The organism is Lysinibacillus sp. GW247-5R2A (genome assembly GCF_059424475.1).
Genome location: NZ_JBWKZL010000017.1, coordinates 1 through 57,671, shown reverse-complemented (window position 1 = coordinate 57,671; position 57,671 = coordinate 1). Strand labels below are relative to the sequence as shown.

The window sequence follows — 57,671 nt, the reverse complement described above, 5'->3', positions numbered from 1 at the left end:
CCACGAACAATTGAGCAGTATTTACACCGTTCGGGTCGTACAGGTCGTGCAGGTGCAGATGGTGAAGTATTAACATTACTATCTTATCAAGACGAGAAAACCTATAAAAAATGGACAAGAGAAGTTCCTGGTAAGCCAGTGCAGAAAATATGGCATGATGGTAAGCTAATGGAAGGTAATTCTAAAACAATTGGACAAAAGCGAGGGAAATAATATGACATTTGAAGAAAAATTACAGGCATACGCAGAACTTGCAGTAAAAGTTGGAGTAAACATTCAACCAGGTCAATATTTGTTAGTCAACACATCAGTTGATGCTTTAGATTTTGCTCGTTTGGTCGTTAAAGAGGCGTATAAGGCTGGCGCTGGACGTGTCCATGTTAATTTTTCAGATGATGAAATGGATCGTGCCTATTTTGAACATGCCTCTGATGAAGAATTTAACCGTTTCCCTGAATGGATCGTACGAATGCGTGATGAACTCATTGAACGTAAAGGGGCATTACTATGGATTGATGCCGCAGATCCTGATAAATTAACAGGAATTTCGGCTGATCGATTAGCTACTCATCAAAAGGTATCAGGAGCGGCATTGAAAAACTATCGAAATGCGGTTATGAAGGATTTGATTGCTTGGTCAATTATTGCAGTCCCTTCGTCAAAGTGGGCGGCAAAGGTATTCCCTCAATTGACAGCCGAGGAGCAAGTGCCTGCTTTATGGGACGCTATCTTTAAAACAGTTCATATCGGAGAAGGAAATGCAGTTGACAATTGGCATCAGCATGTAACGAATTTAGAATCTCGTGCTGAACTTTTAAATAATAAAAAGTATGCGAAGCTACACTATACTGCTCCAGGAACAGATTTAACAATTGCTTTAGCTCCACAGCATAAATGGCTAACTGGTGGCAGTAAAACGCCTGAAGGCAATGTTTTTATTGCCAATATGCCAACAGAAGAAGTGTATACACTTCCAATGAAGCAAGGTGTAGACGGTTATGTTAGTAATTCAAAGCCTTTAGTATATCAAGGCAATATCATTGATGGCTTTACATTAACATTTAAAGAAGGAAAAATTATAAAGGCAGAAGCTGAAGTAGGTCAAGATTTATTACAAGAGCTTATTCAAGTAGATGAAGGTTCAAGTTATTTAGGTGAAGTAGCCCTTGTTCCGCATGAATCACCCATTTCAGCATCAGAGATTTTATACTTTAATACATTATTCGATGAAAATGCTTCAAACCATTTAGCCATTGGGGAAGCATACCCGACTTGCTTAGAGGGCGGTAGAGACTTAGAAAACGGTCAATTAGAAGCATTAGGTGCAAATATTTCTGTCACACATGAAGACTTTATGATTGGGAATGGTGAAATGGACATTGACGGTATTTTGCCTGATGGAACAGTAGAGCCGATATTCCGCAAAGGTAGCTGGGCTTTCTAACTTTAGTTCCAATCGAGAATGGGGGAGAGCAGATGAAGCACTTAGGTAGTTTAATCGGGATGATTATTTTAGTAATGACATGCTGGGGTTCATCTGCTTTTGCTCAAACCGAAAGCTATGTAGTAATTGGGGATTCCCTAGCTGCTGGTCAAACCCCTTTTCAACAAATTGATGCTGGATATAGTGATTTAATTGCTATGAGATTACAGTCTATGGATCAATTAAAATTCTATACAAAGGAACTAGCTTTTCCAGGCTTTACAACAGCTAATGTATTAGAAAGCATTAAAACTGAGGAAGCAAGAGATTTATTAGCCAATGCCACCTTAGTTACTGTTTCGGCAGGTGCCAATGATTTATTAAGCCTTGTCCGGCTAAATCCAACGGCTGGAACATTAACTTTTTCTCAACTTCAAGCAGATTACGCCTTAAATATAGTGAGAAAAAATATGGTAGCTATATTAGATGAATTGGGAGAACTTGCGCCAAAGGCTCAGGTATATGTTGTCGGCTATTATTTTGCCTATCCAGCTGTTCATCTCACTCAAAAAGAAGGAACAAATGCACAGCTTGTAAAGTTAAATACGATTTTACAGCAACAGGCAGAGCTAGCCGGAGCTGTTTATGTAAATGTGTATGACAGCTTTGGGTTAAATGCCACTAACTACTTACCAAACTATGCAGATGTTCATCCAAATATGGAAGGCTATCGCCAAATGGCCAATGCATTTTTAAAGGCATATAGTGGTAGTGATGCCCTAAATATTGCTTCATCACAATTACCACAACCGAATCCTCTGTCATTTGAGGAAATTTTAAAAGAGCGAGCTTCTACACAGCCTAAACAACAAAAGGTGACATCCTCCCAGTCTGTTGAAAACGTACGTTCCATTCAGGGATTTCACGGCTATACAGCTTTTATGGGGAAGTTGGAAAAGAAATAAATAATAATGAGTAAAGGCATCTTAGAGGATGCTTTTTTTTGTGTGTACTAAATTCCCCAAACAAAGGAAAAAACAATCCGTTACAAGCCATGATAAAATAGTAAAAGGACAGGAGGTACAGGAATGAAAATATTTCATACAGCAGATTGGCATTTAGGAAAGCTCGTTCAAGGGGTCTATATGACAGAGGACCAACAATATATCTTACAACAATTTATACAAGCTATTGATGAAGAAAAGCCAGATGTAATTATTATAGCAGGTGATCTATACGATCGTTCCATGCCCCCTATTGAGGCAGTGAATTTACTAAATGATATATTAGCAAAAATAGTTTTAGAGAAGAAGATTCCTGTTTTAGCCGTTTCAGGGAATCATGACAGTGCAGGCCGATTAAACTTTGGTAGTCGTTTGATGCGTGATAGTGGTTTATATATTAAGGGGCAGTTTACGAAAGATCATGCACCTATTATTATCAATGATCCATATGGAGAGGTGCATTTTCATCTTGTACCATTTGCAGAGCCTGCCACTATTCGCAGTATTTTTGAAGAGGAGTCCATTCGTTCTCACCATGATGCGATGCAGAAAATTATTGAACATATAACAGAAGGTATGGATACAAATAAACGCAATATATTTGTTGGACATGCCTTTGTGACCAAATACGGTGAGGAAGAAGCCAATACTAGTGACTCAGAGCGTCCGCTTTCTATTGGGGGTTCAGATTGTGTGAATGCTGCTTTATTTAAACCATTTCATTATACAGCACTCGGACATTTACATAAGGCACATTTTGTCTTAAATGAAACAATTCGCTATGCTGGTTCACCATTAAAATACTCGTTGTCTGAGCATCTACATGAAAAAGGCTTTTTAATCGTCGATCTAGATGAGCAAGGAAATAGTACTGTAACTAAAAGAAAGTTCATGCCAAGACGAGATTTACGTGTAGTGGAAGGACAGTTGGAGGATTTATTAATGCTTCCACCAAGTGATGATTATGTATTTGTTCGATTGACGGATGCTACGTCCGTGTCTTCGCCAATGGAACGTATTCGTACCGTTTTTCCTCATGCTATGCATGTTGAACGTAAAATTTTACGACAAGAGAAACCAAGTGAGCTTCAAGTAGTAGAAGCAGAAAAGCTAGAAGATATCGATCTATTCCGCTCTTTCTTTACAGATATAATTGGGATACAACCAGATGAAGATACCGAGCGTCTGTTTACGGAAATGCTACAGGAATTATTAGATAAGGAGCGAGAAACAGTAAAATGAAGCCATTAAAGTTAACGATTACGGCATTCGGTCCTTATAAAAATACGGAAATAATTGATTTTGAACAGTTAGGAGAACATCGTTTGTTCGCTATCTCTGGCAAAACCGGTGCAGGGAAAACGACGATTTTTGATGCGATTTGTTATGCACTTTATGGGTCAGGCAGTGGTGAGGATCGTCAGGATACGGCTTTACTGCGAAGTGGCTTTGCTGATGATGATGTATATACAGCAGTAGAACTTATTTTTGAAATGCATGGAAGAGTCTATCAGATTTTACGTCAGCCTGGGCATATAAAGGAAAAAAATAAAACAGCTACTGGTAAAAAGGTGGAGTTAGCGGAAGTAAAAGAGGGAAAGCTCGATTATAACATTGTTGAAAAGCAGCAAACACTGGAAGTCGATAAAAAGATTCAGGATATTATTGGTCTGACAAAGGATCAATTTAGCCAAATTGTGATGCTACCTCAAGGTGAATTCCGCAAATTATTAACGTCGGATTCTACAAACAAAGAGGTCATATTACGAAAAATCTTCAAAACAGATCGCTTTGGTGTTATGACAAAACTGCTTGATGCGAAACGAAAAGAAGCAGAAAGTGATCTTGAACGTGCCAAGCAATTAAAAGAACATCTACTTGGTCAAATTGTTGGTGCACTTCCACATCGTTCCTCTCCTTTGTTCACACAGATTGCTGATAATACTGAAAATATGTTTCAGCTAAAGCAAGCATTGGAAGAGGAGCTTACCTATTATAGAAAATGCTTTGAAGATGAACAGCGCCAGTATGAGGAAGCCTATAATCATCATCAAAAAGAACAGGAGTTTTACCGTTTAGCTAAAACGCTTAATGAACAATTTGAGGAGCAGTCCAAACGACAAGAACGACTAGAACTGCTATTAAATGAGCAAGACAACTACCGTGCAAAGGAACGGGAGATAGCTTTAGCAGAACAAGCGGAGCGTTTACTACTACTGGAGCAACAATGCTTGGATTTACGAGCGGAACAAAATTTAAAAGAACAAGCCTATCAGCAAGCCAACAGTAGTCAATTAAAAACCAAGGAGCTTTTACAAAGAGCTCAAGAAAAATATGAAGCGGAAGAGGCAAAAGAGTCAGAACGGCAACAGCTTTTGCAGCAGGAAATGCAGCTCCAAGCATTGCTTCCTAAGTTCGAGGCTTATGACAGCAATATACAGCAACTGCAAATTGCTGAGCAATATGTTGAAACGGCTAAACAAGGGGCAGCGGATAACCTAGCGCTAATCAGTAAAGAAAGCGCGCAATTAGAGGCGCTTTCACAATCAATTGAGCACTTTGAAAAACAATTGGAACCATATGAGGGTTATTTAGAGCAACTACCAAAACTGCGGGAGCAAGTAGCTTTGCTCATGCAGGTGGAGAAATATACAAAAGCAGTAGAGATAGCGAAACAAGATGTTATCGCTACTAAGGCTCATTATCAGGACAGTAGACAGGAGCTTCAACAATTAGAGCAACGCTGGCTGACAAGCCAAGCAAGCATTTTAGCTCAGCAGCTTAAAGAAGGGCAACCTTGTCCGGTTTGTGGGAGTACGACTCATCAACAAACACATAGTGAGCAATTGGAAATTGTTGAGCTTGCTCAGGTGGAAACGTTAAGGAGAAAAGCCTCTTCAGACGAGCGTTTGTATTTGGAAAAAGAGGCATTTTTAACATCCGCACAACAGCTTCAGCAAGAGGCACTGACACAATTAGAAGCATACGCAATGAAGCAACAGGATCAAGCACAAATTATAGCTTCCTTAGAAAAAATGGAACAAGAGATTACTAGCTTAAAGATGATCAATCAACAGTTAGCTCAAACAAGGATTAACCAGAAGAAACAGCGTTTAGCAATAGAGCATTTGCAACATAAACAAGTCAAACTTGAGGAATATTTAACTGAGCAGATGAAGGGTTGGACAAGACTGCAAGCAATTGTAGAAGAACAGCATAAGCAAATGCCAACAACTATTCCAACTTTACAGCAATTAAAACAAACACTTACCGATGTTAGTAAGCAAAAAATGGATTTACAAAAATTATGGCAGGAAAGCCAGCATGATTTACATGCCGCGAAGGAAGCTGCCAGTAATGCTAAACTAGCTGTGGAAATCGCCAAACAGAATTTTGAAGAATTAAAGCTCAAAATGAATGACAAGCGTGAGCAGTTTTCAATAAGCATGCAGGAAGCAGGCTTTGTGAACTATGAAGACTATGCCACTGCGAAAAGAAGTACCACTCAATTAGAGGAACTTCGGAAGGCATGCAATGACTACACGTTACATGTTCATACGTTACAAATTCAAATTTCAGAAGGAGAAAAACATCTTCAAGGGAAAGAGAAGCAAGATTTAGCCCTGATGGAGGCAACTGTGGAAAATCTTCGAATCGCCTATGAGGATGCCTTTAAACAACTTCAACAAATAGATGGATTCGCGAAATCATGTCAAAGCTTCATCACCAAAGTAGAAGAAATAGAGAGAGAGCTTCGTTTACTTGAGAGTGAGGCAGGTCGAGTGAAGGAGCTGTATGGCTTATTAAATGGGCAAAATTCGAAAAAACTGTCCTTTGAACGATATATTCAAATTAATTATTTAGATCAAATTACAGAGGCAGCCAATATTCGTCTTTATCATTTATCTAATGGTCAATTTGAGCTTAGACGTTCAGACAGGCTTGAAAAGCATGCCAAGCAAAGTGGACTTGGGCTTGATGTATATGATGCTTACACAGATCAATTACGAGATGTTAAAACGCTATCCGGTGGTGAAAAGTTCAATGCATCATTAAGCCTTGCTCTAGGAATGGCAGATGTTATTCAAAGCTTCCAAGGCAATATTCATATTGAAACGATGTTTATTGATGAGGGCTTTGGCTCGCTCGATGAAGAATCATTAAATAAAGCAATAGACACATTAATCGATTTACAAGATTCTGGACGAATGATTGGTGTCATCTCTCATGTGCCTGAATTAAAATCAGCGATGCCAGCCGTTTTACATGTCGAAAAAACATTGAATGGACATAGTCAAACACATTTTGAAATAAAATAAAGGAAGGTGTATTTCCGGTTTAAGGAAATACGCCCTCCTTTTATTTTTTTCGAGAACTGACTGTAGAAGTTGTCCCTTTTTTTGCTGCCATCACTTTTTTTACGATTGGTATAACAATAGGCGCTAATTTAACAGCGGTTTTCACTACTTTTGATACTTTCATCAAAAACACAGCTCCTTTTTAAATACTTCTACCTGTTTATTTTAAAAATGAAACATTAGCGGATAACTCGAACGGCTTGAATAATATTCCATATAACAATGCCGAGCGAGACAATCCCGTAAATGGCGAACGAAATGAACCAAATGATCATGACTGTACTATTACTTGACGTGGGGTCTAAACTAAATGTAGAAAAGACAAAGACAATGAAAAATAAGATCCCAAATACAAAAGGAATTAGATGGGACACTAATGCGCGAATAGAATGTCTTTTGATGTCAGCATCTTTCGTAACGAAGTAAACAATTAATGGTACGATGAAAGGAGCAAAGAAAATACTGAGATAACTAAAGGCAGATAAAATTTTTTGGTTCTCCATAGTTGTACCTCCTTTTTTAATATTTACGCATGGAAAACAGTAAAGTTTCAAAAATTAAGTATGGAAGAGGTTGTAATCATTCCGTGCTTTGCGTACAATGAAAGTGTTCAAATTAAATTCAGATGTAACGACCACAAGGGGAGCTGATGATGTCAGCTGAGACTGGGCACGTAATGCCTTGACTCTTTGAACCTGTAAGCTAACACTTGCGTAGGGATGTGGATAGAAACCGACACTTTTACGATGTGAGGCTCTGTCCTGACATCGTTTTTTCATTCTTAAGAATAAAAAGGTGTCAGAGAGAATCAAATCAGCGCATTTCTATTCCTGCTCTTGTATCCTACATCGGAACAAAGGAGAGAATATGTATGGACAAAAAAAGACTATTAATGCTAGTGGAGATTGCAATATTTGCAGCGATTGGCCTTGTGCTTGATCAGGTCTCTTTTAAAGTATGGGCACAAGGTGGCTCTGTTAGTCTTGTGATGGTACCAATTATGCTAATTGCATTTCGCTGGGGTCTAGTAGCTGGCCTAACAACAGGCTTGCTTGTAGGTGTGATGCAAACCATGTTTGGAGCTTATATTGTACACTGGCTTCAAGGTTTATTAGATTACGGTGTTGCTTTCACAGTTGTAGGGTTAGCAGCCATTGTACGCAGACCTTTACTGGAAGCAGCAAGTCAACTAAACAAAACAAAAATGGCACTTTATATTATTGTAGGTACGGTATTCGCAGGCTTCTTGCGATATGCAGCACACACTACTGCTGGCGCGGTATTTTTTGCAGAGTATGCCGGCGATCAAAATGCGTGGATCTACTCGATTATTTATAATGGTACCTATATGCTGCCTGCAACAGTATTAACAGCCATTGTGGGAGCGTTATTATTCACAGCGGCTCCACAGCTAATGCAACGTAAAGCATAATGCCAACCCCTTCATATTGGTGAAGGGGGTTTTTTATGTAGTCGTAAGAGAATAGCACTTGTAGCACTTTGCCAAGAAGGCAGGCATACAATATTTAAAGCGTTTAGCGTTATACGCGTAAGAAGTTATGTTATATTAAAGAGTAGATATTAGATGAAAGGGACGTTATACATGATTGTAAAAACGCAAGAAGAAATTGAAGCTTTTAAAAAAATTGGACGCATTTGTGCAGAGATTCGTGAAGCGATGAAGGCTGCTACAAAACCAGGTGTCACAACACTTGAACTAGATGAAATTGCTGGTCGAATGTTTGCTGAGGCAGGTGCCATTTCAGGACCAAAAGGAGAATATGACTTCCCGGGATATACTTGTATTAGTGTCAACGAGGAAGTAGCACATGGTATCCCAGGTAAACGTGTTATTCAAGAGGGAGATATCGTCAATATCGATGTTTCAGGCTCTTTAGATGGCTACTTTGCCGACACGGGTATTTCATTTGTAGTTGGTGATGGCTATGAAGACAAAGAAAAACTATGTCGTGTTGCCAAAGATGCTTTTGATCGTGCTATGACAAAGGTAAAGGCTGGCTCTAAATTAAATCAAATCGGTAAAGCTGTAGAGCGCGAAGCGAATGCTAATGGCTTAACAGTGATTATGAATTTAACAGGCCATGGTTTAGGTCGCTCTTTACATGATGAGCCCAATCACATTTTAAATTATTACGATGCATGGGACTCTACGATTATGAAAGAGGGCATGGTTCTGGCAGTTGAGCCCTTTATCTCAGCAAAAGCAGAGCATATTGTAGAAGCTGGTGATGGTTGGACATTCATTACACCTGATAAGTCTCTTGTTGCTCAAATTGAACATTCAGTTATTGTTACAAAAGATAAACCAATTATCCTTACTTCATTAGACGAAGAATAGGAGCACATAAAAAATCCTGCACACCAAATTATTTTTGGTAGGCAGGATTTTTTTTAATGAATAAAATACCAACTAAGAGTACACCACATAAAAATAACGCAGCTGTTGTTACGAGTAGCTCATCAAAACCATTATGTAAAGCGATTCCTATATAAGCCCATATAAAAACACTTGGATACATGATATCAAAGTGATGAAAGCGGATATGTAGCGCAATGGCTCCACCTAATGTCAGTAAAATAACTGCCCAAAGAGGAGTACTTAGACCAAAACCGTTCCAACCATAAGCTGTTAACGTAAAGCTAATATTTGTGATGAAAATAAATGTCATCCATGCAAAATAAATGGCGAAAGGAATACGACCCGACAGTGATTTGTCATGAAGTGGATACGTATTGTACAACATAAATAAATACAAGACTAAGAGTAAGGTAATGCCGAGAGAAACAATAAATAATTCATGATGCCATACGTATATCGTTAATGCTTGTAAAATATTTATGCAACTAAAGAGCGCAGACTGTTTCATAGATGTCTTTTTGATGTTCATCACTAACCAATAACCGATCAATAAATAAATGACAATCCAAATTATATGACTTCCATCAACAGGTGCAAATACCACCGAAAAACGATTAGAAATTTCTAAAAAAGATTGACCGTTAAGTTTCATGAAAAAGGATGAAAAGGTTAGGATGAGTGAGACAATATAAGAAATTGTCATCAATAAAAACCGAGGCATGCTTTCCTCTCCCTTCGTGTTAGATTGTATAGGGAAAAGACAAATAAGTATAGTACCGTCACTCAATTTATTATAACGGAAATTTCCATCAATGTATCGTGTTGTTTTGCTAATACTATCTACAATTTACCATCTCAATAGGCATCCATTTATTTCTTTAGTACAATAAGAATATATCCAGATTAAAGGAGTGAAGCTTTATGACGCAAAACATAAAAAATTTAGACCTATCTATTGAACTAGATAAAAAGATGTATAAAAAGAAATTACAAGTACTCCAATATGAAATGTTAAATGCCCAACAATTTTTATTGAAAAATAAAATAGGTTTAATTTTAGTGTTTGAAGGTATGGATGCAGCTGGTAAAGGAGGAGCGATAAAACGTTTAATTGAACGTGTCGATCCACGTGGCTATGTCGTCCATCCAATTTCAGCTCCACAGCCACATGAATTACGCTATAACTATTTACAACGATTCTGGAGAAAGCTACCTCAGCACGGGCAAATCGCTGTCTTCGATCGTTCATGGTATGGTCGTGTATTAGTAGAACGAATAGAAGGATTCGCGACGAAGGAGGAATGGACTCGTGCTTATGAGGAAATTAATAATTTTGAAAAGATTTTAACTGCCGGTGACTACATAATTATTAAATTCTGGCTTCATGTTTCAGATGAAGAGCAATTAAAACGTTTTAAGGAACGAGAACAAAATCCATACAAATCTTGGAAGCTGACAGACGAAGATTGGCGTAATCGAGAAAAGTCACCGCAATATGTGGAGGCTGCCAATGAAATGTTTGAAAAGACCGATAAGAAAAATGCTCCTTGGGTTTTAGTAGCTGGAAACGATAAAAAATATGCGCGTGTGCAGGTGCTACAAGAAACGCTTGCACATATTGAACGAGAGGCGCTGAAACGTGGACTTCATTTAACTAATGTATTAGACAAGGCGCATTTAGAGAATGCTGAGTCATCTAGCCTGGACATATTACATGAGAAAAAGAAGTAAAAAATAAAATGTGAATGATGGTGCTATGACATGAAGACATGAGCTGTTTTAGTTGTAGCAGCATCTTTTTTTACATACAATAAGGTAAAACTAGGGGTAACTCCCTTCATTTCCGATGGTTGAGAAGGTAGTATAAATTTTTATCGATATTGATTGGAAGGCTAGTGTGGAGAAATGGTGCTTAAAATTTGGAATTTATTAAGAAAAAAGGGTGGGAATGTGGTAACAATAAAGGGGGAAAAATGCTACATCCGCACATTCCAAGAAAATGATGCACGAAGTTTAACAGGTCTCGTAAGCCGCAATAAATACTTTTGGTCAACATATGAGCCTTTACAAAGACCTGAATACTATACAATCGACGCGCAATATAAAAAAATTCAAGAAAGTTTATATTTAATGGATTCAAAGCGAGAATTTACTTTTGGTATTTTTGAGCATGGTACTAATAATCTAATAGGACATATTGCACTATATGCTGTCAAACGATTACCCTATTCAAGTGCATTTGTGGGATATGCTATGGATGAAATTTACGTAGGTAAGGGAATTGTCACTGAGGCAGTGAACATGGTAGTTCGATTTGCATTCGATCAAATAGGGCTACATCGTGTAGAGGCATATGTATCAACCCAAAATAATCCCTCTATGCGTGTCTTAGAGAAGGCGGGCTTTCAGCAGGAAGGTCTTTTAAGAAAGCTTTTGTATATAAATGGTCAATGGGTCGATCATTATATGTATGCCCGTTTAGAGGATGAATAAATAAACAAGTGCCTTTCTATTCGATGGAAAGGCACTTGTTTATTGTTTTACTATAAATCAAGTTAGAATAACTATTGTTGGTTACCGTTTTCAATTAAATCTAGATGGCCTGTATTTGGGTCAATAATTAAACCATGTACAGGAACGTCTTTTACCATTAATGGGTGATTTCGAATCGTGTCGACACTTTTCTTAACACTTGTCGCTACATCACCAAAACCACGTAAAAATTCTTTTAAATCAAAACCAGAATACTCCAGCATTTTGATGGTTTCTGGATGAATACCTCTTTTAACCATTTCACTTAACATAGCATCAGGATCAACTGCGCTCATACCACAGTCATAATGTCCAACTACGTAAACTTCATCGGCTTGTAGGCCATAAACAGCAACTAATAAACTACGCATTACAGCACCGAAAGGATGGCTTACTAAAGCACCGGCACTTTTCACAATTTTTACATCGCCATTACGGAGATTCATCGCTTTTGGTAAAAGCTCTACAAGACGAGTATCCATACAAGATAAAACAACAATACGTTTATCAGGATATTTTGTAGTGATGAATGGTTCATATTTTTTCTCTTGTACAAACTCTTTGTTAAACTCTAAAATATCATGTAACATTGTCATGAAAATTGCTCCCTTCCTTACAAAAAATATTTTAGAGCAAAACTTTCATTATGCAAACAATAAAGACTTTATTCAGACAATTTTTACAATAAAGAAGCAAACTTCATACACTTTAACAGATGAAAAATGTTGAAACTATAAAAAAACAGCTACCTTAACAGTAGCTGTTTTTTTACATTAAAATTTTTCGCTTGGCTTTGGATCTACAGTTACTGAAGACTTGCTATCTAAACCAACTTGTAGGTAGTGGATGAAGAATCCAGTTGAAATTAATAAAACTGCTGAAAATCCAAGAACAGTTGTAATGAACATTTTTAGAGCTCCTCTCTACTTAAATGATCTACTAATTACCCTAAACTAATTATACAATAGGATACTAGGAAAATCTAAGGATAATTTATGACATCCATAACATACTAGCCTAGAATACTATTAGTAAGAATGGATTATTTAGAATGCCCAATTTCCATCACGGAATATTGGGTCTTTTTGATTATCATGGGTAATGCCATCAATATTCATTTTATTGGAGCCAATCATAAAGTCTACATGTGTCAAACTTTGGTTAATGCCATGAGCTGCTAACTCATCCGAAGTCATTTCTTTACCACCTTCAATACAAAATGCATAAGCACTACCAATGGCTAAATGATTAGAGGCATTTTCATCAAATAATGTATTGTAGAATAATAAATTCGATTGTGAAATAGGGGATTGATGAGGCACTAATGCTATTTCACCAAGATAATGTGCCCCCTCATCTGTTTCAATCAGAGAAGCTAAAATTTCTTGACCTTCCTCAGCTTGTACTTCAATAATACGGCCATCTTTAAACGTTAATGTGAAATTATTAATAATATTACCGCCATAGCTTAACGGTTTCGTGCTGGATACGAACCCATTCACACCAGTTTTTAACGGTGCAGTAAAAATTTCTTCCGTAGGCATATTCGCCATAAATGTTTGACCTTGTACGTTGGCACTACTACCGCCTGTCCAAATGTGATGTGCAGGTAGCTCGATTGTTAAATCTGTGCCTGGAGCCGTATAATGAAGGGACTTATACTGTTTGCTGTTTAAATAATCGGCTTTGTCGTGTAGCTCCTTATCGTGAGCTAACCAAGCCTCCACAGAATGTTCAAGATCAATACGTGTCGCCGCAAAGATAGCTTCCCATAGGGCATCCATTTGTTGATCCTCTGGTAAATCAGGAAACACCTTTGCTGCCCACGCTTTGGATGGAGCGGCAATAACTGACCAACTAAATTTATCAGATTGTAACATTTGATAATAGTTCGCTAATGCTTGACCAGAAGCTTTTTGGAACGCCATTATTCTGTCTCGTTCAATGCCCTTCAGTAAATCTGGGTTTTGTGAACTAATGCTTAGGAAAGCTGCACCATTTTCAGCCAGCCATTCGCGTTCTTGAACTTTCCACGGTGGAAAGAAATCAAATGAGTCTTTCGGTGCTCCTTCATAGCGAGCACGAACAAGTTCGTCATCAGACAAATCGACAAATACCTGTTTTGCACCATTTTCATAGGCGATTTTGGTAATAATTTGAGCTAATTTTAAGTTATCAGTCGAACAGCTTATATAAAGATATTGATCTTTTTGGATATTTACTCCTACTTTTACCGCTAATTCGGCATATTTTAGTAATTTTGTGTTAAATGATAATAACAAATTCATATCCCCTTTCGAAATAAGACAGTTTAGTGTAATATTCTTAATTCAATATAATCAAAAATGGTCGAAATGTGAATAAAAAGCATTAATTACATCGAAAAATATTTAAAATACATTTATACTAGCATTATATATTTAAAATATGGAAAAACAGACGAAATTAAGAGTAATAGTAGATTTGGAGGTTCTAGAATGGATAAGTCGTCGGTCATAGGGTTAATAATTGCGTTTATAGCGCTATTAACAGGGATGGTAATGAAGGGTGTAAGTTTAACAGCTTTTTATAACCCAGCAGCTATCCTAATTATCATCTTTGGTACTATTTCCGCAGTAACAATTGCCTTTCCAATGCAAGAGTTAAAGCGCGTACCAAAGCTATTTAAGATTCTTTTTAAAGAAACTAAATTAGCAAATGATATTGAAATTATTAAGATGTTTTCGCAATGGGCTGACTTAGCTCGTCGTGAAGGGCTATTAGCTCTTGAAAGTAAAGCATCAGAAATTGAAGATCCGTTTTTGAAAAATGGTCTTACATTAGCGATTGATGGACAAAACGCAGACTACATCCGTGATGTATTAACAGAGGAAGTAGAAGCTATGGAAGAACGTCATGCTAGTGGTTCTGCCATTTTTACACAAGCAGGTACATATGCACCAACTCTTGGGGTTCTTGGTGCAGTAGTAGGTTTAATCGCCGCATTGGCTGATATGAATGATATCGAAAAGCTTGGACACGCTATTTCAGCAGCTTTCATGGCTACATTGCTCGGTATCTTTACTGGTTATGTTTTATGGCACCCATTTGCGAATAAATTAAAACGTAAATCTGCTTTAGAAGTGAAACAAAAGAGAATGATGATTGAGGGTATCCTTTCAGTATTAGAAGGGGAGGCTCCACGTGTAATTGAACAAAAACTATCATCATACTTAACGATGGAAGAACGTCGTCAAATTTCTGGTGAAAGCGGGGCGGGTGGCCTTGGCAAAGAAAGCTAAGAAAAAAAAGCATGATGAGCATATAGATGAGTCTTGGCTAGTACCATATGCCGATATCTTAACATTGCTCCTAGCTGTGTTTATTATACTATTTGCTTCAAGTTCAGTAGACCAAGAAAAGCTAGAAAGAATGTCAGCCGTTTTTAGTCAAGTTTTTGATGGCGGAACAAGCTTTTTAGAGCAGCCTTCACCAGTGCCTAGTCCAAATGCGGATAGCGATCAAACACCACAACAAAATTCAGCCTACTTAAAGGATCAACAGGAGTTGGCTGAAATTAAAGATAGTGTCGATAATTTTATCGCTGTCAATGAAATGGAAGGTCAATTCGCTACAGAAATGACAGATGAAGGCTTACTTGTGACAATTCGTGATAGTATTTTATTTGATCCTGGACAAGCAACGATTAAACCAGAGTATATTCCTATTGCGAAGGAGCTTGCGGGTGTGTTAGTATCCAATCCTCCACGTAATATTGTTATTACTGGTCATACGGATAATGTTCCAGCGGGCCCTAACTTCTCTTCAAATTTAGAGCTATCATTAATGCGTGCCTCTAATTTTTATATGGTTTTATTAGACAGTAATTCTCAATTGAAATCTGAGAACTTTAGTGCAAAAGGCTACGGTGAAAACCGAGCGATTGCACCTAATGATACAGCAGAAGGCCGTGCGAAGAACCGCCGTATTGAAGTACTTATTCAACCACTAGTGACTGAGGATGGCTCGGAAGCGAAGAATACACAATAAATTAAAAAGCTATTAGCACGGACTGTTTGTCTCATGCTCATAGCTTTTTTGTTTGCTTATTTACGTAAAGAACCCAATTCAGCCACAATCGCTTGCATTTCGCTTGGGCTAAAGGAATCTCTTTTCATAACCATTTCGTATAAATACGTTAAGTCTTCATAGTTGGCTTCATTGAAATGTTCCGATTTCATTGCATCAACATTTACCATACGAAGCTTATCCTTCATTTGATCAATCATAAAAATAACGTTTTCCTTTGACGGGACTGATAAATCCATTTTTTACCCTACCTTTCGTACTCTTCGCAATAATCATTTCATTGAATAAAAAAAATGTCAACTCCGTATTTGAGCATTGCTTTAAAAATAGACTGTTATTGGGTAGAATAAGGGCAGTAGGCAAGTTTATTTATAAAATATTAGGGAATATGCAATTACACAAGCAGGGGGTTTTAATATGGGTCAAAGTAAATTATTAGTATCAATCGTAGCAGGAGCAGCAATTGGTGCAGCATTAAGTATGCTCGATCGCACTACTCGTGAAAAAACAATCGACACAACTAAAAAAATGAAAGAAGCTGTCACGTACTATGCAACAAATCGTGAAGAATTACAGGTTCTAGTGGAGGAGAAAGTACTGGCTGCGAAGGTGCTTTGTGATAGTGTGTCAGATAATGTCAACACTATTGCAGAGAAGGTAGAGGAATTTAAAGAATTGCCAACTACGATTCAAAGTATGATTGATGACACAAAGTCAGCTTTTACTTTACCTCATAAAGAATAATTGTAGTTTTAGGAGGAGTTGTATGGAAAAGAAAAAGGCAACAATGCAAAATGCCTTTGGATTCGTCAAATCATTCGTGTCTCCTGAGGGAGAAGCGATTGATGTCATGACATCCAAGGGCTTTGTCCAAGATTTGATAGGTCGGTTAAAGCGAGTAGAAATTTCAGCGCTTTCCGCACAGCTCGCTTATTTCTTTTTACTATCATTCTTCCCATTACTTATCTTCCTTGTGACATTACTACCATATCTTAATTTGGCAACAACGCAGGTTTATTCTTTTTTAGTAAATGTATTGCCAGATGAGGTTTATAAGCTCATTGAAAATACGTTGAATGAAATTTTAACAAACCGTAATAGTAGTTTATTGTCCATCGGGGTGCTAGGTACGATATGGTCGGCATCTAAAGGTATTAACGCGCTAATTCGAGCTTTGAATAAAGCATACGATACAGAAGGAAGAGCGGGTATATTAGATAGAGGGCTATCTCTTGTTTTTACAGTGGCTCTTGTTATTGTCATTGCAGTCGCTCTTCTATTGCCAGTATTTGGACAGCAAATAGGTCATTTCCTATTTTCAATCGTCGGCATAGAGGAACAATTTGAATCGGTCTGGCATAATTTAAGATGGTCAATACCACCGATACTGATTTTTATTGTTTTAATGGGTATTTACTGGTTCGTGCCTAATACAAGCCCAAGGTTGAAAATATTGGGTGTTTGGCCAGGGGCGATGTTTGCTACACTTGCCTGGTTAGTGGTCACCTATGCTTTCTCTTTCTATATTAATAACTTTGCGAATTATTCTGCTACATATGGTAGTATTGGTGGCGTTATTATTTTAATGCTCTGGTTATATTTTACGGGAATTATTTTAATCTTTGGTGGAGTATTAAATGCTACAATGCAGAAAAGGGCGTTACAAAAGGAAATTAATAGATAAGGAAAAGACCAGTTTGAAAAAATGGCCTCGCTTCTCGTAGGAGAGAAGCGAGGTTATTTTTTGTGATTAAACATTTTTATTCAGCATACGTAAGCCATTCAAAATAACCAGGATGGTACTACCCTCATGTCCGATTACACCTAAAGGTAAGTCGACAACTTGTAAAAAGTTAGAGGCAATTAATAAAATAATTACTCCAATAGAAAAGATAATATTTTGTTTGACTATTCGTTGCATTTTCCGAGACAAGCGAACGGCATAAGCGATTTTAGATAGATCGTTTTTCATTAATACAACATCAGCTGTTTCTAACGCAACGTCTGTACCTTCACCCATCGCAATACCAGTAGTTGCGGTAGCTAATGCAGGTGCGTCATTGATGCCATCACCAACCATTCCTACAAAGTGATGTTGGGACAGCAAACGTTTCATTTCTGTTACCTTCGTTTCAGGTAGACACTCCGCTACATACTCTGTAACACCAGCTTCTTTTGCAATTACATTCGCTGTTTTTTCGTTGTCGCCAGTAAGCATGACTACTTGAATGCCGAGCTCTTTTAACAATGACACAGCTTTTTTCGCTTCGTTACGGACAGTATCCTTTAAAGCTGTTAATGCGACAATGCCATTTTGGTCACGGATGAAAATAACCGTTTTACCTTGTGCAGCAAGTTTTGCCGCAGCACCATTTGCAAAATCATTGGCATGTTGAGCATTCACAAATTCTGGTTTACCAACTTGATATTCCTCGTTGTGAACGGTCCCTTTAATACCCCATCCTGGGATATCCTCAATTGTTGCTTGTGGTAAGGCAGTAATTCCTTCCGCTTTTGCATAGGAAGTAATGGCTTGCGCAAGAGGGTGGTTGGACTGTGTCTCAATCCCTGCAAGAATAGCTAAAGCCATGTGAGGCTCGAATCCATCGCGGACAATAAAATCTGTTACGACTGGTTTACCTTGTGTTAATGTTCCTGTCTTATCGACTGCTAATGCCCCTAAAACACTGAGATGCTCTAAATGTAAGCCACCTTTAAATAGCACACCATTTTTGGCACCATTTGAAATAGCTGCAAGTGTCGCAGGCATGATAGCTGCAACAAGTGCGCATGGAGATGCAACAACCAATAAAACCATGGCACGATAAAAAGTTGTTGTCCAATCCCAGCCTAGTACGAAATGGGGAAGGAACATCATGATAGCTACACCAAGTAAAACAAACTTCACATAAGTTCCCTCAAATTTTTCGATGAACTGTTGAGACGGAGATTTTTCACTTTGAGCACTTTGGACAAGCTGGATAATTTTTTGAAAAAGTGTTTCTGAATTGGCCTTCGTCATTTCCATCGTAATCGCACCATTTAAGTTTACGGTACCTGCAAAGATTTCATCACCTTCACTTTTTAAAACGGGTAATGGTTCACCGCTTATAGCTGACTCATCAATGGAAGACTGTCCTTTAAAAATAATACCGTCGGCTGGAATACGCTCCCCAGGTTTAATCAATAAATGGTCCCCAATTTGTAAGGTAGAAACGGATACTTTCATTGGCTCAAAGTTGCCTCGAACTAACCAGGCTTCTTCTGGCTGAAGATTCATTAATGCAGATATTTCACGATGACTTTTATTCATAGCATAAGTTTCAAGTGCACCACTTACTGCAAAGATGAAAATAAGAATAGCACCTTCTGTCCAATAACCGATGGCTGCGGAACCGATAGCTGCTAACACCATGAGTAGTTCAACATTCAATTTCTTATCTTCTATTGTTTCTTCAATACCTTCTTTTGCTTTGGCAAATCCACCTACACAAAAGGCAATGACATAAAGAAGTACAGAAGCGGTTGTTTGTCCGCTTGAATCTAAACGCCATGCAAGTAGGATGAATATACCAGCGATTAACGCAGCGATTAATTCTGCATGTTCCTTTATTTTCTCAATTAAATTTATATTTTCTCGATTAGAGTATTCCATTCTTATCCCTCCTGATAATGAAAATCAATATCAAAACCTTTATTTATAAAGATTTAATTGTGGTGTGTAATTGAAAATGGATTTCAATTACCATATCTTTTATTTAGAATTATTATAACAAAGGAATTTATAAAAATAAAGAGGGGAGTTAAAAAAGGAGGATTTTTTATTAACAGAAAAAAGGCACAGTCTATTCACTAGGAATATTCTGTGCCTTAGCAAAGTGTGCAGTCAGAAGGGCTACTGCTTACTTATATTGAATTAGAAAACTCTTTCTGCGTGCAATGCAAGTTTTTCTAAAGATGATTTATCGACATCTGCGTGTAAGGAGTTGCCATGTGAATCCATTGTGACAACTGCTGTGAATTTTTCAACATTTAAGTGCCACATAGCTTCTGGAATACCGAATTCCATTAAATCAACACCATCTACACCTTTAATGCAGTCTGCGTAATATTGGGCTGCTCCACCGATAGCATTTAGGTAAACACCACCGTGTTCATTAAGAGCTTTTAATGTTTTTGGTCCCATACCACCTTTACCGATGACAGCACGAATACCGAATTTCTTCATAATATCACCTTGATATGGCTCCTCACGAATAGAAGTAGTTGGACCAGCTGCTTTTACTGTCCAATTGCCTTCCTCATCTTTTGCCATAACTGGACCACAGTGATAAATAACTTGTCCATTTAGATCCACTGGTGCATCATGGCTCATTAAATGATGGTGGATAGCGTCACGACCAGTATACATACGTCCTGTAATAGAAACTACATCTCCAACTTTTAGTGAACGAATTTGTTCTTCTGTAATTGGTGCAGTAAGCTCTACTACATTTGTAGTGTTGTCTTCTGTTGTAGCAGCCACTTCATCCTTGAACGTAATTTTTTCACCTTCTTGGTAGTGCCATTTAATGATTTCACCAGTTTGAGGATCGATGTCCACAGCCATACGACGGTATGCCCAGCAGTTATATGCTACAGATACATAGAAGGAAGCTGGAATACGGTGCATAACCCCAATTTTACAGCCTAGTAATGTTGCTTCACCACCGAAGCCCATTGTACCGATACCAAATGTATTAGAAGTTTTCACCACATACTCTTCTAATTTAGCAAGATCAGGATTTGGATTTGTATCCTCAACATGACGGAATAATTGTTCCTTTGCTAAATCGTAGCCGGAAGAACGATCTCCACCAATACCAACACCGATGAAACCAGCTGAACAGCCTTGACCTTGTGCTTGGTATACAGAGTGTAAAATACACTTACGGATACCATCTAAGTCACGACCTGCACGACCAAGACCATCTATTTCACATGGAAGACTGTATTGAATGTTTTTGTTCTCACAGCCGCCACCTTTTAGAATTAATTTAATCGTAATGTAATCATTTTCCCATTGTTCAAACTTCATAACTGGTAAACCATCGCCAAGGTTATTACCGCTATTGGCACCAGTCAATGAATCCACTGCATTTGGACGTAGTTTTGCATCAGCTGTCGTATCATTGATTGCTTTTTTAATCGCAGCTTTAATTTCTAATTGGTTTACGCCCACAGGTGTATAAATTTTGAAAGTTGGAAGACCAGTATCTTGACAAATAGGTGATACATTATCTTCTGCCATAATAATATTATTTGAGATTGTGTCTAAGCTCATTGCCGCACGTGTTCCAGCATTCTCCGCTTCTTTTGCCTTTTTAATCGCACGACGTACATCCTTAGGTAAATTCGTGGATGTTTCAGTAATTAAATCATAAAGACTTTTCTCCAAAGTTTGTTGATTCATTCGTGTATTGCCCCCCATAGAAAATTTGATTATTTCCACGTAACATTATACTCTTTTCAACTAATGAAAAAAAGAGTCCTTACCTATGAGGGCTAAATTTACGCATAGTTTACTAGTATTTTAATAGAGAGTTGATTTTGTAGAACGTTTGTTCTAAAATAATAATAACCCACAATTAGGAGGAATTTGTATGACTGCTAAAACTTTACTTGAATTACCGGAAGAATTTGAACAATATAGACCGCTAATAGAGGAAACAATGAAGCCTGTTGTCCTTATTGATGCGGATGCTGGGAAAACAACCTTGTTTCAGAGTAAGTTTGCGGGGGACCCTTATTTCCCACTAGCAATGGAATATCCTAAAAATGCAAGTGGACAGCCACTAAAGCTTTTAGCCCAAGTTAATTTTGCAGAATTACCTAAGCATTTGCCGAATTTCCCAGAAGAGGGGATAGTGCAGTTTTATATTGATGGCTATGACGATGTATTAGGAATGGACTTTGATAATGGAAAAAATCAAGAAGGCTTTCGTGTCATTTTTCATGATACCCTTATACATGATGAAGCACAGCTTATTCAAGATTTTTCATTTGTAGAAAAGGAAGATGAGGAAATGTATTTTCCAGTAGAGCGTGAAATGACATTATCCTTTAAAACAGGTTTTGAACCCTTATCGATTGATGATTATAGAGCTAATGACATTTACAGTCATATCTTAACGACAATTGAAGATAACGAAACATTAGAAGATGCCTTTTATGATGCTTTAACTGGGGATGGACTGAAAATCGGTGGTTATCCTTTCTTTACACAAGAAGATCCACGTGCATACGGTGAGTATACAGCCTCTACAATTTTGCTATTGCAAATAGATAGTGTGGGGGATGATATACTATGGGGCGATTGTGGAGTTGGCAATTTCTTCATTACGGAGGAAGAATTAAAAAATAAAGACTTTAGCAATGTTCTTTACAATTGGGACTGTCATTAAAAAACCAAGCGAGCATACATTGTGCTCGCTTGGTTTTTTAATTTTTATTGTTCACGAGCATTAAATTGCTCCATTTTGTCTTCTAGGTCATCCATCATTTGGATTAAACGATCGATATCATCTAATTCAGCTGTTTCAGGATCTAGGGCATCTAATACTTCTAAAAACATTTCAAGACGCTCTCTTAAATAGGTTACTTGCTGTTTTTTATCAGTGATTGGCTTGGACATTCGTACACCTCATTTCATCCCTTTCATCGTAGCTGATTTAGGCTGAAATTTCAATGTTTAGGTAGACGCCTAGGACTAAGCGATTAATTTTAAAAATAAGTAGACAGAATATTTACAATATTGAGTTTGTATGTTAAAGTTGTTTTAAGATAAAGTAAAGGAGCTGATCGAAAACATCTTTACAACTCTAACTCGAAAAGGAGGGAGTTTAAACAAGTACTCGGTAATAATCAAAAGCCGAATTTCGTGTTTATACAATTAAATGACTATAAGTATTCGTTAAGCCTTAGCGTAAAATCACATGTGGTGAGCGCTAAGGCTTTTTGGTATGCTGTTCTTTGGGAGATTGATTGGAGGAAAAGATGACATACTTCTCAGACTACAGCAAAAAAAGATTTACCATATTAGTAATAATTGTATCCATATCGGGCTTTTCGCAAGGGATGTTATTACCGCTCATTTCTATAATTTTTGAACGTGATGGCGTTTCCTCAGCATTAAATGGCTTGAATGCAACGGGCTTATACATAGGGACATTATTAATTTCACCATTTATCGAGCAACCATTACGAAAATGGGGCTATAAACCGATCATTTTGATTGGGGGCGCACTTGTTTTTATCGCCTTATTGGCATTTCCTTTATGGAAAAGCGTCACATTTTGGTTTGTGCTTCGTTTATTGATTGGTGTGGGAGATCATGCCTTGCACTATGCCACTCAAACATGGATTACTAGTACTGCTGATCATAAAAGCTTGGGAAAAGGGATGGCTATCTATGGCTTGTCTTTTAGTATAGGTTTTGCCGTTGGGCCACTGATGGTAAAGTTGATTGAAATAGGTGAAGCTTTACCGTTTATTGTTTCTTCAATCATGTGTTTAATGGCGTGGTCTTTTGTATTCTTCTTACAAAATGAAAAACCGGAGCGTTTAACAGGGGACTTACATGCAAGAGGGTGGAAGCGTTACAAAATGGCTATCTTATTTGGTTGGATTGCCTTTTTAGGGCCTTTTGTATATGGATTTCTCGAATCTTCATTAAATGCATTATTCCCCGTATATGCACTACGTAAAGGGTTTGAGGTTGGCATGATTCCAATTATTTTATCAGTCTTTACATTTGGCGGTATTTTAACTCAAGTACCATTAGGTGCACTGGGTGATAAAGTAGGAAGAAGGAATATTTTGATGGTAGGGTCATTTGGTGGCGCTATTATTTTCGCAATTGCCAGTTTTTTAGAACACTCACAAATGGCTGTTGCTATAGCGTTTTTCTTAACGGGGACGCTAGTTGGCTCGATGTTCTCTTTGGGGATTACATTTATGGCAGATTTAACGCCAAAGGAGCTTCTGCCTACTGGGAATTTACTCTGTGGAATTGCCCTAAGTATAGGTAGTTTAACAGGACCGTTCTTAGGTGGAGTTTACTTAGAATATGTAAAAAACTATAGCTTCCTTTTACTTGTAGCCATGCTGTTGCTAGTTGTGGCTTTCATATTACTCCTATTTGGACGTCTTAAAAGTAACCAGACATCGATGGCAAAATAAAAAGAGCGGGGCTCATCTCCCGCTCAAAAACAAAAAAACGCCCAGCAAATCCGTGCTGTTATGGCGTTTTTTGCGTAACAAGGATGTTCCGTCCAAGTTACATAGGTTTGGCACCTAAAAAAGAATTATACAGACAAATTCTTATGAAATCAATAAAAATAAAAAGGGATATTTTGGACATTACTGCTATTATTAAATATAATGAAAGAACACTTGCTTAAGAAGGAGGTTTTATCATGACCGAAATGAAAAAACTATCTATTCATCGCGCTTTAACAGAATTAAAAATGCTACAGCAACGGATTGAAGGGGCAACAAATGAGGTTAGCACTGTAGTAGCCAATCGTAAAAGTAATCAGAAAATAAATGGAATAGAAATAGTTGAGTATGAGAAACAAATGCAAGCATCCTATGATAAAGTAATGGGCTTAATTAGCTATAGACATAAAATTAAAGCTTTAGTTGTACAATCCAATGCCAGTACAATGGTAATCGTTGGCAAGGAAGAAATGACTGTTGCGGAGGCCATTGAGCGGAAACAATCTATTCAATATGAAAAGAATTTGCTAGAAGTCATGCAACATCAATATCGTTCTGCTATTCATACAGTCGCCAAAGAAAATGATGCCTTACCAGCTAAACTGGAAACCTATTTAATTAATATATTAGGCAATAAAGATAAACAATCTCCGGAAGAAGTAAAATTACATACGGACACATTTATGAAAAGAAATGAATTTGAAATCATTGATCCACTAAATGTCAAACAGCAAATAGAGACATTAAGTCGTCGGATTGAGGAGTTCGAATCAGAGGTCGATGCAGTCTTATCTGAATCGAACGCCACTACATTTATTGAAGTCCAAGCTTAAAGAAATAGGCATGGCCTAGCGAAAACGGAAAACGAAGAGTCGCTCGCGCTTCAAGGCATGTGTGTGAGTTTAAACATCAAACATGCCTTACACAAATGAAACTTACAGTGAAAATAACCTAAAAGCTTAAAGGTTAAAGGTAAAAGTATAAAGTTTACGCTTCAAAAATCTTTCTATAAAAGTTGAAAATTGAACCTTTAAAAATCTTTTAAATCCTGGGTTAATGGTTGAGGTATCGACTTTTCTGGACCGTCCGTCATCCACCAGGCAGCTCGTGCTGTGCGTCATAAAGAAAGGACGTCTCCATTTATTTTGAGACGTCCTTTTTATGATTATTTATTTTTCAAAACCAGCTTTGCAACACATTCCACCTGTGCCGTCTGTGAGAACATATCCACAGGTTGAATATACTCGACATGATAAAGCTTCGATAGTTGCTGTAAATCCTTCGCTAATGTAGATGGATTACAGGATGTATAAACAAAACGCTTTGGTTTAAGCTTAAGCACGGTTTGGATAAACTCGGGTGCTAGACCTGTACGTGGTGGATCTACTGTAATAACATCTGGTGTAAAGCCTTCTTTGCGCCATTTTGCTAAGATACTTTCAGCAGTACCAACAGCATATTTGGTATGCTTGAACCCATGGTTGCGCGCATTTTTACGGGCATCTTGAATGCTTTCGGGAATGACATCCATCCCTCGAACTTCTTGCGCTTGATCTGCTAGCCAAAGTCCGACAGTCCCAACTCCACAATATGCATCCACTACTGATTCTTTACCAGTTAATGCAGCTGCTTTTTTAATTTCATTATAGAGATGAACTGTTTGAGTAGGGTTAAGCTGGAAGAAGGCACGAGCCGATAAGTCAAAGGCTAGTTCCCCAAGCTCTTCATGTATCGTTTCTTTACCGTCAAGAACGATTGTCTCATCACCAAAAATTAAAGAGGTTTTATCACGATTAATATTTTGTGCAATGGAGACAATGCTTGGATCGATTTTTTTAATCCGTGTAATTAGTTCAGCTAAATGAGGAATTTCTTTACGAGTAGTTACAAGTACAACTTGTGTTTCGCCTGTACGAATCCCTGTACGTACTACGATTGTACGCACTAAGCCATCCAGTGTTCGTCCATCATAAATTGTGATATTTAATTTTTGTAAAATCTTACGTATTGCAACAGTAACTTTAGAAGTGACAGGGTGCTGTACAAGGCAATCGTTAATATTTAGAAGCTTATTACTGCCTTCAACAAATAAGCCTGCATAGACTCGCTTGCCTTCCTTGCGTACTTGGAATTGACTTTTATTACGATAATGCCAAGGATTATCCATTCCAATTGTTTTTCGTACTTCCACCGTTTCAGCTAGAGGTTTCGCATAACGCTCTAAAGCTTGGATGACAATATCACGTTTTTCCACTAGCTGTTTTTCATATGTCATATGTTGAAGCTGACAGCCACCACATTCATTGTAGACTGGACAAGATGCTTCCTGACGGTGCTTAGAGACTTTACGAATGGATAAAATCTCAGCTTCAGCAAAATTACGTTGTGTTTTCGTAACCTGAGCTGTAATTTCTTCGCCAGGAATAGCTCCTTTGACAAATACTACATTTCTTTTATAAAAACCTACACCTTCTCCATTGATGCCAAGTCTTTTTATTATTAGTGGGAATTGTTGTCCCACGGTCATTGTTGTTTGCTGCGTCAAACGTTCCACGTCCCTGCTTTATAATGTCATCTCCCCATTATAACGAAGGAGCAGACGATTGCAAAGCAACAGGAAAATCTTCATATTCTAATACTAAATCATCAAGTGATAAGAAGGTATAGCCTTGCTTTTTGGCCTCTGCAATAAACATTGGCAAAGCTTCGGCATTATCTTGTGCAACGGTATGCATTAAAATAACAGCACCTGGATGTAATTGCTCCATGAGCGCATTATAGGCGTAATCTGCACCACGTCGTTCATCTTTCATCCAATCCTTAAAGGCAACAGACCAAAATATATGACGGTATCCTTCCGCATTTCCTACTTCTAGCAGTTTTGCATTAAAGGTTCCTTCTGGTGGGCGAGCATAGGTTGTGCGGTCTATGCCAGTCAATTCACGTAATTTCCCATCAAACTTTCGCCATTCTGCACGCATGCCCTCTGGTGAAAGTCGAGCCATATTAGGGTGACCATACGAGTGATTGCCAATAGTATGTCCATCCTTCACCATCCGTTTTACTAGGTCACTGGCACTGTCTAAATAATGCCCAGTTAAAAAGAAAGTGGCAGGTACATCTTCTTTTTTCAAGGTATCCAAAATACTTTCGGTAAAGCCGTTTTCATAGCCATTATCAAATGTTAGATAGGCAATTTTTTTATCTGCCTTTCCTTTATAAATAGCCCCGTATTTATCAAGTAATTGATCGAGCTGTGCACCAGCCTCTGCCGGTTCCCCATTTTTTGCACGCTTTATGCCCCAATGATGTTCATCAGAACCAGCAGCAAAATATGGATTAATGCTAATACCTGCGGCAATAATAAATGTAGCGATTACCGCACCTACAATATGTTGTTTCCACATAAAAAACGCATCCTTTCTTTTTCATTAGGATGCGTAAAATAGCTATAAATTATCCACTAATTCTGAGCAATTAATAAGTCTTCAAGTGCTTCTGTTAAATGCGGATATTTAAATGTGAAATGATGCTCTCCTAACACTGCTGGTCGTACATGTTGACCCTCTAAAACAAGAGTGCTTTGTTCTCCAAGCGCCCAACGTATTGCAAAACTAGGAACAGGCAGCCAATGTCGTCTGTTCATGATCATTGCGATTGATTGCCCGAATTCTTTCATGCGCGTCGCATAAGGTGCGGTTACATTGAAAGGTCCACGAATATTTTCTTGAAGGATTGCGAAATATAAAGCACGTGCCACATCTTCAATATGTACCCACGAAAGCCATTGCTTACCAGAACCGATTGTTCCGCCAACATGCATTTGATATGGTAATAGCATTGGTGGTAATGCCCCGCTCTTTCTACCTAAAATGACCCCAAAGCGTGCAAGGGCGACTCGGATTCCTAATGGTTCTGCTCGTTTCGCATGGCGTTCCCAATCATGAACGGTCGTGCCTAAAAAATCGTTCGCCACATCAGAAAATGTTTCATCATAAATAATCTCTGAAGAATGAGGGTAAAAGCCTACAGCACTAGCATTAACAAGGACTTTAGGTTTATTCGTGAGCTTCTCCATTATGCGCACGATTTCAAGTGTCGCATGCATCCGGCTCCAATAAATATCCTTCTTTTGTTTGTTTGTCCATCGACCATTGTTTAAAGAAACTCCCGCTAAATTAACAAAGGCATCGGCTCCTTCTAAAGCTTCTATTGGTAGGGTTTCATCCTGCAACCATTGTACATAATGAATGCCATTTTTTTCGGAAGATGCACTACGAGTTAAGACAAAAATATTATGACCGTTTTCCTGTGCTAGCTTGATAAAAGCTTTACCCACAAAACCAGTTCCACCCGCAATCACAATTTTCATAAGAATCACCCCAATTTCAAAAATTACAGTTCCTAATAATTGTATCATTTAACACGTATGTGAACATCTAAAGTACCCCTAGAAGAAGGGGATGAATAGCATCGAATAACGGATACCATAAAAAGAAATGTTATAATGGACAGGTGAGGTGTTGGCTATGCGTATGATTACGAAAATTGCACGTCAAAAAAACAATCCTGAACGTTATAATATCTACTTAAATGAAGAATATGCATTTCCTGTTGACGAGGCTATTCTTCTTCAATTTGGTTTAACAAAGGGAAAGGTTCTCGATGAATTTGAAATTCAAGAAATTGCCTATGAGGATGAAATACGGAAGGCGTTTAATAAAGGATTAAACTTTCTTTCTTATCAAATGCGAAGTGAGCACGAGGTGAAGAAAAAACTTCTTACTTTAGAATTTGGTGAAGCGGTAGCTTTAGAAGCGATTCAGAAATTAAAATCATATGGCTTTATAAATGATGAAAACTATTCCAAAGCTTTACTAGACACAAAAAAGGCGACAATGAAAAAGGGACCGAGAGCTATTAGACAGGATCTCATTAAAAAAGGAATTGATAAAAACCTTCAAGATGAGGTACTTGCCACATATAGTTTGGAAGAACAAATCAAATTGGCCTTACAGTTGGCAGAAAAAATCGTACGTTCTGAAAAAAGAAAGACGCCAGCACAAGTTAAGGCTAAAATTCAAGATTATTTGTTAAGAAAAGGCTATGCATTTCCGATTGTAGAAGAGGTGCTTAATCAAATAGAGCTTGAGCAAGATGAGGATAACTGGCAACCATTACTCGAAGCACAAGGCGAAAAGGTTTGGAAAAAGTACGTATCGAAGTATACTGGTTATGAGCTAAAAATGAAGGTGAAGCAGACGCTTTATCAAAAGGGTTTTCCTATAGAAGTAATAGACCGTTTTATAGAAGAGAAGGAGAATGAAGAATGAACGAAAAGAATTATGCTGCTATGTCTGAGCATGAACTGCGTGAGGAAATTGCGTTTTTAAAAGAAAAGGCAAGAAAGGCAGAGCAGCTTGGGATCATTAATGAATTTGCTGTATATGAGCGTAAAGCATTAATGGCAGCGGCTTATTTAGTAGATTTAGACACAATTGTTCCTGGTGAAATGTATCGTATTGATCGTTCAGATAATGAATTTTTCCAAGTCGATTATTTAAAGGGACGCTTTGCATGGGGACATCGTTTAGGCGGTGACAAATATCAAGAGGCATTACCTGTATCTATGCTGTCTCCTGTAAAGGTGGGCAAATAAGTGGAGGAAAAGATTGAAAAATTGACAGCGGAATTGCTGGCAAAAAATCCACAAATGTCAGTTGGACGTGCCCGTGTCTGGGTTGAATTATTATGGAGCGACTTTGAATCAACCTCAGCCAAAGCAGGATATGATTATCGTGGGGCAGATTATACAGAAAATCTTGTCCGCCAATTAATTACAAGCTATGGTGATAAACTACATGCCTTTGCAGGGCGTAATCCAAAATATGCCCATCTCCTAGATGCTAGCGATGATATGATACAATAATAAAACCCTGACCCATGTTGGTCAGGGTTTACTGCTAATTACTTGCACCAATTTGTAATTTTTTCTGAAGCTTATCTTCTGTAAAAATCCAACCCGTGTAAGATGTAACGATTTCATTATCATCATTTAAATGTGCTACTGCCACAAAGGGGTAGCGATTGTCACTCCGATAACGCAAGTCGATTAAACGTACCTCCAATAAGCCATTTTCTAGCTCAGAAATCTCCCATCGGTACATCGGGGAGAACGACACGAAGGCAGCTAAGTTAGGGTCTTTCATGGCTGCATGAATAAGGACAGTGTTAGGTAAAGGTTTAATTTCAAATTTATCATAAATATTCACAGTCCTGCCATAAGCCCTGCCAACATAATAATGTGTTTTAGACTTGGCGGCAATTCGCCAATGGAAGAAGCGCATAGTTGGTGCTACGATAACATATTCTTCATCTTGTATCGTACTGTGGACTGCATTTTTTACTGCTTTTTGAACAGCGAATCGTAACATATAATAAATCACGATAATGATATACATGATGCTAAATGTCCAAACAGGATTGGCTCCAAAAGCCCATAATACAATACCCATACAATGCAAGGAAAAAATAATTGGATCAAATGTATTGATGACACCTAAAGCAACCCATTTTCTGGAGAATGGCCGTATTGCTTGTGTGCCATACGCATTAAAAATATCGACAAAGACGTGAAGAGCGACAGCTAAAAATGTCCAAAGCCATAAATGAAACACATTTACGTCTTGCAAAATAAGGGATATAACAGCTGTAATTAAGATCGGCCATATAGCTACTGCTGGTAGTGAATGTGTAATACCGCGATGATGTCGAATATAGATAGCATTATTGCGTAGTTTTAGCACAGTATCAACATCCGGAGCTTGTGAGCCAATTATCGTACCTGCCATGACGGCTGTAAAGGTCATTGAATGATTTGCTACTATAGGGTCGGCTAATGCAAGACCGCCAAGGGCAATACCCATAACGAAATGTGTACCTGAATCCAAAAATATCCACTCCTAGTATGCAGTAAAATCGAGTACAATTTGCATACATCTTTATTTCATTTATAAATAACTTTATTCAATTTTTAGTATGGTGACATTCGATAATGACGAATATTGTCAGTTATGGACGAATGTTCATTCTTTATTAATTGTATACCCTTTTCAACATAAATTAAATCGTAAAAACTTTGGAGGTCACTGTGAATTACCCATATGTAACAGAATTTCGACATTCTTTAGTCGAATGGTTTAACGCTGAGAAACGCGACTTACCGTGGAGACATACTACAGACCCCTATAAAATTTGGGTTTCTGAAGTGATGCTACAGCAGACACGTGTCGACACAGTTATTCCTTATTACAATCGTTTTATGGAAAGTTTTCCAACATTAGATTTGCTTGCAGAAGCTCCGCAAGATTATTTATTAAAGCATTGGGAAGGACTTGGCTATTATTCACGAGCACGTAATTTACAGGCAGGCGCACGTGAGGTTTTAGAAAATTACGAAGGCGTGGTCCCCGATAACCGCCATGAAATATCAAAATTAAAAGGTGTTGGACCGTATACCGCTGGTGCTATTTTAAGTATTGCCTATAACAAGCCCGAACATGCAGTAGATGGCAATGTTATGCGCGTATTAAGCAGAGTGCTGAATATAAGTGAGGACATAGCCATACCAAAAACAAAAAAAATTTTTGAAGCTGCAGTGGAGGAGCTTATAGATCCTGCTAATGCATCTTCCTTTAACCAAGGCTTAATGGAACTAGGAGCACTTATTTGTACACCTACGTCACCAAAATGTTTATTATGCCCTGTGCGAGGGTATTGTACAGCGTTTAATGAAGGTGAACCAGAAAAACTGCCAGTTAAATCGAAAAAAATAAAGATGAAGCATTTGAGTTATGATATTCTGGTCTGTCAAGATGACCAAGGACGTTTTTTAATGGAGCAACGTCCTGAAGAAGGGTTATTAGCTAATCTTTGGCAATTCCCGATGTTTGATACAAGTCAGGTTCCAGTAGAAAGCTTCTTAAAGGACTATTCCATCAATGTACAAGCTAAGCATGAACTGCTTACGTTTAAGCACGTCTTTTCACATTTAACATGGCATGTAAATAGTTATTATATGAAGTGTGAATCTACTTCGATGGGCGATTGGTTCACTCAAGAACAAATCGAACAATTGCCGATGCCTGTTCCTATGTTAAAAGTTTGGGAAGAGGTAAAAAAATAAACAGGAAAATAAATCCTACTTTAAACAATAAATTAGTGAGCATAAAATTCATCACCTCGGTACACAATAATTAGCGTGGAGGTGAATGAATAATGAAAAAGCAAAACAACCAAAATTTCCAACCGAATAAAAACATGCAACGTCAAAGTGAAGAATTTGGTTATGAAACGGACGTAAATGAAGTGCAAAAGCAAAATGCTAAAGCAGAGCAAAAGAAAGCTCCAGCTTCAGGTCGTTTCTCTAAAACTAACCAAGATTTAGGTGAGTAACACTTTGTAATTGCATAATTGCATTTACCTCTAAGGGGCTGTCTAAAAATCCGAAAAGATGAAAAAGACAGCTCCTTTCTATATCCACTTAAAAAACCAATAAATACCAAAATAGCGGAGCTACTAATAAATTTTGCTTAAAGTTAACGAAATTTTATACTAATTCAAAATAGCGTAGTGAAATTTGTGGTTTTCTAACTACACCTTTCGCGTACACATTGCTATAATATACTAGAGACTGCTAGATTTAGGTAGCATAGACGAAAAGGTGGGCTTCAAAATGGCATTACCAGTAGAAGGAGAAACGATACAAATACATAGTTATAAACACAATGGCCGCATCCACCGTGTTTGGCAAGAAACAATGGTTTTAAAAGGAACAAAAAATATTGTGATCGGTGCGAATGAACGGACACTTGTGACAGAATCCGATGGTCGTACATGGCTAACAAGAGAGCCTTCTATTTGCTATTTCCATGCGGAACACTGGTTTAACATCATCTGTATGCTACGAGAAGACGGCGTGTATTATTATTGCAATCTAAGCTCACCATTTGTGTTCGATAATAATGCCATTAAATATATCGACTATGATCTAGATATTAAAGTTTTTCCTGACATGTCTTATACGCTCTTAGACGAGGATGAATATGAGCTTCATCGTAAGGAAATGTCTTATCCTGATGTGATTGATAAAATTTTAAAGCGCAATGTCGATAAGCTAATAAGCTGGATTCAACAAAAAAAAGGACCGTTTGCACCCGATTTCATCAATGTTTGGACAAATCGTTACAAGTTCCAGCTTGATATGCAGTCAGATGATTGTTAGCGACACCTATTAGTTAACTAATAGGTGTTTTATATTGCCTCTTTTAGCCACTCTTAATGAGCAGCTTTTACACTGTTTGGGAAGGTACGTACAAAATAGTTAGCGGTAAAGTCATCATAACTGTATTTTAAGCAAAATATTGCTATAATACATAGGGCATTCATCAATGGATGCCTGTTTCTTTTTGTAAGGATGTGATGAAAATTTGGGAAGCATAAAGCGATATATGCGCTTTGTAAAACCTTATTCTTGGGAAATCGTTCTAACGATTGTTATTGGTATAGTTAAATTTGCTATTCCTTTATTTATTCCATTACTCATTAAAATTGTGTTGGATGATATTATTGCTGCGGACGACTTAACAGATGGAGAAAAAACAAAAGAGCTGTTATATTGGCTGGGCGGAACGATTATTGTGTTCTTTATTATTCGTCCACCAATCGAGTACTATCGTCAATATTTTGCACAACATGTTAGTAATAAGGTGCTGTTTGATATTCGGAAAGAAATCTACGCACATTTACAACGATTAAGCTTAAAATATTATGCCAATACACGTGCTGGTGATGTTATTTCAAGGGTCATCAATGATGTTGAACAAACGAAGAACTTTGTGATGACGGGTTTAATGAATGTGTGGCTAGACCTTGCAACCATTGTGATTGCAGTCATTATTATGCTAACCATGGATATTAAGCTCACATTAGTGGCCTTATTAGCGTTCCCGTTTTATGCATTGAGTGTGAAGTACTTTTTTGGAAAACTGCGAGACTTAACACGTAAACGTTCTCAAGCACTTGCAGGTGTACAAAGCTATTTACATGAACGAGTAGCTGGTATGAGTATTATAAAAAGCTTTACGCTAGAAAAACACGAACAAACATTATTTGATGAAGCAAATGGGGAGTTTTTAGAGAAGGCCCTTGATCAAACAAAGTGGAATGCTAAATCCTTTGCTGTAGTGAATACTATTACAGATGTAGCACCTTTACTAGTTATTGCTTATGCAGGATATGAAGTCATAAATGGTACTTTATCTGTTGGAACAATGGTAGCCTTTATCGCGTATATTGAACGATTGTATGGCCCACTGCGCCGTCTTGTTAGTTCTTCAACAACGTTGACACAATCGATTGCATCCATGGATCGAATGTTTGATTTAATGGATGAACCGTATGAAGTGAAAAATAAAGTTGATGCGCATGATTTACGATCCGCTACGGGTGAAGTTCGTTTTGACCATGTATCTTTCCAATATGAGAAAGAAGGCGTATCTATTTTAAACAACATAAATTTCACTATAAATCCTGGTGAGACTGTCGCCTTCGTTGGAATGAGTGGAGGTGGTAAATCCACGATTATTAGCTTAATTCCTCGTTTCTATGATGCAACCGATGGTGTCGTAACAATTAATGGACAGGATGTACGTGATGTTACATTGCATTCACTACGTTCTCAAATAGGAATTGTCCTCCAAGATAATATACTTTTCAGTGACTCCGTTAAAGAAAATATATTAATGGGAAAACCAGATGCTACAGATGAGCAAGTGATAGAGGCTGCCAAAGCGGCGAATGCCCATGATTTTATTATGACTCTGCCAAATGGTTATGACACTAAAGTAGGTGAACGAGGAGTAAAACTGTCAGGTGGGCAAAAACAACGAGTTGCCATTGCTCGAGTATTTTTAAAAAATCCTCCGATTTTAATTCTTGATGAGGCCACTTCAGCGCTCGATTTAGAGAGTGAAGCATTGATTCAGGAATCATTAGAGGAGCTAGCTCATGAGCGAACAACTATAATTATTGCTCATCGTCTTTCGACCATCACTCATGCTGACAAAATTTTTGTTATAGACCATGGTCAATTAATCGAAAGCGGTAATCATGAGCAATTAATGACAAAGCAAGGGACATATTATGATTTATTCCAAGTGCAACATTTGGAGTAATAGTAGTGAATTTGCACAGAAATCATCAATTTTGAAATTTTTTTCAAAAAAAGTCTTTCATTTATTTTTAAATGGAAGGCTATTTTTTTTTGAAAATCTATATAAAAATATTACTTTATAAGATGTAATTAATACCGAAGGCGAATGATGCAGAAAAACTACGTAAATTGCAGAATATTAATGATTGAAAGAGCGATGATTTTTAGTTAGAATTATCTGAAAATAGGGAATTTAACAAAAGTTATAGTATTCTGTTAATATAATTTATACAATTAAGTAAAATATAGGTAGGGTGGGACGTTGCGCATGAGGAAAAAGCTACTAGAAATAAAAGGTTTAAGAACAACCTTTTTCACAGATAATGGACAAATTCCTGCTGTAGATGATATCGATTTTTCTGTCCAAGAAGGAGAAATATTAGGGATTGTCGGCGAATCGGGAAGTGGTAAAAGTGTTACGTCACTGTCCATCATGGGATTAATTCCATCACCCCCAGGCAAAATAACAGGTGGTGAAATTTTGCTAGATAATAAAAATCTAGTGAATTGTACAGAAAAACAAATGCAGAAAATACGTGGAAAAGACATAGCTATGATTTTTCAGGAGCCTATGACTTCATTAAATCCATTGTTTACAATTGGTGATCAATTAAAGGAGGCCATTTTAATCCATAATCCAAAATGGTCGAAAAAGAAAGCGTTTGCCAGAGCTGTTGAAATTATGAAACTTGTAGGTTTACCACGTGCTGAAGATTTACTAAAGGATTATCCTCATCAGCTATCGGGTGGTATGCGACAACGGGTCATGATTGCTATGGCACTTGTCTGTGATCCACAGGTTTTAATTGCGGACGAACCGACAACTGCTTTAGACGTTACGATTCAAGCTCAAATTTTACAGCTAATGAAGGACTTAAATAAACGATTGAATACAGCAGTCCTGTTAATTACACATGATCTAGGTGTTGTAGCAGAAACATGTGAGCGTGTGATTGTCATGTATGCTGGACAAATTGTAGAGGAAGCACCGATTCAAGAAATATTCTCTAATCCGAAGCATCCCTATACACAAGGTCTTATTCAATCAGTGCCTGATATGCGTTTTAAAAAGGATAATTTATATTCGATTCCTGGAACTGTACCAAAGCCAGGAAGTATTCAAGTAGGGTGTCGTTTTGCGGCACGCTGTGAATACGCAATGGAACGTTGTTTACAGGAAACACCACCTTTATTTGAAGCAGCAGAGCAGCATAAATCGAGATGTTTTTTACTAGAGAAGCAGGAGGTGGAGCAACGTGTCGAAAGTGTTATTAAAGGTTGATGGCTTAAAGAAATATTTCCCGATCCGCAAAGGTGTTCTAAATACACAAACGGGAGATGTAAAGGCAGTAGATGATGTTTCCTTTGAAGTTTTTGAAGGAGAAACATTAGGGATTGTTGGTGAGTCAGGCTGTGGTAAATCGACAACCGGTCGTTTACTAATGCGGTTACTAGAGCCTACTGAAGGAAACATTGAATTCGCAGGTAAAATGATTTCAGAATTATCCAACAATGAAATGAGGAAGGCGCGTAGAGATATTCAAATGATTTTTCAGGATCCCTATGCTTCATTAAATCCTCGCCATAACATTGGCAAAATATTGGAGGAGCCTCTTATTGTTCATGGGATAGGTAATACCAAGGAGCGAAAACAGAAAGTATTGGAGCTACTTGAGATTGTTGGATTGAATGAATATCATATCAAACGCTATCCTCACCAGTTTAGTGGTGGGCAGAGGCAACGAATTGGCATCGCGCGTGCGTTAATGACCAATCCTCGTTTGCTCATTGCGGACGAGCCGGTATCGGCATTAGATGTGTCCATACAGGCACAAGTATTAAATCTATTGCAAAAGCTACAAAAGGATTTAAAGCTAACCTATATTTTTATTTCTCATGATTTAGGGGTTGTGCGCCATATTAGTAATCGTGTTGGCGTCATGTATTTAGGAAAATTAGTAGAGTTGACAGCGAGTGAGGACTTATATGCTGAACCGCTTCATCCATATACACAAGCACTCTTATCCTCGGTCCCAGTGCCAGATCCAACGTTTGAACGTGAACAAATGATTATTACTGGAGATATTCCGAGTGCATCCAATCCGCCGAGTGGCTGTACATTCCATACGCGATGTCCTTTTAAAATGGAACAATGCTCACAGGTAGTACCTAAAATGCAAGAAGTGAAACCAGGTCATTATGTTGCTTGCCATCTATATGAGGCACTCCAACATTAAATGATATAAAAACCACATAGGGGGAAATTGAATGAAGAAAAAGAAGCTCTGGACTTTAGGTGTGATGCTGCTCCTTATTCTCTCGACGATCTTAGCAGCTTGTGGCGGCTCTGATACAAAGGATACGGGTAGTAAAGATACTTCAACTAGTGGCGATACAGCTAGCAGTGGCGATCCGAAAATTTTAGTTTATGGTCGTGGAGGAGATTCTGTAGCACTTGACCCTGCTGTTGTCACAGATGGTGAATCCTTTACGGTGACAGCTAATATTTATGAAACATTAGTAAACTTTGGTGAAAAAGATGTAACAATTCAACCAGGTCTAGCAAAATCATGGGAGGCATCAGAGGATGGTTTAACATATACTTTCCAGCTACAAGAAGGTGTAAAATTCCATGATGGCACAGATTTCAATGCTGAGGCTGTTGTGAAGAATATTGAACGTTGGAAATCAGGTGCGGATAAACACCCTTACTTTAGCTCGCAATTTCTAATTGGTGACAAGCAAATCATTGAATCAGTAACTGCAGAGGGTGACTATACAGTTGTCTTTAAATTAAGCCAACCACAAGCACCATTCCTGAAAAACTTAGCAATGTCTCCATTTGCGATTGCTTCTCCAACAGCATTTGAAGCAGATGAAGAGGGATTGTCAGCAAATCCTGTAGGAACTGGCCCATTCAAATTTGTTAGCTGGGTACGTAATGATTCAATAACAATTGAGAAAAACCCTGATTACTATCTTGATGGCTTTCCTAAATTAGATAAAGTGATTTATCGTTCTATTCCAGAAAACTCTGCACGTTTAAATGATTTATTAGCAGGCAATATCGATGTAGCTGATGGCATCAGTCCATCTGATAAAGCAACTATCGAGGGAGATGCGAATTTACAATTAATTGAGCGTCCATCTATGAATGTTGGCTATTTAGGTTTAACAGTAACACGCCCTCCATTTGATAATGTAAAAGTACGTCAAGCAGTTAACTATGCAATTAATAAACAAGCATTAGTAGATGCATTTTATGAGGGGCTTGCAGAGCCAGCGAAAAACCCAATGCCACCAGTAATTTCTGGTTATAACGATGAAGTTACAGGTTATACGTATGATCCTGAAAAGGCGAAAGCATTACTTGCTGAAGCAGGCTATGACGGTAAGGAAATTGAGCTTTGGGCAATGCCAGTACCACGTCCATACATGCCGGATGGTCAAAAAGTGGCAGAAGCGATTCAAAAGAACTTAGAGGATGTAGGCATTAAATCTAAAATTGTATCGTTTGAATGGGCTACTTATTTAGAAAAAGCACAAAATGGTGAAGCAGATGCATTCCTACTTGGCTGGACAGGTGATAATGGGGATGCCGATAACTTCCTATATACTTTATTAGATGGAGATAATATTGGCTCTAACAACTATACATTCTATGACAATCAAGAATTACACAAGTTGTTAACAGCTGCTCAAACTGAAGTCGATGAGGACAAGCGTAATGAGCTTTATAAGCAAGCTCAGGTGATTATTTCTGAGGATGCTCCATGGGTTCCACTTGCTCACTCTACGCCAATTTTAGCTGCTAACAATAAAGTGACAAATTATATTGCGCATCCTACTGGCTCTGACCGTTTAGATGCGGTAGATATTCAACAGTAATTTTATGTTTAATTGAATAAGTGAATTAGAGAATCTGCTTGCTTTTCTGCGGGTAAGCCGTGGAATTCTAGCAGATTCTTTTCTAGTAAAAGAAAACCAAATTATTTCTCCTGTATGAAAGATCACTCATCTAAACATTCAAAACCGTTTGGTGAAGGCTCAACCTTTCAACAGAATATAAAGACTTCAAAGTAGATTATGAAAATCATAGAGAGGTGATGAACATGCTTCACTATATGGGGAGACGTTTACTTCAACTAATCCCAGTTTTGCTTGGAATGACTTTTATTGTCTTTATGTTAATACGAGCAATACCTGGTAATCCCGCTCAAGTTATTTTGGGACAGCAGGCGACAAAAGAGGCGGTCGAGGCATTAAACGCAAGTTTAGGATTAGATAAACCTTGGTATACACAATATTTTAGTTATTTGGCAGGTATTTTTCAGGGAGATTTAGGAGTTTCCTTACGTACAAAATTACCTGTATCAGATGAAGTTTTTCCATACTTAGCTGCAACAGCTGAACTAGCCTTTTTTGCGATGATTATTGCAATTGTTATCGGTGTAAATGCTGGTATTATTTCTGCGTGGTTCCAAAATTCTTGGTTTGATTATACAGCGATGATTGTCGCATTAATCGGTGTTTCTGTACCGGTGTTCTGGCTTGGCTTGATGGAGCAATGGACATTTAGTAGCAAGCTTGGATGGTTGCCTACCTCTGGTCGAGAAGATGTACGAAATCCTATAACCGCCATAACCCATTTTTATTTATTAGATACGCTCATTCAAGGTCGCTTTGATCAATTCGTCGAAGTCCTAAAGCGACTCATATTACCAGGTGTCGCACTGGCTACCATTCCGATGGCTATTATTGCCAGAATTACAAGGTCTTCTATGCTGGAAGTTATGCGCTCAGATTATGTCCGCACTGCCAGAGCAAAAGGCCAAAAAATGTTTATTGTTGTTTATAAGCATGCATTGAAGAATGCCGTTATTCCTGTGTTAACGGTAATTGGTCTACAAACAGGATTACTGCTAGGTGGGGCTATTTTAACAGAGACCATTTTTAGTTGGCCGGGGATTGGTCGTTATATTTATGATGCAATTGGCTTCAGGGACTATCCTGTTATTCAATCAGGAATTTTAATCGTTGCATTTATTTTCATCATGATTAACTTAATCGTGGATTTACTGTATACAGTCGTAGATCCGCGTATTAAATACAAATAGAAGGGAGTTGCAATGATGACTGGAGCAATCGATATAAAAAAAGAAGCAGCACCCATTCCAGAAAGGGCAGTAGGTCCATGGCTCGAAGGCTGGCGTAGCTTTAAAAAGAGCAAAGTGTCACTAGTGGGCGCAGGGATTGTTATATTTTTCGTTTTACTGGCTATCATTGGTCCGTTCATTGCACCACAGGGCATCAATGAACAAGATTTAACGAAGCGATTACTGGCACCATCCTCTGATCATTGGTTTGGAACAGATGATTTTGGACGGGATATCTTTTCGAGAATCATTCATGGCGCAAGAATATCGCTTTGGGTAGGCTTTTTCTCCGTTATTTTATCCGTTATAATAGGTAGTTTACTTGGTATCATTGCAGGTTATTATGGCAAATGGATCGATACGATTATTTCGCGTATTTTTGACATTATGCTAGCTTTCCCGAGTATGCTACTAGCAATTGCAGTAGTATCAGTGCTAGGTCCATCTTTACAAAATGCATTAATCGCTATTGCCATTATTAACGTACCGAACTTTGGACGCTTAATCCGTTCTAAAGTATTAAGTGTCAAAGAAGAGGAATATATTGTAGCAGCAAAGGCAATTGGCATGCGTGATTCACGAATTCTATTCTCTCATATATTGCCGAATTCAATCACTCCAATTATTGTACAGGGGACGCTTGCTATTGCAACTGCCATTATTGAAGCGGCGGCATTAGGTTTCCTTGGGCTAGGCGCGCAAGCACCAGCACCCGAATGGGGAAAAATGCTTGCCGATGCAAGGAAGTTTTTATTAAATGCACCATGGACAATGATTTTCCCAGGGATAGCGATTATGTTAACGGTTCTTGGCTTTAACTTAATGGGGGATGGTTTACGTGATGCACTAGATCCGAAAATGAAAAATTAGTAATTAGATTCATGAGCCTTCTACAAGCTAGAAGGTTTTTTTTCGGCCGTTTTAAAAAGGAACTCTTTTACAGTTGAAGCGTCCTTTATAGAAATATTCCTACAAAATAAAATAAAAAAAGATGAACCTTTCGGAGCCATTTATTGAATTTTTTGTCACGTTATTTTAGACTTAAAGTATTGTTGAAAAAGACAATCTAAATGCGTAGATTATGACTTTACATATAGTCTTTCCATTGAAATACATATTTTAGGAGGGTGTTCAAATTGGCGATTAATTTACAAAAAGGGCAACGTGTTGATTTAACAAAGGGTAACGCAGGATTAAATAAGATTAAAGTAGGGTTAGGGTGGGACCCTGTCGGCCAGGAAAAAAGCGGCGGCTTCCTTGGTGGCTTATTTTCTAGTAGAAATAGTGGCAGTGGTAGAAGTGTTGACTGTGACGCCTCCGTCCTAATGCTGCAAGATGATAAAGTTTTAGCTGGGGACGATGTCATTTATTTTGGGAAATTAACAAGTAGCTGTGGTTCTGTTCGACATTCTGGCGATAATTTAACGGGAGATGGCGATGGAGATGATGAAGTCATCACAATTGAGCTATCGTCTGTTCCGACACAATTTAATAAGCTAGTGTTTGTCGTAAACATCTATGATGCGGCAGGTAGAAACCAACACTTTGGTATGATTCGAAATGCATATATTCGTGTGTATGATGACAGGACAGGAAGCGAACTAATTCGCTATAATTTAAGTGATGATTATTCGAATTTAACGACGTTAATCTGTGGTGAAATTTACCGTCATCAAACTGAATGGAAATTCGCAGCAGTTGGTTCAGGAACGAATGATCTTAAACTTGGCGACGTTGTTCGAAGATATCAATAAAATAAACGACTATTTAGGAGGAATAAAAAGTATGGGCATTTCACTACAAAAGGGTCAAAAAGTAGATTTAACAAAAACAAATCCGGGATTAACAAATGTAATTGTTGGTTTAGGTTGGGATACAAATAAATATGATGGTGGAAATGATTTTGATTTAGATTCATCTGTATTTTTACTTGCTGATACAGGAAAAGTAGCTGATCAAAATGACTTCATTTTCTACAACAATACAACAGGTGGTAATGGGTCAGTTGAACATTCTGGTGACAATTTAACAGGTGTTGGTGAAGGTGACGATGAAGTGGTAAAAGTCGCATTAACTCAAGTTCCTGCACATGTTCAACGACTAGCATTCACTGTAACTATTCATGATGCAGAGTCACGTAATCAAAATTTCGGCATGGTATCGAATGCATATATTCGTATTGTAAATGCTGCATCCAACCAAGAACTAATTCGCTTTGATTTAGGTGAGGACTTCAGTATTGAAACAGCAGTTGTAGTTGGTGAATTATATCGTCATAACGGAGAATGGAAATTTAACGCAGTTGGTGCTGGCTATCAGGGTGGCTTAGCTGCTTTATGTAATGACTACGGCTTGAACGTAAACTAAAATTTCATCTTTGGAAAGAAAGGGAGATTTTTGAATGGCTATTCAATTAAGTAAAGGGCAGCGAATTGATTTAACGAAGCAAGACCCTAGTTTAAACAGCATCGGCATAGGCTTAGGGTGGGATGTTAAACAATTTGATGGTGGGCAAGATTTTGACCTTGATGCATCTGTATTTTTACTAGATGCAACGGGCAAATGTCGTAATGAACAAGATTTTATCTTTTACAATAATTTAGCAAGTCCAGATCAATCTGTTGTTCATGCAGGGGATAACCGCACAGGCGAAGGGGATGGGGATGATGAAAAAATCCTCGTCAACTTAAAGCAAGTGTCTCCTCAAATTGATAAAATTGTTGTAACGGTCACTATTTATGATGCAGAGGGACGTCATCAAAACTTTGGACAAGTCCTAAATGCTTATGTTCGTTTGACAAATGAAGAGTCAGGAGCAGAGGTATTGCGTTATGATTTAGGCGAGGATTTCAGTATTGAAACAGCCGTAGTATTTTGTGAGCTGTACCGTCATAATGGCGATTGGAAATTTGCCGCAATAGGCTCAGGCTATCAAGGCGGCTTAGCAGCATTAATCAGCGCATATGGCCTTCAATAACTAGTAGATGCAGGTACATGATGAGAATCGTGTGTGATGTGCTTAATAAATGATTAAGTATAGGTGCTATTAGTAGGCGGGATTTAGAAATATTCATGCTGCGTACTTAATGGAGCGAGTGTCAGAGTTTGAAATGACTGCATATATTATATATCTGCTTATTGTACTGAAAAATGTTTGGGCGTATTTTTGGATTCCATCCACCACACGAAGTATTTTTCATTATTCTAATTGCTGCGTTCTTATTGACATTTGTTGTACAAAGATGAATAAGAAATCAGCAGTGTAACATGGCACTGTATTGGTCTGTAAGGAACAGGCTGATACAGTGCTTTTTTCACAAAAGGCATAATTATTGGGGAGTGGATTAGATGCAACACTTTGCAACAGAAGCAGAGACGATTTTTTATAAAAAGCCGCAGCCTTTTACGAAATGGGCAACGCCAGATATTTTATCCTATGCATTAGGTGCTACTTTATATATGCCCGCCTCCATGCCTAATATTGTAGGTTTGATCCAATCACAAAAATATAAAGAACTTACGTCACTTGTCATTGATTTAGAGGATGCAGTAGGGGATTCAGAATTAGGTGATTGTGAGGAAAAATTGATGGAGGACATTAGCGAATTATACAAACTCTATCAACAAAAGCAATTGCATCTCCAAGATATCCCCTTACTTTTTATTCGTGTGCGACATGTTGAACAATTTAGTTATTTAACTGCTAGATTAAAAGAGAAGCAGGAAATTTTAACTGGTTATGTCTTTCCGAAATTCACAGCGACGCAGGGAGCACGTTATTTTGAGCTTCTTGAGAAAACAATTCAAGAAAATAATCTTACCTTATACGGGATGCCGATTTTAGAAACTCGGGAGGTTCTATATAAAGAATCCCGTATGGAGGCATTATTAGCCATTAAATCAGTTTTACTGCAGCACAAATCAAGGGTGTTGAATATACGAATCGGTGCTACTGATTTTTGTGGAATTTATGGAATTCGCCGCCGTATGGACTCGACCATATATGATATTAGCGTAATAAGGGATTGTATTGCTGATATAGTGAATATTTTAGGACGTGAGGAAGACGGCTTTGTGATATCTGGGCCCGTATGGGAGTATTTTAGTAATCAGCGTGTGTTAAAACCGGCATTACGCATGACACCATTTAGTGAAAAAGGTGCGCTTGAAACGAGGAAAGCATTATTAGACGATTGCTTAGATGGACTAATGAAGGAAGTTTTAATGGATAAACAAAATGGAATTGTCGGTAAAACGGTCATTCATCCAAGTCATATCCGTGTTGTGCATGCACTTTACGCTATTTCATATGAAGAGTATTTAGATGCACTTAGTATTGTTGAACATAATGATGGTAGTAAAGGTGTGATGAAAAGTCATTATGCTAATAAAATGAATGAAATCAAACCACATATGCGATGGGCACAACGCATTTTAAAACAGGCGCATGTCTATGGCGTTTATCATGAATCTATGGATTTCGCCTCACTATTATTAAATTCTGAACTAGGTGGTCATATGTATGCAACAACAAATGAGTAAACTTACTGTTTTACCAAACTATTCCATCGATATTGACATTACCCATAACCCACACAATTTTGCGCTAACAGATTTATTTCAAATGGCAGCTCGGATAAATAAGAAGAGACAATTTTTATTTGTAAGTACTGTGCTTGGCAAGCATTTGGCTGTTCGCCCACAAATTCCTTTACTAACCGGAGCTCTATTAGCTATGATGTACGACCAGCAAGGCAGTAGTCAAAAGGTCAATACAATATCGTCTATTGTTCAAGCTTTAAAAGAAGGAATAAATGTAGAGGAACTACAAAATTCTGTGAAAGAAAGTGTAGAGTTAGCACAAGAGACATTGTTTATTGGGTTTGCGGAGACGGCCACTGCACTTGGACATGCCGTATTTAATGCATTTCAATCAAATGCTATGTATATTCATACTACTCGTGAAGTCATTCCTCATATTGAACCATTTGTCACATTCGAAGAAGAACATTCCCATGCGACAAGCCATAGAATTTATACAGAGGAACCTGATGTTTTACAGCAGGCTAAGCGTATCGTGTTAATAGATGATGAGATTACTACTGGGAATACGGTCATCAACATAATTGAAACATTAAAAAAGAAATTTCCTGATGTTAAACAGTACGCTGTCCTATCCATTTTAGATTGGCGATCGGACCAGCAGCGAATGGTCTTTCAGCAATTAGAGGAGCAATGGGGAATTTCTATTGAATTCATCTCCATTATGTGTGGGACATTCAATTGTACAGGAGTACCTAGTTTAACAAGTATACAGCCGAGCATTACGACTATTGCTGCAAGAGACATCAACCTATTGTCCATCAAAGACTCCACTGATCGTCTTTTCTATCATTCAATTGCAGAGAATGGCAAAATGAACAGTCAGCCGTATTTAAAAGCAACTGGGAGATTTATGCTAACATCTAAACAGCATTTTGAACAAAATCACATATTACAAGCTATCGCCAAGCAATTAAAGGAGCTACGAACGAACGGACCAGCTCTTGTGATTGGGACTGGTGAGTTTATGTATGTGCCTATGCAAATTGCCTCTTATTTAGGGAATGACGTTTATTTTCAATCAACAACTCGCAGTCCGATCTATTGTGCAGACGATTTAGATTATACGATCACAGAGAAAATAATATTTGAGAGTCCCGAGAATAATGGGGTCGAAAATTATTTATATAATGTTCAAAGCCAACCGTATACGGAACTTTTTCTACTAGTGGAACGTATAGCAAATAAAGAGGTAGTAGCTCGGATGGTGGCGGCTCTGCAGTCAGTTAGTGAAGCAAAGGTATATGTCATTTGTATGCATGAGTTGGAGGGAGCACGATGAAATCGACTTTACAGCCAGATAGAATGGGTAGCTATGCACAAGAGGACGTTATTTTTTTATTGCGTGATATTGGAAATGTTTTTCTAGAGATGGGTAATGAAAAACGGGAGCAGCTTATTCAAGCAGGTACGCATTATTCTGAAATGCTACCAGTGGAATATCACCCATCAAAAACATATATGAATCTATTTTATAAAACCTTAGATGCATCCGCGAATAAAATAGCCATTGCTGTTGGGGTAGTAGCAGAACGAATCATCAAAAGTAGAGGGTTAGACAATTTAATACTTGTTAGTTTAGCTAGAGCAGGTACACCAATTGGCATTTTAATCAAACGGTACATATCGATGAACTATAAGGTGGATGTGCCACATTATTCGATTTCAATTTTGCGTGGTCGTGGATTTGATGAGGCGGCGATACGTTATATTTTGTCACAACATCCACAAGGCTGTCTTCAATTTATTGATGGTTGGACGGGGAAAGGTGCTATAACGAAAGAATTGATCCACTCTTGTCAAAAATTTAATGGACACTATCAAGAGCATTTAAATGCTGATTTAGCTGTATTAGCAGATCCAGGGCATTGTGCGACGATTTATGGAACTCGCGAGGATTTTTTAATTCCATCGGCCTGTTTAAATTCAACTGTCTCTGGCTTGGTGAGTAGAACCGTTTTAAATTTGCAGTTTATGGATGAGCGCGACTTCCATGGAGCAAAATACTACAAAGAATTAGAAGATATAGATGTCTCGAACTTGTACATAGATCGTATAGTCGCATGCTTCAAACAAGTACAGAGTGAGATTATCAGTCAACTTCAGGACGAAGCCATTTCTCTTATTACTTGGGCAGGTATGAAATCGGTCCAAAATATTCAACTGGATTTTGATATGGATAATATTAACCTTATTAAACCAGGTGTTGGAGAAACGACAAGAGTTTTATTGCGACGAATACCTTGGAAAATCTTAATTAATCCACAGTATATGGATGAGCTAGAGCACATTTTATTATTAGCCCATGAAAAAAATGTAATAATAGAAGAATATTCGCATATGTCCTACGCATGTTGCGGCTTAATAAAAGAATTGTAGAGGAGCTCAAAATGATATTATTCACATCAGATTTAGATAGAACACTGATTTATTCTAAACGTATGATGGAAATGTTTCCGCCTATTTCAGATAAAGTGGTCGTTGAACAGAAGGCTAATGAAACGATGAGTATGATGACAAAAGAAACGGCTATATTATTGCAACAAGTGCATCAGCAAACACTATTTGTCCCTGTTACAACTAGAGCGTTGCATCAATATAAAAGAATTCATTTTATAAATGACTTGAACCCTGCTTTTGCAATTACGAGTAATGGGGGTACAATATTAGAGAAGGGTCAGCCCTACGACAAATGGACGAAAACATTAGGTAGACGTATTGAAGACTCTTCAATTCCGCAAGAGGATATGTCACAACTATTTCAAACCATCAAATCCGATACATGGCTACAACGTTCCTTCTATATAGACGACCTTTTTTATGTGCATCATGTAAATCTGGATGTTTTGCAACAGGATGATTTACACGCCATTGTTCAAGAATTTGATGCCCATGGTTGGTGCGTTCTTCTGCAAGGAAAAAAATTATATTTCATGCCAAAGGTTTTGACCAAGGAAGCTGCAATAGAATATATGATGGAGTTTTGTACATACGATGTGCATATAGCAGCAGGTGATTCTATGATGGATTATGGAATGCTGATGTTGGCTGATGTAGCTTTTACACCAAATCATGGTGATTTAAAGGATAAACAGCCAAAAATACTACATAATACAACATACTCGCCGTATGAGGGAGAAGCATTTACCAAACATTTGCTTCAGACAGTTTTACAGCATGCAGCACAACCAAATTTTTCTCTATCATAGGATAGAATGATTGGATGGTAAACGAATTCTTTTATAAAGTCCGCATTTGTTTACAACCAAGTTATTATGCCTGCAATCAGATTAGTTTTTTTACATTTTACTTAGTAATGGAGGAGTCCATATTTTACTAGGTTCTATTTTGGGGATGTTACGTATACCTTTTCAAACATAATATACCTGTTGAATTTAGCTTAAGGTTACAGAGGATGATTTTTTTTAGGAGGTGGCGTTTGTATGCAAACAATCACAATTAAATCAATAGTCGAGCGTAATCCAGATGATTGGCTACAGGCGTTTCAAGATTCACCCAAGAATCGTGCATTTTATGAGGAAACACCGCAACAAATAAGCTTTAGTCGTATTGCTCTACGTGTTTTAGGAGTACCAATTGAGGAAGATGAGTATTTTAATTCATTATTTACTTTATCTCAAAACCAAAATATTCATATTTTAAGTGAAGGATTAAATAAGTATATTGAACAGAAAGACTTTCAAGCTATACAACAAATTTTATCGCAGCATCAGCAAACACCTAAAGGGCTTACTATTAATCGTTTAGTTGCGATGATGTATGGGTATCAACTGATTCCCAAACATGATGACAGCACTATGAACCGACATTTACAGCTAACGACTATAAAGGTTATAGAATTATTTCAACATCAACAATCGCTTGGCTTACTTTCCAATGAATTTCGCCGTTTTTTAATTGATCTGGTGAAGTGGTTAAAAAACCATTGGATTCAATGGGCTAAAGCTCTGAAGCCTACTGATGATTTTCCTAAAGTTGTTTGGTATGGAGAAGCCACTGTTAGTCAGCGATATTTTCTTTTACTGCTAATGGAACTTGGCTGTGACGTATTAATATTTCATCCAGCAAAAGTTGATGAGTTTGCTGAGGTAGATCCTACTGATGCGTTTTCCGTCAGCTATTCCTATACGAGCCAAACAACATTACAGCCATTTCCTGATAAGCCTCGTGATCGTCAGGCAACTGTAGGGTATCGTTCTAGTCAGCACTTTGAACAATTAATGCATGACCAGCAATCAGGAATCTATAGACCTTGGCAATTTAAAGACTTTATGCCACGCTCATTAACTTTGCGTATGACATATGATGATATTTTTATTTATGCGAAGGAAAAAGCATTAGTACGACCGCAATTTGATATCAATGGAAATGAAGTAGTGATCCCTGTCATCTTTGCTAAAATCAGTGGAGTCTCAAGCCAGCGTGAGGAATATTGGCACTTAATGCATCAGTTATTAATAAACCCACAAACTATCTTCGTGCAGGAATTCCCTTTTACAAAAACGAGCAAGGCCAACTTTCGTTTTCACTATAAACATTGCTTAGTAAATGGTGAACTTTCAGTAGAACGTATTATACAAAGTGATTGGTGGCAGTATGGTGATTTATCGTTGGAGCTACAGCAAGCCATTGCGCATACGATCAAAACATCTTGTGAGCAACCAACGTTAAAACAACAGCCAAATGAGACTTTATATGAGTTACAGTTATTTTTATTTAAGCAGCTAACAATGATTCCTCAAGAGATCCTAAGATTATTGCAAAGCTTCGACTATTCACAAGAGATACCGAAGATTGTTTTGTATCAAGCGCCACAGCAACCTGCCTTATCGCGTGAAGATATTGCCTTACTAGCGTTTTTAAATCGGTTCGGTGTGGATATCGTTTTTTATAATCCAACAGGTCAATTAGATTTAGAAAAGCACCTGCAAGAGGACACGTACGATGTACATCGTTTAGAGCATATGTTATTTGACTTGCCCTATGAAGAACCACAGCAACAAAAAACAGCACCGGATAAAATTATTAAAAAGCTCTTTAATCGCTTTTTCTGATGATAGGAAGGAGGCGGCGACCATGTCAAACATCCCAATGATGCTTGAGCGGCTGACACAAGAAACAGCAGATGCCGTCAAACAACAATTACGAGAGCATGTAGAGGTCCAACAAATTGCTCATCAGATTGATATAAAAAATCAGCTAGAGCTAATGGCGTTGGGAAAAGAGCCAGCTACCAAATTATCAAAATTTGCAGATCAAATTTTAGCTATAGTGACCCAATCAGCAACTTTTGAATCCAATGCATTATTTAAACAGCTTGAGGCGTTAATGCTGACATTTGATAAAAAAGATTTTACAGAGCAAAAGGGTTTCTTCAAGAAGCTATTTACACGTAAATCCAAAAGTGAAGAGGATGTATATGCAAAATACAATGTGCTCGGTAGAGATATTGAGAAAATACATTACCAATTTGTGCTTATGGAAGAGGAATTAGCGAAGGATAATCGATTACTCGCTCGATTATACAAGGAAGATTTGATGTTTTACCTTGACTTAGAAAAATATATAGTAGCAACTGATATGAAATTACATGAGGTGCAAACCACATTAATTCCTATGTATGAAGAACAGGGTGAGGCAGGTAATCAGGTAGCCAAAATGGAGCTTAATCGCTTACAGTCAATTGCAGAACTGCTTCGACAAAAAATAGATGAGTTGGAGAAATCACGAATGGTTGCCATTTTAACAGCTCCACAAATTGAGATGCTACGCCAGGGGAATAGTGAGTTGATGGAACAGATTAATGGCGCATTTGTTAAAACCATTCCTGTTTTTAAAGTGGGGCTGATGAATGCTGTAAATGAAAGACGGCAGCAATTACAAAATCAATCAGCATCAGCCTTTGAAAATAGGATGAAGCAATTTGGAGAAGCTAGCAATGAAGCGGTTCACCTAAGCACGACTCTTGCTCAGCAAGTGGATATAACACAGACTCTAGAAGAAATGTGGGATACCATTGTTACGGGTATTGCTAACTACCAGCATTTACGGGATGAGCAGACAGATAAACGTAAGCAAGCTGAGCAGCAATTGCTTACGTTACGTTCTTAATTTTACCTCTAAGTACATTTTACTTAGAGGTTTTTTCGTATAGTAAAAAGCGACAGATTCGCTGCACATGAATCTGTCGCTTACATGGTTGTTAGATAAACTCTTCTTCAAATTCTACATTAATTTCATGGCCGTGGTAGCTTTGGTATGAAACGATCAGTGTATCTAGATGCTCTAAATTTTCCTCGTAATCTAAGATCCTCGATAAAATATAGAGTAAGTGATAGCTAGAAAATTCTGTATCGCCTTCTTCACGAGCAAAGTTCACTTGCTTGATGAAAATTTCCATTAGTTCATTGCGTTGAACATAGTCGATGCTTTTACTCCACTCAGAATGCTCAGGCTTTAATTTCCCTGTATATTTTAAGAGCAATTGTTCGTGATACGTTAATAGGGAATCAAGCCGTTCCTGAATCATTAAGTGAAATTGCGTAGGTAGCTTGGCTAATTCGTTTTCGTGATTATGCAATCGTTGTAGCAATTCTAAGCTTTTTTTGGAAGTTAAAATCATTTGACGATAGACGACCAATTTACGTGCTTTTACATACTTTTTATTTTTGAAGTAATTACGCTCTTCTTTATATAAATCATACAGCGTATCCACTCGTAACATACGGCTTTTAAATTTACTTAATGCACTCTTAGTGGATGTATGCTCAGAAGCCTGACGTACCGCAAGTCGTGTCCAACGAATAATATCATCCTGCAAAATATAAATTTTACGGAATAGCTTGATCTCATACTTCGGTGGTAAGAAAACAAGGTTAACGACAAATGCTGCTAACACGCCGACTAATATAGTAACAAAGCGTATTAAACCAAATGTTAAAAAGTCTTCTCCTTGGAACTCCATAATAGCTACAACTGACACCAGCGCTAACGAAAGAGATTTTTCTAGTTTAAATTTCAACATTAAACCAATAGCTATGATGACAGCAATGCCAATGGCAACCACATGATGGCCAAAAAGTAGGCCGAATAAGACGGCAATGGTTGCACCTATAATATTTGCTTGAACTTGCTCTACAATGGTTTGGTAAGAGCGATAAATAGAAGGCTGTATCGCAAAAATAGCTGCAATTCCAGCAAAAACAGGTGAAGGTAGTTTTAATAGCTCTGCAATAAACAGGGCAAATACGATAGCGACACCAGTTTTAAATACGCGGGCACCTAATTTCATAAAGATGTCCTTTCCGTCTAATATTTTTTAGCTTCTTTACATTATAGAAGGAAGTGCTCATAAAATACATAGATTTGTATGCATGAATAAGAAAAAGGCGACTTATGGTAGAAAGTCGCCTTCGTATGTTCATTATTATAATTGTGAAAATGCGTAATGCACAGCTTTTATCGTTTCAAGAATATCTGCTTCTGTATGTTCCGTAGTTAAGAACCATGCTTCATATTTAGAAGGAGCTAGGTTAACGCCTTGCTCAAGCATTAGTTTAAAGAAGCGACCAAAAATCTCACCATTAGAGTTTTCGGCTTGCTCATAATTTTCTACTTTCACATCTGTAAAGTAAATTGTTAGCGCCCCTTTAAGACGATTTAACGTGATAGTCACTCCGTGCTCTTTAGCCGCAGCTAAAATTCCTTCTTCTAAAATCCCACCTAATCGATCCATTTCATCGTAAATGCCTGGTGTTTGCAGGACTTCTAAGCATGCAATACCTGCTTGCATAGATGCCGGATTTCCGGCCATCGTTCCGGCTTGGTAAGCTGGGCCTAGTGGTGCGACTGTATCCATAATTTCTTTACGACCACCATATGCACCAATTGGTAAACCACCACCAATAACTTTACCAAGTGCTGTTAGATCAGGTGTTAGGCCAAGTAAGTTTTGAGCACCACCGTAGTGAAAGCGGAAAGCCGTGATAACTTCATCGTAAATTGTTAAGGCTCCTTTTTCTTTGGCTGTTGCGTGTACTAATTCAAGGAAGCCAGGATTCGGTTCAACAATACCGAAGTTTCCTACGATTGGTTCTATTAAAATAGCTGCAATTTCCTCGCCCCATTTATTCATTGCTTCTGTAAAAGCTTCAGGGTTATTGAAAGGTACAGTAATTACTTCTTCAGCTGTAGAAGTCGTTACCCCTGCTGAGTCTGGTGTTCCTAACGTAGCAGGACCTGAACCAGCAGCTACTAATACTAAATCGAAGTGACCATGGTAGCATCCAGCAAATTTCATTATTTTTGTACGTCCTGTATAGGCACGTGCAACACGAATAGTTGTCATAACAGCTTCTGTACCAGAGTTGTTAAAGCGTACTTTATCCATAGACGGAATGGCCTCTTTTAGCATTTTGGCAAAAGTAACCTCGTACTCAGTCGGCGTTCCAAACAATGTGCCATTTTCAGCTGCATGTGTAATGGCCTTAGCAATGTGAGGGTGTCCATGACCCGTAACGATCGGACCATATGCTGCAAGGTAATCAATATAACGATTGCCATCTACATCCCAAAAATAAGCCCCTTTTCCTCGAACCATTGCTACAGGAGAACCACCGCCTACTGCTTTATATGAACGAGAAGGGCTATTTACTCCACCAACGATATGTTGTAACGCCTCTGCGTGTACTGCTTCAGATTTTGCGTGATTCATAGTATTGCCTCCTAACTTTTTATACGTAATCTATTGTAGACCTATCAGTGTAAGAAATCCAAAGAAATTAAGGAATATGACTTGATTTGTTACTTGGAGTAAAATAGAACGTACAAGGGAGGAGATAGTTATGACTTTGCAAGAAGGACAGAAGGTGCCCGATTTTTCTCTTATAAATGAAAAGGGAGAGAGGGTACAGCTAGCTGATTTTAAAGGACAGAATGTTATTTTATACTTTTACCCAAAAGATATGACACCAGGTTGCACAACTGAAGCATGTGATTTTCGAGATAAGTTTGAGGACTTTAGTCATTTAAACGCTGTTGTTCTGGGTGTTAGTCCAGATGATGCAAACAAACATACAAAATTTATTGATAAGCATGGCTTGCCTTTTTCTTTATTGGTAGATGAAGATCATGCTGTAGCGGAGGCATATGGTGTATGGGTCTTAAAGAAAATGTATGGACGTGAATTTATGGGTATTGAGCGTTCAACATTTTTAATTGATTATGAGGGTAAGTTAATGAAAGCTTGGCGTAAAGTACGTGTGAAAAATCATATTGAAGAAGTTTATGCCTATTTAGCAGAACAGGAGGCAACAACATGAAAATCTATTTTACTTTTGAACCAAGACCAGATTTACGTGAACCATTATTAGCAGAATTCCCACAAGTCGATTTTATATTTGAAAGCGGAATAACAGATGAAGCACTTCAACAAGCGGATGTATTAGTTACATATGGTGAGGATTTAACAACAGAGAGCATCCAACAGGCGACGAAGTTAAAATGGATTTTTGTTGCATCAGCAGGTATTGAAAAAATGCCTGCCCAAGCTATTATGGAACGTGGTATTTTAGTTTCGAATGTACGAGGTATTCATAAAACACCTATGGCAGAATCAATGCTAGCCCATATTTTAGCCATTAAACGCGCTCTACCTTGGATGTATGAGCAACAAAAGAAAAGTGAATGGTCAAAAAAAGCCAAACAAACTGAATTGCGAGATAGTACAGCGCTTATTTTAGGACCAGGCGCTATTGGCTCGGAAGTGGGCCGCTTATTACAAGCCTTTGGTGTCAAGACTATTGGCTGCAATCGTTCTGGCAATGAAGCGTCAAACATGGATAAGATGATTAGCTTTGGGCAATTAAAAGAAGCTTTGCCGAGTGCGGATATTGTCATTTCTGTGCTCCCAAAAACACAAGAAACAACGCATTTATTAAATGAAGAACATTTTATTGCTATGAAGAGCAGTGCGATTTTCATGAATTTTGGCAGAGGGAATTTGGTTGATGAAAAGGTCCTTATCCAGGCGATTGAAGCGGGAGAAATTGGATATGCTGTTTTGGATGTATTCGAAGAAGAACCTTTGTCATCAAACAACCCACTATGGGCATTGCCAAATGTTATAGTATCACCACATGTCTCAAGCCATTCATCTCGTTATGTGGAACGAAGCCTAGAAATTTTTAAGCCAAGCTTAACAAAATGGCTTAGCGGTGACAGAGATTTAGAAAATGTCATGGAGCTATCGAGAGGATATTAAGAAAAAAACGATGAAATTAGATGATAAGTATGTGTGATTGTTGACGAAGTAGCGCTAATTGGATACACTATTTATAACAATTATAAATTAATAATACTTATGGAAGAGGTGCATGAGGATGTCTACAACGCATTTACAGGATGCACTGGACACGTTAAAAACAACTGGTGTACGTATTACTCCTCAGCGTCATGCTATTTTGGAATATCTAATTCAATCTATGGCACATCCTACTGCCGATGAAATTTATAAAGCACTTGAAGGGAAATTTCCTAATATGAGTGTAGCGACTGTTTATAATAACCTGCGAGTATTTCGTGAGGTAGGTCTTGTGAAAGAGCTTACTTATGGAGATGCTTCAAGTCGCTTTGATTTCGTGACAAATGATCATTACCATATGATTTGTGAATGCTGTGGCAAAATCGTCGATTTCCATTATCCTGGGCTCGATGAAATAGAGCATTTTGCATCACAGGTAACTGACTTTGATGTGCATTCGCATCGTTTAGAGATATACGGCACATGTCCATCATGTAAAGGTGTTACTGCTAAAGTACAATAAAAATCCTAGCTCTTTTACGGGCTAGGATTTTTTCGTTCTATGATTATAGGATTGGTCGAACTCTTTACCTTCAAGAGTAGGATCAAGCGTTAATGGCTCATTACAATACATACACATATCCACTCTACCTAAAACTTTTGTATGCTTATGGCAGTTTGGACACTCAACTTGAATTGCTCGTGTTGATAATAAACCTATCCAGGCATAGACAACTGTACTACCAATAATACATAAAACACCTAATGTCATGAAAATTAAAACTAATATTGGGCTATTTTTAAAGAATATACCTCCGTACATTACAATAAAACCAATAAAGATTAGTGCTAAAGCGAATGAACGAATTTTATTAATTTTACTTTTATAAGGTTTCATTTATCTTGCCTCCCAATCTAAAATCTACTATAACATATAAGGGCAAAGTATTTTAGCTTTGAGGTAAATCAAAGAAGGAATACTTTTAGAGTATGTCGAATTTTTAACGGAACAAGAGAAGCTATATGAATAAAGGGGGGCTGAACATGGAGCAAGTATTGCGTCCTATATACCAAGAACGTGCGAGTCAGTCAAATACATTAGGCGTTATTTTAGTGGAAAAGCGTGAGGAGCAAAGTAACGTTACAGATACATTTGATACTGTTTTGTTAATTATTGTAAAAGAAGCAGAGCAGCCAGTCTTTTCAAAACATTACTTATATGAAGGAAATAAAGTCGCTCTACATACGGTTACGGAAAAACTAATAAGAAAATGGCTCCTAATTGGTTCTAATAAGAAAGTAGTCGATTGGATTTTCTTCGGCAGAGTATTATTTGATCGAAATGAATTTCTGCATAAATTAAAAATAGAATTACAGGAATTTCCGTATAGCGGCCGTAAGATTAAAACGGGCATTCAATTTTCAAAGTTAATCCGTCGTTATTTGGAGGGGAAAGAATACTTTGATAAGGGCAGTTATTTAGATGCATATAATCATGTAGTCGATTCTTTACACCATTTAGGTCGTTTATCGATTATTGATAGTGGTTTATACCCTGAAGTAACTGTATGGGGACAAGTGAAAAAAATTGAACCAGCCATTTATAAGCTATACGAAGAGCTAGTGACAAGTAATGAGCCAATAGAAAAGCGCCTAGAGCTTTTATTTTTAGCAAGTGAGTTTTTAATACATTCTCGTACACGAGATGGAGCACAACATATATTAGAAGTGATGCAAACAAAAGAAACCTGGTCTATTCAAGAGCTACATGACCATCATGAACTCATGAATTACTCAGTTGATTTAGAAGTGTTTGTCGAGTACTTAGTGGATAAGGGGTATATTTATATAGAGCCAGTTACTGCGAAAAACGAAATGATCTTTCACCGCCATTATAAGGTCAATAAAGATGCTCTAGAAATAGGTCAATGACTGTAGTATGCTTGTAATCGAGGTATCTAAAAAATACCTCGATATTTTTTTAGAAAAGTAGTTGACGAATAACATATTCGTATTGTATTATATTAATTGTCGCTAAGACATAACGAATACCTCGATGAAAAACACAAAAAACTTTTTTGAAAAAGTAGTTGACATGTTTTGAACGAGATGTTAATATAAAGAAGTCGCCGAAAAACGACTTAAACAATGAACCTTGAAAACTGAACAAGCAAAACGTAATCAATAAAGTTTTCAGTAACTAGCCTAGCTAGTAAACGAAACAAAATTTTGGACATCAAAATTGATGCCAGCAAAACAATTTGAGCTAATCAAATTTCTTTTATGGAGAGTTTGA

58 protein-coding genes and 1 riboswitch (1 of these 59 running past the window's edge) are annotated in these 57,671 nt (G+C 37.7%); of the genes, 41 read left to right on the top strand and 17 right to left on the bottom strand.

The features are described from left to right. The 5 genes from AC07YC_RS21060 to AC07YC_RS21040 all read left to right on the top strand — a co-directional run. Positions 1-213, top strand: the 3' end of a protein-coding gene (locus tag AC07YC_RS21060) for a DEAD/DEAH box helicase (protein WP_494920350.1). 936 nt of this gene lie to the left of the window's left edge; 213 of the gene's 1,149 nt are visible here — the last part of the coding sequence; its start codon lies beyond the left edge, outside the window; it ends in the stop codon at positions 211-213. Between the two features lies 1 nt (position 214). After that, entirely contained in the window at positions 215-1,444 is a 1,230-nt protein-coding gene (locus AC07YC_RS21055) for an aminopeptidase (protein ID WP_336636897.1), read from the top strand. A gap of 32 nt (positions 1,445-1,476) precedes the next feature. Beyond that, positions 1,477-2,388, top strand: a complete 912-nt coding sequence (locus AC07YC_RS21050; RefSeq protein ID WP_336636896.1) for an SGNH/GDSL hydrolase family protein — start codon at positions 1,477-1,479, stop codon at positions 2,386-2,388. A 123-nt stretch (positions 2,389-2,511) separates the two neighbouring features. Next, positions 2,512-3,669 (top strand): exonuclease SbcCD subunit D, encoded by a 1,158-nt coding sequence (locus tag AC07YC_RS21045; protein ID WP_494920349.1) that lies wholly within the window; start codon positions 2,512-2,514, stop codon positions 3,667-3,669. Further along, positions 3,666-6,746: an AAA family ATPase gene (locus tag AC07YC_RS21040; RefSeq protein WP_494920348.1), complete on the top strand. Its 3,081-nt coding sequence runs from the start codon at positions 3,666-3,668 to the stop codon at positions 6,744-6,746. Before AC07YC_RS21045 ends, AC07YC_RS21040 begins: the two co-directional genes overlap by 4 nt. Positions 6,747-6,786: 40 nt before the next feature. Here AC07YC_RS21040 and yxzF read toward each other — a convergent pair whose 3' ends face one another. Together yxzF and AC07YC_RS21030 are read right to left on the bottom strand one after the other, a co-directional pair. Continuing rightward, the gene (gene yxzF / locus AC07YC_RS21035; RefSeq protein WP_008173566.1) at positions 6,787-6,909 is read right to left on the bottom strand and encodes a small protein YxzF; all 123 of its coding nucleotides are present in this window, start codon (positions 6,907-6,909) and stop codon (positions 6,787-6,789) included. A 55-nt stretch (positions 6,910-6,964) separates the two neighbouring features. Further along, positions 6,965-7,288 (bottom strand): magnetosome magnetite crystal formation protein family, encoded by a 324-nt coding sequence (locus AC07YC_RS21030; protein ID WP_008173564.1) that lies wholly within the window; start codon positions 7,286-7,288, stop codon positions 6,965-6,967. Positions 7,289-7,414: 126 nt separating this feature from the next. Beyond that, positions 7,415-7,522, top strand: a riboswitch (TPP riboswitch). Between the two features lie 134 nt (positions 7,523-7,656). On the opposite strand from AC07YC_RS21030, the gene thiT reads away from it, so the two are divergent. After that, complete coding sequence (gene thiT, locus AC07YC_RS21025) at positions 7,657-8,217, top strand: energy-coupled thiamine transporter ThiT (protein ID WP_069482685.1); 561 nt, start codon at positions 7,657-7,659, stop codon at positions 8,215-8,217. Positions 8,218-8,388: 171 nt separating this feature from the next. Then, entirely contained in the window at positions 8,389-9,144 is a 756-nt protein-coding gene (gene map, locus AC07YC_RS21020) for a type I methionyl aminopeptidase (protein WP_036127365.1), read from the top strand. Positions 9,145-9,172: 28 nt separating this feature from the next. On the opposite strand, the gene AC07YC_RS21015 is transcribed toward map, so the two are convergent. After that, positions 9,173-9,868: a TspO-related membrane protein gene (locus tag AC07YC_RS21015; RefSeq protein WP_396631916.1), complete on the bottom strand. Its 696-nt coding sequence runs from the start codon at positions 9,866-9,868 to the stop codon at positions 9,173-9,175. A gap of 218 nt (positions 9,869-10,086) precedes the next feature. Between AC07YC_RS21015 and AC07YC_RS21010 the strand changes: the two genes are divergently transcribed. Then, complete coding sequence (locus tag AC07YC_RS21010; RefSeq protein ID WP_336636892.1) at positions 10,087-10,896, top strand: polyphosphate kinase 2 family protein; 810 nt, start codon at positions 10,087-10,089, stop codon at positions 10,894-10,896. 174 nt (positions 10,897-11,070) lie between these two features. Next, entirely contained in the window at positions 11,071-11,658 is a 588-nt protein-coding gene (locus tag AC07YC_RS21005; protein WP_008173553.1) for a GNAT family N-acetyltransferase, read from the top strand. 71 nt (positions 11,659-11,729) lie between these two features. Here AC07YC_RS21005 and AC07YC_RS21000 read toward each other — a convergent pair whose 3' ends face one another. The 3 genes from AC07YC_RS21000 to AC07YC_RS20990 all read right to left on the bottom strand — a co-directional run bounded on the left by AC07YC_RS21000 (position 11,730) and on the right by AC07YC_RS20990 (position 13,985). After that, on the bottom strand, positions 11,730-12,293 hold the full coding sequence (locus AC07YC_RS21000; protein ID WP_336636891.1) for a beta-class carbonic anhydrase: 564 nt from the start codon (positions 12,291-12,293) through the stop codon (positions 11,730-11,732). Between the two features lie 177 nt (positions 12,294-12,470). Continuing rightward, on the bottom strand, positions 12,471-12,605 hold the full coding sequence (locus AC07YC_RS20995) for a hypothetical protein (protein ID WP_255250397.1): 135 nt from the start codon (positions 12,603-12,605) through the stop codon (positions 12,471-12,473). A 138-nt stretch (positions 12,606-12,743) separates the two neighbouring features. Continuing rightward, on the bottom strand, positions 12,744-13,985 hold the full coding sequence (locus tag AC07YC_RS20990) for an aminopeptidase (RefSeq protein ID WP_494920347.1): 1,242 nt from the start codon (positions 13,983-13,985) through the stop codon (positions 12,744-12,746). 189 nt (positions 13,986-14,174) lie between these two features. Between AC07YC_RS20990 and motA the strand changes: the two genes are divergently transcribed. After that, on the top strand, positions 14,175-14,978 hold the full coding sequence (gene motA / locus AC07YC_RS20985; protein WP_036120556.1) for a flagellar motor stator protein MotA: 804 nt from the start codon (positions 14,175-14,177) through the stop codon (positions 14,976-14,978). Next, complete coding sequence (gene motB, locus AC07YC_RS20980; RefSeq protein WP_494920346.1) at positions 14,962-15,726, top strand: flagellar motor protein MotB; 765 nt, start codon at positions 14,962-14,964, stop codon at positions 15,724-15,726. The genes motA and motB overlap by 17 nt, the downstream gene beginning before the upstream one ends. Positions 15,727-15,782: 56 nt before the next feature. On the opposite strand, the gene AC07YC_RS20975 is transcribed toward motB, so the two are convergent. Further along, positions 15,783-16,004 (bottom strand): DUF1128 domain-containing protein, encoded by a 222-nt coding sequence (locus AC07YC_RS20975; protein WP_336636889.1) that lies wholly within the window; start codon positions 16,002-16,004, stop codon positions 15,783-15,785. 178 nt (positions 16,005-16,182) lie between these two features. Between AC07YC_RS20975 and AC07YC_RS20970 the strand changes: the two genes are divergently transcribed. Both AC07YC_RS20970 and AC07YC_RS20965 read left to right on the top strand, forming a co-directional pair. Further along, positions 16,183-16,509 carry a YtxH domain-containing protein gene (locus AC07YC_RS20970; RefSeq protein WP_336636888.1) on the top strand — a complete coding sequence of 109 codons (327 nt, stop codon included), beginning with the start codon at positions 16,183-16,185 and terminating at the stop codon, positions 16,507-16,509. A 22-nt stretch (positions 16,510-16,531) separates the two neighbouring features. Further along, a complete protein-coding gene (locus AC07YC_RS20965; RefSeq protein ID WP_336636887.1) occupies positions 16,532-17,449 on the top strand; it encodes a YihY/virulence factor BrkB family protein in 918 nt (305 codons plus the stop codon). Between the two features lie 66 nt (positions 17,450-17,515). On the opposite strand, the gene AC07YC_RS20960 is transcribed toward AC07YC_RS20965, so the two are convergent. Continuing rightward, complete coding sequence (locus AC07YC_RS20960) at positions 17,516-19,420, bottom strand: heavy metal translocating P-type ATPase (RefSeq protein ID WP_494920345.1); 1,905 nt, start codon at positions 19,418-19,420, stop codon at positions 17,516-17,518. A gap of 261 nt (positions 19,421-19,681) precedes the next feature. Next, positions 19,682-21,217 (bottom strand): fumarate hydratase, encoded by a 1,536-nt coding sequence (locus AC07YC_RS20955; protein WP_036120543.1) that lies wholly within the window; start codon positions 21,215-21,217, stop codon positions 19,682-19,684. A gap of 190 nt (positions 21,218-21,407) precedes the next feature. Between AC07YC_RS20955 and AC07YC_RS20950 the strand changes: the two genes are divergently transcribed. After that, positions 21,408-22,208 carry a YwqG family protein gene (locus tag AC07YC_RS20950; protein ID WP_494920344.1) on the top strand — a complete coding sequence of 267 codons (801 nt, stop codon included), beginning with the start codon at positions 21,408-21,410 and terminating at the stop codon, positions 22,206-22,208. Positions 22,209-22,252: 44 nt separating this feature from the next. Here the strand turns inward: AC07YC_RS20950 and AC07YC_RS20945 are convergent, their stop codons facing one another. Next, the gene (locus AC07YC_RS20945; protein WP_008173529.1) at positions 22,253-22,438 is read right to left on the bottom strand and encodes an SE1561 family protein; all 186 of its coding nucleotides are present in this window, start codon (positions 22,436-22,438) and stop codon (positions 22,253-22,255) included. A gap of 362 nt (positions 22,439-22,800) precedes the next feature. On the opposite strand from AC07YC_RS20945, the gene AC07YC_RS20940 reads away from it, so the two are divergent. Then, positions 22,801-23,985 (top strand): MFS transporter, encoded by a 1,185-nt coding sequence (locus AC07YC_RS20940; RefSeq protein WP_494920343.1) that lies wholly within the window; start codon positions 22,801-22,803, stop codon positions 23,983-23,985. A 236-nt stretch (positions 23,986-24,221) separates the two neighbouring features. Next, complete coding sequence (locus tag AC07YC_RS20935) at positions 24,222-24,857, top strand: hypothetical protein (RefSeq protein WP_494920342.1); 636 nt, start codon at positions 24,222-24,224, stop codon at positions 24,855-24,857. A gap of 332 nt (positions 24,858-25,189) precedes the next feature. On the opposite strand, the gene rlmD is transcribed toward AC07YC_RS20935, so the two are convergent. Genes rlmD through AC07YC_RS20920 form a run of 3 tightly spaced genes read right to left on the bottom strand, consistent with a single transcriptional unit; the run spans position 25,190 to position 28,396 of the window. Further along, positions 25,190-26,569, bottom strand: a complete 1,380-nt coding sequence (gene rlmD, locus AC07YC_RS20930; RefSeq protein WP_494920360.1) for a 23S rRNA (uracil(1939)-C(5))-methyltransferase RlmD — start codon at positions 26,567-26,569, stop codon at positions 25,190-25,192. 37 nt (positions 26,570-26,606) lie between these two features. Beyond that, positions 26,607-27,431 (bottom strand): polysaccharide deacetylase family protein, encoded by an 825-nt coding sequence (locus AC07YC_RS20925; RefSeq protein WP_025115831.1) that lies wholly within the window; start codon positions 27,429-27,431, stop codon positions 26,607-26,609. A 56-nt stretch (positions 27,432-27,487) separates the two neighbouring features. Continuing rightward, positions 27,488-28,396, bottom strand: a complete 909-nt coding sequence (locus AC07YC_RS20920) for a TIGR01777 family oxidoreductase (protein WP_494920359.1) — start codon at positions 28,394-28,396, stop codon at positions 27,488-27,490. Positions 28,397-28,553: 157 nt separating this feature from the next. Here AC07YC_RS20920 and recX point away from each other — a divergent pair, with 157 nt between their 5' ends. Genes recX through AC07YC_RS20905 form a run of 3 tightly spaced genes read left to right on the top strand, consistent with a single transcriptional unit; the run spans position 28,554 to position 29,953 of the window. After that, complete coding sequence (gene recX, locus AC07YC_RS20915) at positions 28,554-29,357, top strand: recombination regulator RecX (protein WP_081937138.1); 804 nt, start codon at positions 28,554-28,556, stop codon at positions 29,355-29,357. Further along, complete coding sequence (locus AC07YC_RS20910; protein WP_008173513.1) at positions 29,354-29,683, top strand: YfhH family protein; 330 nt, start codon at positions 29,354-29,356, stop codon at positions 29,681-29,683. The genes recX and AC07YC_RS20910 overlap by 4 nt, the downstream gene beginning before the upstream one ends. After that, the gene (locus AC07YC_RS20905; RefSeq protein WP_008173511.1) at positions 29,684-29,953 is read left to right on the top strand and encodes a YfhJ family protein; all 270 of its coding nucleotides are present in this window, start codon (positions 29,684-29,686) and stop codon (positions 29,951-29,953) included. It begins immediately after the preceding gene. A 34-nt stretch (positions 29,954-29,987) separates the two neighbouring features. Here AC07YC_RS20905 and AC07YC_RS20900 read toward each other — a convergent pair whose 3' ends face one another. Continuing rightward, positions 29,988-30,974, bottom strand: a complete 987-nt coding sequence (locus AC07YC_RS20900; protein WP_336636828.1) for a metal-dependent hydrolase — start codon at positions 30,972-30,974, stop codon at positions 29,988-29,990. 200 nt (positions 30,975-31,174) lie between these two features. Between AC07YC_RS20900 and mutY the strand changes: the two genes are divergently transcribed. From mutY to AC07YC_RS20810, 18 genes are all read left to right on the top strand, one after another. Continuing rightward, positions 31,175-32,209: an A/G-specific adenine glycosylase gene (gene mutY, locus AC07YC_RS20895; protein ID WP_494920341.1), complete on the top strand. Its 1,035-nt coding sequence runs from the start codon at positions 31,175-31,177 to the stop codon at positions 32,207-32,209. A gap of 92 nt (positions 32,210-32,301) precedes the next feature. Then, a complete protein-coding gene (locus AC07YC_RS20890; RefSeq protein WP_008173504.1) occupies positions 32,302-32,478 on the top strand; it encodes a gamma-type small acid-soluble spore protein in 177 nt (58 codons plus the stop codon). 280 nt (positions 32,479-32,758) lie between these two features. After that, a complete protein-coding gene (gene ntdP, locus AC07YC_RS20885; RefSeq protein ID WP_036120520.1) occupies positions 32,759-33,307 on the top strand; it encodes a nucleoside tri-diphosphate phosphatase in 549 nt (182 codons plus the stop codon). Positions 33,308-33,533: 226 nt separating this feature from the next. Further along, positions 33,534-35,258, top strand: a complete 1,725-nt coding sequence (locus AC07YC_RS20880; protein WP_494920340.1) for an ABC transporter ATP-binding protein — start codon at positions 33,534-33,536, stop codon at positions 35,256-35,258. A gap of 306 nt (positions 35,259-35,564) precedes the next feature. After that, positions 35,565-36,578 carry an ABC transporter ATP-binding protein gene (locus AC07YC_RS20875; protein ID WP_402796668.1) on the top strand — a complete coding sequence of 338 codons (1,014 nt, stop codon included), beginning with the start codon at positions 35,565-35,567 and terminating at the stop codon, positions 36,576-36,578. Then, positions 36,553-37,533: an ABC transporter ATP-binding protein gene (locus tag AC07YC_RS20870; protein ID WP_494920339.1), complete on the top strand. Its 981-nt coding sequence runs from the start codon at positions 36,553-36,555 to the stop codon at positions 37,531-37,533. Before AC07YC_RS20875 ends, AC07YC_RS20870 begins: the two co-directional genes overlap by 26 nt. A gap of 31 nt (positions 37,534-37,564) precedes the next feature. Continuing rightward, positions 37,565-39,184, top strand: a complete 1,620-nt coding sequence (locus AC07YC_RS20865) for an ABC transporter substrate-binding protein (protein ID WP_494920338.1) — start codon at positions 37,565-37,567, stop codon at positions 39,182-39,184. A gap of 224 nt (positions 39,185-39,408) precedes the next feature. After that, the gene (locus AC07YC_RS20860; protein ID WP_008173491.1) at positions 39,409-40,413 is read left to right on the top strand and encodes an ABC transporter permease; all 1,005 of its coding nucleotides are present in this window, start codon (positions 39,409-39,411) and stop codon (positions 40,411-40,413) included. Positions 40,414-40,425: 12 nt separating this feature from the next. After that, complete coding sequence (gene nikC / locus AC07YC_RS20855) at positions 40,426-41,322, top strand: nickel transporter permease (protein ID WP_336636823.1); 897 nt, start codon at positions 40,426-40,428, stop codon at positions 41,320-41,322. 266 nt (positions 41,323-41,588) lie between these two features. Next, a complete protein-coding gene (locus AC07YC_RS20850; protein ID WP_008173487.1) occupies positions 41,589-42,206 on the top strand; it encodes a TerD family protein in 618 nt (205 codons plus the stop codon). Between the two features lie 31 nt (positions 42,207-42,237). Beyond that, positions 42,238-42,819 (top strand): TerD family protein, encoded by a 582-nt coding sequence (locus tag AC07YC_RS20845; RefSeq protein WP_025115844.1) that lies wholly within the window; start codon positions 42,238-42,240, stop codon positions 42,817-42,819. Positions 42,820-42,853: 34 nt separating this feature from the next. Then, entirely contained in the window at positions 42,854-43,429 is a 576-nt protein-coding gene (locus AC07YC_RS20840; protein ID WP_336636822.1) for a TerD family protein, read from the top strand. A 371-nt stretch (positions 43,430-43,800) separates the two neighbouring features. Next, positions 43,801-44,994: an HpcH/HpaI aldolase/citrate lyase family protein gene (locus tag AC07YC_RS20835; protein ID WP_494920337.1), complete on the top strand. Its 1,194-nt coding sequence runs from the start codon at positions 43,801-43,803 to the stop codon at positions 44,992-44,994. After that, a complete protein-coding gene (locus AC07YC_RS20830) occupies positions 44,975-46,336 on the top strand; it encodes a phosphoribosyltransferase family protein (RefSeq protein WP_494920336.1) in 1,362 nt (453 codons plus the stop codon). The genes AC07YC_RS20835 and AC07YC_RS20830 overlap by 20 nt, the downstream gene beginning before the upstream one ends. Beyond that, positions 46,333-47,433, top strand: a complete 1,101-nt coding sequence (locus tag AC07YC_RS20825) for a cysteine protease StiP family protein (RefSeq protein WP_336636819.1) — start codon at positions 46,333-46,335, stop codon at positions 47,431-47,433. The genes AC07YC_RS20830 and AC07YC_RS20825 overlap by 4 nt, the downstream gene beginning before the upstream one ends. Positions 47,434-47,444: 11 nt before the next feature. Then, entirely contained in the window at positions 47,445-48,263 is an 819-nt protein-coding gene (locus AC07YC_RS20820) for an HAD family hydrolase (protein WP_494920335.1), read from the top strand. Positions 48,264-48,497: 234 nt separating this feature from the next. After that, entirely contained in the window at positions 48,498-50,129 is a 1,632-nt protein-coding gene (locus tag AC07YC_RS20815) for a YceG family protein (RefSeq protein WP_494920334.1), read from the top strand. Positions 50,130-50,151: 22 nt separating this feature from the next. Beyond that, positions 50,152-51,186, top strand: coding sequence for a toxic anion resistance protein (locus AC07YC_RS20810; RefSeq protein ID WP_494920333.1), 1,035 nt, complete (start codon positions 50,152-50,154; stop codon positions 51,184-51,186). 91 nt (positions 51,187-51,277) lie between these two features. Here the strand turns inward: AC07YC_RS20810 and AC07YC_RS20805 are convergent, their stop codons facing one another. Together AC07YC_RS20805 and AC07YC_RS20800 are read right to left on the bottom strand one after the other, a co-directional pair. Next, positions 51,278-52,366, bottom strand: a complete 1,089-nt coding sequence (locus AC07YC_RS20805; protein ID WP_336636815.1) for an FUSC family protein — start codon at positions 52,364-52,366, stop codon at positions 51,278-51,280. Between the two features lie 135 nt (positions 52,367-52,501). Continuing rightward, positions 52,502-53,788 (bottom strand): glutamate-1-semialdehyde 2,1-aminomutase, encoded by a 1,287-nt coding sequence (locus tag AC07YC_RS20800; protein WP_402796647.1) that lies wholly within the window; start codon positions 53,786-53,788, stop codon positions 52,502-52,504. Between the two features lie 130 nt (positions 53,789-53,918). On the opposite strand from AC07YC_RS20800, the gene bcp reads away from it, so the two are divergent. The 3 genes from bcp (at position 53,919) to perR (ending at position 55,898) form a co-directional block, all read left to right on the top strand. Next, positions 53,919-54,395 (top strand): thioredoxin-dependent thiol peroxidase, encoded by a 477-nt coding sequence (gene bcp, locus AC07YC_RS20795; protein WP_494920332.1) that lies wholly within the window; start codon positions 53,919-53,921, stop codon positions 54,393-54,395. Next, positions 54,392-55,336 (top strand): D-2-hydroxyacid dehydrogenase, encoded by a 945-nt coding sequence (locus AC07YC_RS20790; protein ID WP_336636812.1) that lies wholly within the window; start codon positions 54,392-54,394, stop codon positions 55,334-55,336. Before bcp ends, AC07YC_RS20790 begins: the two co-directional genes overlap by 4 nt. A 118-nt stretch (positions 55,337-55,454) precedes the next feature. Beyond that, entirely contained in the window at positions 55,455-55,898 is a 444-nt protein-coding gene (gene perR / locus AC07YC_RS20785) for a peroxide-responsive transcriptional repressor PerR (protein ID WP_031416903.1), read from the top strand. A 21-nt stretch (positions 55,899-55,919) separates the two neighbouring features. On the opposite strand, the gene AC07YC_RS20780 is transcribed toward perR, so the two are convergent. Then, on the bottom strand, positions 55,920-56,273 hold the full coding sequence (locus tag AC07YC_RS20780; protein WP_025115857.1) for a YgzB family protein: 354 nt from the start codon (positions 56,271-56,273) through the stop codon (positions 55,920-55,922). Positions 56,274-56,419: 146 nt separating this feature from the next. On the opposite strand from AC07YC_RS20780, the gene AC07YC_RS20775 reads away from it, so the two are divergent. Next, positions 56,420-57,307: a nucleotidyltransferase-like protein gene (locus AC07YC_RS20775; protein ID WP_336636811.1), complete on the top strand. Its 888-nt coding sequence runs from the start codon at positions 56,420-56,422 to the stop codon at positions 57,305-57,307. The last annotated feature ends 364 nt before the right edge of the window (positions 57,308-57,671 follow it).

Excerpts from the sequence above, each read along its gene's own strand:
- AC07YC_RS20865 (WP_494920338.1), top strand. The coding sequence starts at position 37,565 with ATGAAGAAAAAGAAGCTCTGGACTTTAGGTGTGATGCTGCTCCTTATT.
- AC07YC_RS20945 (WP_008173529.1), bottom strand. The coding sequence starts at position 22,438 with ATGTCCAAGCCAATCACTGATAAAAAACAGCAAGTAACCTATTTAAGA.
- AC07YC_RS20800 (WP_402796647.1), bottom strand. The coding sequence starts at position 53,788 with ATGAATCACGCAAAATCTGAAGCAGTACACGCAGAGGCGTTACAACAT.
- AC07YC_RS20935 (WP_494920342.1), top strand. The coding sequence starts at position 24,222 with ATGACCGAAATGAAAAAACTATCTATTCATCGCGCTTTAACAGAATTA.
- AC07YC_RS20925 (WP_025115831.1), bottom strand. The coding sequence starts at position 27,431 with ATGTGGAAACAACATATTGTAGGTGCGGTAATCGCTACATTTATTATT.
- AC07YC_RS20940 (WP_494920343.1), top strand. The coding sequence starts at position 22,801 with ATGACATACTTCTCAGACTACAGCAAAAAAAGATTTACCATATTAGTA.
- AC07YC_RS21055 (WP_336636897.1), top strand. The coding sequence starts at position 215 with ATGACATTTGAAGAAAAATTACAGGCATACGCAGAACTTGCAGTAAAA.
- AC07YC_RS20910 (WP_008173513.1), top strand. The coding sequence starts at position 29,354 with ATGAACGAAAAGAATTATGCTGCTATGTCTGAGCATGAACTGCGTGAG.
- AC07YC_RS21045 (WP_494920349.1), top strand. The coding sequence starts at position 2,512 with ATGAAAATATTTCATACAGCAGATTGGCATTTAGGAAAGCTCGTTCAA.
- AC07YC_RS20950 (WP_494920344.1), top strand. The coding sequence starts at position 21,408 with ATGACTGCTAAAACTTTACTTGAATTACCGGAAGAATTTGAACAATAT.
- AC07YC_RS20840 (WP_336636822.1), top strand. The coding sequence starts at position 42,854 with ATGGCTATTCAATTAAGTAAAGGGCAGCGAATTGATTTAACGAAGCAA.
- ntdP (WP_036120520.1), top strand. The coding sequence starts at position 32,759 with ATGGCATTACCAGTAGAAGGAGAAACGATACAAATACATAGTTATAAA.
- recX (WP_081937138.1), top strand. The coding sequence starts at position 28,554 with ATGCGTATGATTACGAAAATTGCACGTCAAAAAAACAATCCTGAACGT.
- AC07YC_RS21030 (WP_008173564.1), bottom strand. The coding sequence starts at position 7,288 with ATGGAGAACCAAAAAATTTTATCTGCCTTTAGTTATCTCAGTATTTTC.
- AC07YC_RS20970 (WP_336636888.1), top strand. The coding sequence starts at position 16,183 with ATGGGTCAAAGTAAATTATTAGTATCAATCGTAGCAGGAGCAGCAATT.
- AC07YC_RS20790 (WP_336636812.1), top strand. The coding sequence starts at position 54,392 with ATGAAAATCTATTTTACTTTTGAACCAAGACCAGATTTACGTGAACCA.
- map (WP_036127365.1), top strand. The coding sequence starts at position 8,389 with ATGATTGTAAAAACGCAAGAAGAAATTGAAGCTTTTAAAAAAATTGGA.
- AC07YC_RS20965 (WP_336636887.1), top strand. The coding sequence starts at position 16,532 with ATGGAAAAGAAAAAGGCAACAATGCAAAATGCCTTTGGATTCGTCAAA.
- AC07YC_RS20775 (WP_336636811.1), top strand. The coding sequence starts at position 56,420 with ATGGAGCAAGTATTGCGTCCTATATACCAAGAACGTGCGAGTCAGTCA.
- AC07YC_RS21040 (WP_494920348.1), top strand. The coding sequence starts at position 3,666 with ATGAAGCCATTAAAGTTAACGATTACGGCATTCGGTCCTTATAAAAAT.
- yxzF (WP_008173566.1), bottom strand. The coding sequence starts at position 6,909 with ATGAAAGTATCAAAAGTAGTGAAAACCGCTGTTAAATTAGCGCCTATT.
- AC07YC_RS20810 (WP_494920333.1), top strand. The coding sequence starts at position 50,152 with ATGTCAAACATCCCAATGATGCTTGAGCGGCTGACACAAGAAACAGCA.
- AC07YC_RS20805 (WP_336636815.1), bottom strand. The coding sequence starts at position 52,366 with ATGAAATTAGGTGCCCGCGTATTTAAAACTGGTGTCGCTATCGTATTT.
- AC07YC_RS20815 (WP_494920334.1), top strand. The coding sequence starts at position 48,498 with ATGCAAACAATCACAATTAAATCAATAGTCGAGCGTAATCCAGATGAT.
- AC07YC_RS20825 (WP_336636819.1), top strand. The coding sequence starts at position 46,333 with ATGAAATCGACTTTACAGCCAGATAGAATGGGTAGCTATGCACAAGAG.
- AC07YC_RS20830 (WP_494920336.1), top strand. The coding sequence starts at position 44,975 with ATGCAACAACAAATGAGTAAACTTACTGTTTTACCAAACTATTCCATC.
- AC07YC_RS20860 (WP_008173491.1), top strand. The coding sequence starts at position 39,409 with ATGCTTCACTATATGGGGAGACGTTTACTTCAACTAATCCCAGTTTTG.
- AC07YC_RS21005 (WP_008173553.1), top strand. The coding sequence starts at position 11,071 with ATGGTGCTTAAAATTTGGAATTTATTAAGAAAAAAGGGTGGGAATGTG.
- AC07YC_RS20955 (WP_036120543.1), bottom strand. The coding sequence starts at position 21,217 with ATGAATCAACAAACTTTGGAGAAAAGTCTTTATGATTTAATTACTGAA.
- AC07YC_RS20835 (WP_494920337.1), top strand. The coding sequence starts at position 43,801 with ATGCAACACTTTGCAACAGAAGCAGAGACGATTTTTTATAAAAAGCCG.
- AC07YC_RS20960 (WP_494920345.1), bottom strand. The coding sequence starts at position 19,420 with ATGGAATACTCTAATCGAGAAAATATAAATTTAATTGAGAAAATAAAG.
- AC07YC_RS20990 (WP_494920347.1), bottom strand. The coding sequence starts at position 13,985 with ATGAATTTGTTATTATCATTTAACACAAAATTACTAAAATATGCCGAA.
- AC07YC_RS20820 (WP_494920335.1), top strand. The coding sequence starts at position 47,445 with ATGATATTATTCACATCAGATTTAGATAGAACACTGATTTATTCTAAA.
- bcp (WP_494920332.1), top strand. The coding sequence starts at position 53,919 with ATGACTTTGCAAGAAGGACAGAAGGTGCCCGATTTTTCTCTTATAAAT.
- AC07YC_RS20890 (WP_008173504.1), top strand. The coding sequence starts at position 32,302 with ATGAAAAAGCAAAACAACCAAAATTTCCAACCGAATAAAAACATGCAA.
- AC07YC_RS21050 (WP_336636896.1), top strand. The coding sequence starts at position 1,477 with ATGAAGCACTTAGGTAGTTTAATCGGGATGATTATTTTAGTAATGACA.
- nikC (WP_336636823.1), top strand. The coding sequence starts at position 40,426 with ATGATGACTGGAGCAATCGATATAAAAAAAGAAGCAGCACCCATTCCA.
- AC07YC_RS20780 (WP_025115857.1), bottom strand. The coding sequence starts at position 56,273 with ATGAAACCTTATAAAAGTAAAATTAATAAAATTCGTTCATTCGCTTTA.
- AC07YC_RS20875 (WP_402796668.1), top strand. The coding sequence starts at position 35,565 with ATGAGGAAAAAGCTACTAGAAATAAAAGGTTTAAGAACAACCTTTTTC.
- perR (WP_031416903.1), top strand. The coding sequence starts at position 55,455 with ATGTCTACAACGCATTTACAGGATGCACTGGACACGTTAAAAACAACT.
- AC07YC_RS21000 (WP_336636891.1), bottom strand. The coding sequence starts at position 12,293 with ATGACAATGTTACATGATATTTTAGAGTTTAACAAAGAGTTTGTACAA.
- motA (WP_036120556.1), top strand. The coding sequence starts at position 14,175 with ATGGATAAGTCGTCGGTCATAGGGTTAATAATTGCGTTTATAGCGCTA.
- AC07YC_RS20880 (WP_494920340.1), top strand. The coding sequence starts at position 33,534 with ATGCGCTTTGTAAAACCTTATTCTTGGGAAATCGTTCTAACGATTGTT.
- thiT (WP_069482685.1), top strand. The coding sequence starts at position 7,657 with ATGGACAAAAAAAGACTATTAATGCTAGTGGAGATTGCAATATTTGCA.
- AC07YC_RS20975 (WP_336636889.1), bottom strand. The coding sequence starts at position 16,004 with ATGGATTTATCAGTCCCGTCAAAGGAAAACGTTATTTTTATGATTGAT.
- AC07YC_RS21010 (WP_336636892.1), top strand. The coding sequence starts at position 10,087 with ATGACGCAAAACATAAAAAATTTAGACCTATCTATTGAACTAGATAAA.
- AC07YC_RS20920 (WP_494920359.1), bottom strand. The coding sequence starts at position 28,396 with ATGAAAATTGTGATTGCGGGTGGAACTGGTTTTGTGGGTAAAGCTTTT.
- AC07YC_RS20995 (WP_255250397.1), bottom strand. The coding sequence starts at position 12,605 with ATGTTCATTACAACTGTTCTTGGATTTTCAGCAGTTTTATTAATTTCA.
- AC07YC_RS20845 (WP_025115844.1), top strand. The coding sequence starts at position 42,238 with ATGGGCATTTCACTACAAAAGGGTCAAAAAGTAGATTTAACAAAAACA.
- AC07YC_RS21015 (WP_396631916.1), bottom strand. The coding sequence starts at position 9,868 with ATGACAATTTCTTATATTGTCTCACTCATCCTAACCTTTTCATCCTTT.